Below are 50,416 nucleotides of genomic sequence, written 5' to 3'. Positions count from 1 at the left end.
CTGGTGCTCGACGACGCCGCGGGCGCCGCGCAGGTGCTGCCGCTGCTGCCCGGCACGCCCGGCTGCGCCGTGCTGATCACCAGCCGGGCGACGCTCAGCGGGCTCGCGGCGCTCGCCGGTGTCCGGACGCATACGCCCGGCGTGCTCGACCCCGCCGACGCGCACGCGCTCGTGGCCTCACTGCTCGGGCCCGACCGGGCGCGCGCCGAACCGGCCGCCGTCGCCGAACTGATCGCACTGTGCGGCGGGCTACCGCTGGCCCTGCGGATCGCGATGGTCAACCTGACCGCGCGTCCGCACGCGACAGTCGCGGAGTACGCGGACGAACTGCGCGGGCGCGACCGGCTGGCCCGGCTGGCGGCGGTGGGCGAGCCCACGGTCGGGGTGCGGTCGGCGTTCGACCTTTCGTACGCTTCACTGGCGGAAGCCGAGCGGCGTGCGTTCCGGTTGCTGGGCGTGTACCCGGCAATGGACTTCGGAGCGGCGTCGGTCGCCGCGCTCTACGGAGTCGATGGCTCGCAGGCGCGGTCACGACTTGCCGCGCTGACCGCCGCCAGCCTGATCACCGAGCACACCGCCGGGCGCTTCCAGCTGCACGATCTCATCCGGTTGTACGCGGTCGACCGGCTCGAGTCCGATGAGCCCCAGGAGAGCCGCCGCCTGGCACGCCAGCGGTTGCTCGACTGGTACCTGCAAACGGCATTGGCGGCCGGAGCTGTCCTCGGTTTCGGCACGGGCGGCGAAGCGGGGCAGGCGTTTGACACCCAGGAAGAGGCGATGCGGTGGTTCGACGCCGAGCGCGACAACCTTGTCGCGCTGATCCGCGCGGCCGCCGCGGACGGCCTGGCGCCCATGGCATTGCGCCTCTTCGAGGCGATCCAGCCGGATCTGCGCAACCGCAACCACGTCGACGCGTGGGGCACGGCCGTGGACGCCGCGCTCGAGGCGGCGTCCGGCGACCCGGCGATGTCCGCACGGCTGCGCCTGAGCCGCGGCACCCTGTGGCTGAACGTTGGCCGGTTCGACGACGCCTGCCGCGAGATGTCGGCGGCCCTGCCCGACGCCGCACTGGCCGGCGACGAGACCGAGATGCGGATGCTGCACAACCTCGCGCTCACCCATCTCGAACTCGGCCAGCTGGCCGAGGCCTCCGAACGGCTCAGCCAGGCCCATGCCATCGCGCTGCGGAATCCCGAGACCGCGCCGGCCAACCTGGCCCGCATCCTCGGCGGCCTCGGCATCGTCTCGCTCGAGCGGGGCGAGCTGTTGCAGGCCCGCGACCAGTTCGCGGGGGCGGCCGCCGCCGCGCGCCAGGCGGGACTGCCGTTTTCCGAGAAGATGGCGGTCGACAACCTCGGCGAAGTCCACCGGGAGCTCGGTGAGCTGGAGACCGCCGGGGCCCACTTCGCCGCGGCGGCCGCGCTGAGCCGCACGCTCGGCGCCCGCCTTTACGAGGCCGCCTCGATGATCGGGGTGGCGGAGGTGCACACCGATTCCGGCCGGCACACCGAGGCCAGGCGGATCGCGGAGGAGTCCTTGCGCACGTTGCGGGAGATGAACCAGCCACGGATCGAGGTGGACGCGCTCAACGTCCTGGGGCATGTGGCCCGGCGCCTCGGCGAGACCGCGCTCGCGATCGACTATTACACGCAGGCAAGGGATCTCGCGCACACCATCCGGTACCGGCGGGCCGAGATACTCGCGCTGGCCGGGCTGACCCAGGCGGGGGAGTCGCCCGAGCACGCGAGGCGGGCGCTGGCAATGGCCCGCGAGGCGGGCCTGGTGCTGCTGGAAAACCGGGTGCGAGCGGTGCTCTCCCCACCCGGCTCCGAATAGCTTTTGCACCCCTCAGCACCTGACAGTCACCCACCGGTCCACCTCATCTCGATCGCCTCCGCGGGTACGCACCAGCGCGACCACGAAATCCTTTCCGGGGTAACGCATCCCGGCTCAGGATCGCGGCCACCGTGCTGCGTGACTCCCAAAAGCGGACCGGGACAGTCCCGCGCCACCGGACCTCTCGTCCGTAACGCGTCGGTCGCGCGAACCTGAACCGGATGACACCGCCCGCAAATAGCCGGCGGAAGTGTCTTCACAACATCAAGAGCTTCGATACGAAGGAGGTCATGCATGAATGTGTTACGGGCGTTGGCGGTCACGGCCACGCTCTTCACCGCACTGGCTGGTGGGCCGTCCACTCCAGCCGTCGCTGACCAAGCCGATAAGGGTCAAGGCATCATCTTGGCCAGCAAGATCGGCGACAAAACGATCGATGCCGGGCCGATTACCAGAATCCAAAACTGTGACGGCCGATACGAGGACTTCAGGATCAGCGACGGTAACTCCTCAGAGCATCGCTGGCAGCTCAGCCCCGGCGGTAGCTGGAGTAATTGGAACTCACTCGGTGGCGGGTTCCTCTACGGCAACCTCGACGTAGGCCGCAACGGTGACTGCAAAGTCGAAGTGTTCGCCGTAGGCCGCAATAACGAGATGTACACCACCTGGCAAAGTGCACCCAACTCAGGGCCTTGGTACTATTGGACATCCATCGGCGGAAAGCTCTACAGCGAGCCGACAACGGTCATCATCAACGGCACGCTCGGTGTCTGCGCCAGAGGTGGCGACGCCAATCTCTGGTGTAATCGCCACACGCAGCCCTACGCTTCGCCATGGACCGGATGGTTCAGAATCTGAACGAGATTTCTGATCCGCATTCGAGACGGCGGGCGAAGTCCGGCTTCACTGGGCCCGGTCGACGAGGCGGTCCGGTCGGGCCACGAAGCAGTGGCTGCGACCTACGCCAAGCAACTCAACGAGCTGGACGCAGCCAACAGGAACCTCATGCTGTCGCTGCAGTCAAGTGAGTTCGCGACAGCAGACCGGGCGGGCGCATCAGCGCCCGCCCGGCTATCCGTTCTCATGTTTGACGTGCACCCAACCTGTCAGCATATGAACCCTCACCCGTCATCGCAGGCCCTGAACTTGCGGTCAGCCCAGTTCACGGCAAGGTACGCCGGGAGGGGTACCGCCGTTCTCAACGACGCTGGCGGCCGTCGCCGCACCGGGCTGACACTGACCTCAGGCCAGACACGTGAGTGGCCGCCCACCGTTGAACGCGACCATGGCGTCGTGCGGGGCCAGCGCCTCTCCGCGGATCTCGGCGTCTACGGTGTGTATTCGTTGTCGGGGCAAGGGCTAACGACGGTAGGGGCTGTGATGGCGGGCTGCCCGGTCTGCTGATGGCCCATCCTGTCGCTTGGCGGTGGGTCAGGCCGAGGATGACCTCTGCTGGCCAGGCACAGCCCTGCACCGAGGGGCCCGAGTGAGCATATCGACTCCTTCAAATAAATAGCTACGGTGCGGTGTTTATCGCAGGGTGAGCGAGGTTTCGGACTCGACGCGGGTCAGTTTCTCCGGGTTGCGGACGTAGTAGAGGCCGGTGATGCGGGCGCCCTCGACGCGGACCGCCATGATGCCGTCGAGTTCGCCGTCCAGGCGTACGACGAGTGCCGGGTTGCCGTTGACCACGGTGGGTTCACAGGTGAGCGCACTTTCGTTCTTGCCGAGACCGCCGACGACCATGCGGACCACTTTCTCGGCACCGGTGACGGGCCGCAGCGCGGCCTGTTTGACTCCGCCGCCGTCGGCTACGAGGACAACATCAGGGGCGAGCACGTCGAGGAGACCTTGCAGGTCTCCGGTTTCGAGCGCATGCTGCATCGACGCCAGCGCCGCCCGGGTCTGGCCTGGGGGGACCACTTCGCGGGGCCGCCGGGCATCAACGTGCAGGCGGGCGCGGTGCGCGATCTGGCGGACGGCCGCAGGGCTTTTGCCGACGGCGGCCGAGATTTCGTCGTAGCTGACGTCGAAGGCCTCGCGCAGCACGAAGACGGCACGCTCTGTCGGCGACAGCGTCTCGAGGACGAGCATCAGCGCGATCGACATGCTTTCGGCGAGTTCGTCATCGTCGGCTACATCCGGCGTGGTGAGCAGCGGCTCAGGCAGCCAGGAGCCGATATACGCCTCCTTGCGGCGCTTCATGGTGCGCAGCCGGTTGAGTGACTGCCGGGTCGTGATCCGGACCAGGTAGGCACGCTGGTCACGCACCTGCGCCAGGTCGACCTTGACCCACCGCAGCCAGGTTTCCTGCAGGACGTCTTCGGCGTCAGCCGCCGATCCGAGCATCTCGTAGGCAACGGTGAAAAGCAGATTGCGGTGAGCCACGAAGGTTTCTGTCGCCGGGTCAATGGCGCGGTCGTTCATGTGGCGAAACCCTCCTTCGTGACCGGCCCAGGTTGTCGAAAGCATTCGAGCGTGAATCCACCGTAAGATCTTTTTGGTTCCTAGCCGTTCGATTCCGGCAACCGGATTGGCGCGGTCGGCAGTGCCCGTCAGCGGGGGGCGAGCGCACCGCCGTGCTTGGCCTGGAGCCGCTGCTGGCGCTTGGCATCCTTGACCGGCCAGGTGTGCGAACCGGGTTTGCGTGCCTCGTCCGCCAGCTGCGTGATGGGGCTCTTGCAAGCAGCTTCCTTGACTTTCGCGCCAAGCCGGCCGGTCAGATGAAGCCACATCGCGGTGTCGTCGCGGTGGGCGAGCTGAAAGACACCAGCCCGGCGCCCCAGGCTGACGCACATGGCGGCGATCCCCTTGCTGAAATTCGCAGGTTGTTGACCGGCTATCCGGCTGAGCACAGTGTCGGCGGCGTGCGAGCCCAGTGGAAGCGCCGCCTGGCAGCTCATCCGCAACGGCAGGCCCGAAGGGGCCGCCGAATCCCCAGCGGCGACGATGTGGTCGTCGTCGACGCTGGTCAGCGTCTCGTCGGTGAGCAGGCGGCCCAAGGCGTCGGTCCTCAGCCCGCTGCGCACGGCCAGGTCTGGAACGCCGAAGCCGGCTGTCCAGATCGTCACCCTGCTTGGGAGCTCGCGGCCGTCGCTGAGCTGCACCGCATCGCGTTTCACCGTGGTCACATTCGCACCCGGGCCGTCGATCACGGTCACACCTAGCTTGGACAACCCTTTGGCCACCGAGCGCCGGCCCCATGGGTGCAAGTACGGGCCGAGTTGCCCGCCGCAGACCAGGGTCACGGTACGCCCAAGCTCCGCGAGCTCGGCAGCCGTCTCGATACCGAGCGGACCGCCACCGACAACCGTCACCAAGGCCGTTTCCGGTGTGGCGTCGAGGACTGACCGCAGCCGCTGCGCCTGCTCCAGACTGGCGGCCGGATAGGCGAATTCGGCCGCGCCGGGCACGCTCGGGCCGGCGCTGCCACTGCCAACCGCGTAGACCAGATAGTCGTAGCCAAGCGGTTCGCCGGCCGCCGGTCTCACCGTGCGCGCAGCCGCATCGATCAGGGTCACGGTGTCCACGACCAGCCGGATGCCCTCGGCCAGTAAATCCCCATACTCGACAACGGCGTCGTCGGTTCCGCCCACCAACTGGTGCAGGCGGATCCGCTCGACGAAACTCGGGCGCGGGTTGATCAGGGTCACCGTCACGTCATCGCGCTGTGTCAGACGATTGGCCGCCATGATGCCGGCGTATCCGCCGCCGATAACGACCACATGAGTGTTCCCGGTCATGGTGTCTCCTTCGTATCCAGGTGTTCGGGCACAAGACACCACATGCCCAGCCGCTGTGACAGGCGTGAGACAGATCACTCCACAGAGCAAGCGCCCGGCACCGAGTTCGCCATGGACCGGAGCATCGGGGAGGGACACCGCCCAGCGGACGAAGCAACCCCGCCAGGGCAGATCACTGCACGCGCCCTCACCCACCCATCACCGGACCACCCGAAGAACTCACCCACGCCGCACAGTCCGGGGGTGCGCTCAAGGCCAGGCTCTAGCCAGCGCTGCCGCCAACAGGTTTCCCGATGCCCTCTGACACCGTCGCGTAAGCCGTGGCCTGGATGGTGTACAGGTCGGCGTAGCGTCCGTCGGCGGCGAGGAGCTCCTGATGGGTGCCCTGCTCGACCAGGCGGCCCCGATCCAGTACGAGGATGCGGTCGGCGCCGGTGACCGTCGAGAACCGGTGGGAGACGACCACGGTGATCGCACCGGTGCGGCCGGCGAGTTCGCGTGCGCGAGCCATGTATCGCTCGAAGATGGCGTGCTCGCTCGGTGCGTCCAGCGACGCGGTGGGCTCGTCGAGCACGAACAGCAGCGGCTCCGCGCGCATGGACGCGCGGGCGAGCGCGGTCTTCTGCCATTGGCCTTCTGAGAGTTCCACGCCATCGAAGCGGCGACCGAGTTGAGTGTCGAGTCCATTGTGGAGGCGTTCGACCAGCGGTGTGGCGTCGGCCGCGCGCACCGCGTCGAGCACACGGGCGTCGTCGTCGACATGCGGCAGATCGCCGATGCCGACGGCGTCGCCGAAGCGGATGTGAAACCGGCCGAAGTCCTGAAACGCGGCGCTGGAGCGGGCGCGCCATGCATCGGTGGCGAGCTCGGCGAGATCGATGCCATCGACGCGGATGCGGCCCGTGTCCGGGGCGTAGAACTTGGCGAGCAGCTTGACCAGGGTCGTCTTGCCCGAGCCGTATTCTCCCACGACTGCCACGACGGAGCCGGCGGGCAGGTGGCAGCTGACCCGGTCGAGTGCGGGCCGTTCGGTACCGCTATAGGTGAAACTGACCTGTTCGAAGGTGATGCCGTCGCGCAGTGCGGCCGGGGGCGGCAGTGTCGCGGTCTGCCGGGCCCCGCCACGGGCGTAGTCACGCAGCCACAGCAGGGACTCGGCTCCGGTACGTCCGCCCATCGCCACGTTCACACCGAAAAGCGTGTCCTGCAAAGCGTCGCGCAACGTCACCGCCACGGTGATCGCGAGCACGAGGTCGCCCAGGGTTCCCTCGCCGCGCGCGGTGCGGTACACGACCAGGGCGAGGCCGGCGCCGAACCCCAGCGTGAAGATGGTCCATCCGGTCAGCCGCCAGGCCGCGGCCCGGACCCTGGCACGGTAGCGACCGCGGATCGCTTTCTCCCACGCCTGCCGTTGCCGGCGAGCGATCTCGAGTCCGGCCCCGGCCACCCGGATCTCCTTGCCGCCGGCCGGTCCGGTCGCCATGTTGAACAGGTGGCGCTGTATCCGGAAGTCCTCCGCGGTGTCGACGTCGGCCCGGCTCACCGCCCGCTGGCCGTACTGGTCGAGCCGCAGCGGCGCGGCGGCGAAGGCGAGCAGGATGAGCAGCCAGGGGTTGACCGTGGCACCGAGCAGAAGCAGGAGCAGCCCGAGCTTCACCGCGTGGCAGACGGCGCGGATCGCCTGCCACGGGGCGTGGCCGAGCTGGTGACCGGCGTCCTGTACCGCCGTCACGCGGTCCAACAGATCGGTGCGTTCGAGGTGGTCGAGCCCTTCCAGTCCGGCCAGCGCCTGATCAACCTGCCGGCGCAAATGCACCGCACTGAACTGGTCCGCGATCACCTTTTCCAGAACCCCACCGGCATCGCGCAAGTACCGATCCAGGGCGAACACCAGCGCGGCGCCGAGCGCACCGAGGATCGCGGCGCGCCGGTCGCCGCCCGCGATGCCGTCGATCGCCTCGCGCAGTGCGAGTGCCAGGGCTGGGGTCATCGCCGTGGACGCGACCGTCGCCGCTATCACGCCTGCCGTTGCGTACGGGTAGCGGCGCCACGACAGTCGTACCAGCTCGGCCAGTAGTGTGAGGTACCGCCGGGTGGTCACCACAACTCCTCTTCCTCGATACGGTCGTCATAACCGCGGTTGAACCGCTCGGCCTGGATCGTGAACATCGCCGCGTATTGCCCGCCCAGCGCCATCAGCTCTTCGTGACTGCCCGCCTCGGCGATCCGGCCGTCGCTGAGCAGCACGATGCGGTCGGCTTGGCGCACCGTGGACAGCCGGTGGGAGATCAGGACCACGGTGGCGTCGCCCTTGTGCGCGGCCAGCCGCCCGAACACGTCGAATTCGGTGCGCACGTCCAGGTGCGCGGTGGGCTCGTCGAGCACGAGCACCTGCGCGCCGGTACGCACCGAATAGAGCGCGCGGGCCAGCACGACCTGCTGCCACTGGCCGCCGGACAGGTCCACCCCGCCGGTACGCGACCTGGCCAGCGGGGTGTCCCAGCCAAGCGGCAGCCGGGCAACCACCTCGTCGAGGCCGGCGTCGCGTGCCGCGGCGGCGAGCGCGTCTTCGTCCCGGGGCGCCAAGGCGTTGCCCAGAACGACGTTGTCGGCGGCGGACAGGTGGTAGCGCACGAAGTCCTGGAACACGATTGAGATCCGCCTGCGCCAGGCCACAGGCCCGATTTCCGCCACGTCGACGCCGTCCGCGGTGATCCGGCCGGACGTCGGTTCGTACAGCGATGCGAGCAGCTTGATGAGCGTCGACTTGCCCGCGCCGTTGAGACCGACGATGCCGAGCAGCTCGCCCGGCCGGATCTCCAGGTCCAGGTGGTCGAGCACCTGCCTGCCGGTACCGGGATAGGCGAAGCGGACATCCTCGAAACGGATCAGTGGCGCGGCCGCCCGCGGCGCGTGCCCGGCGACGGCATTGCCCACTGTGGACGCCTCAGGGAGTTCCTCGCGCAGCCGGTCGAACGCCCGCAAACAGGTCAGTGCGTTGATCGTCAGGTGGGCCTGGTGCGCGTCCGCCGGGAAGATGCCCATCGCGGCGGCGAATACGGCCGCCGCGATCGCCACCGGCGCCTGGCCACGGACCGCGTCCGCGGTCACCGCGAGATAGGCGACCGAGAGCGGCCCGAACACCAGCGGGACCTGCCACCACTGGCGGGCGAGCACCTGGCGGCCAACGCTCCACATCGGATCGAACGCCGCCCGCATGTACTGCTGAATCCGTTCCACCGCCCAGCCGGCGAGCCCGAAGACCCGGATCTCCTTGCCCTCGCTCGGCGAGACCAGCGCCTGCGCCCAGACATCAGCACGCATGCCGGGCATGAGCACGCCCCGCCACACCCGTCGCCAGTCGCGGCCCTCCAGCTGAATCAGCCCGTACAGCGCGGCGGCCGACAGCACCAAAAGCGGGACCGGCCACCACGCATAGGCGGCCAGGACAGCGCTCGAGCCCACGATCCCGATCACCCGCCCGATCACGTCAAGCTGGGCGAGCGCGCCAGGGCCGGGTGTCCCATCCATGAAGCTTTCCGGGTCGGCCCGCGCCTGGCGGATCAACACCTGCACATCGGCCCGTTCCAGCGCACCGATCGTCGCGCTCATCGCGGCCAACCGGGACACCTGCGCCCGATGGTCGCCGTCGATGCGCATTTGCGCGAGGTAGGACAACGGCTCGCGAACCGTGCCGAGCAGGTGACCGAGCAACAGGACCGTCAGGTACGCCAGGAGGGCCGTCGTGGCGACACCCGCTACGCCAACGTCCCGCGCGACGCCGCCGACCAACGCTGCGAACGTCAATGCGGTGGCCGCCGGTATCAGGCCGCCCGCGACGGTCAACAAGACAAGCCCGGACAGCAGCCCGGGACCGACCGATCGCAGCCTTTTGAGCAGCGCGATGCGGTCGGCGACAAGATGCGCCAACAAAACCATTCCTCCGAACCGTCGATTGTGGACAGAGCCGGCGCACTCGCCGGCGACCCGCTGGGATGCGCACGCAGAATGCGCACAAGAAGGGACGCCCCGTGCGGCACGCATCACGGATGTACGTGAGCGCGCTCATCGAGCGGGCACGGACGTCTTCAGCGCGGTCCGGAGGTTTACACCATGACCAGTAGTCTTGATCGATGAGAGTGGCTCGTCAAGCCATTTCGCGAAGGCTGGGGATGCTGCTAAACATGCTGGCGCGAGGCAGGTACACGTTCGGTGCGGCCGCGCCCCGCCGCTCGTATGCCGCCCGCCAGAGGGGAAGGTCTTCATCTCCGAAACTCACGCCGCTAACAGCATGCCTCTGCTGATCCTGAAGCCGTGCCGGCCCCTCCAGGACGGCGACCGCGAGTCGCATGCGGTGCGGCGGGTCTGCAGAACGTGGTCAGCTGCTGGCCCTACGAGAGTGCACCGAGGCGTTTGGCGTCCACGAGCCCCTATCGTCCCGATCGGCGCGACCTTCCACGATCACCGGATCGGTGCGAACACTGGGCGCTGGCGCGTCGCTGCCGTCACCTCCGCAGGCATGGCCGGTACACCAAGCCGATTCTGGATCTTCGACTACAGCGTCTGAACGTTCCCGCCATTGCCCTGTCGGACGAAAGAAAGAGGAAATGAAATGCGGACTCAAGTTAAGGGCGCTATTCAGGCGATGTTGACCGATGCCCTTGGATGCGACGGTTCGCTCACACCTACAGTCCTCATTGGACGCGACGGCCGTGTTCGGGGAGACCTCCTGGTCTGTGACCACGAGAAATCTTCGCCGACCGGCCGTCGCGGGGTCGCGACTATGACGGGTCTGACCCGCGATCAAGTCGACCGGCTCGTCTGGCCGCGTGCGCCAGCGCAAGCCTGGACCCAGCTCGCCTGGTCCTCAAAACCTGCAGCTAATACCAGTATCGGCGGCCGAATACCGGCCGGTTGACCGAGCCGAGCAGCATGAGAACGGCGCCGACGACGAGCAGGATTATGCCTATCGTGGTCAGGATGCCGATGCCCGTCAGCCATCCGATCAGCAGCAGGACTAGACCTAATATCAACACTTCTGGCTCCACGGAAGAGAGGGATGTGCGGTACGTCGTCCTGTGTACCCAACTGCCGAGCACAGAAACCTCACCACATCGCGCCGACGAGGTACGATCGTCCGACCGCAAGCCCTCAAGGATCCACGAGCCCAGACAAGTTCGGACTGCGTACCAAGACGCACTGTTATCGCCCAGAAGGGTGCGTTCGTCCACGAGTGGTGGTGTTCTCTGGACCGGCGCGAGCTGCCTCGCTGGCAGCGGCGCCGGTCCGTGATCGGGCTAAACTGTGATCTTTTGTGCGAAGACCTCGACGTGTTCGATTTGCACTACGCCACCGTTTGTCGGCATGTCGTAATCGTGTGAACAGTAGATGTCAATCCAGTCCGGTTGGGCCAAGTCGACGAGGCCTGGGATGGTCATTGTCCGATGCCAGCCACCCGCGCCGCCCCAGTCCTGCAGTTGTCCACCGATTTGTGCCTTGGTACCAGCGGTCCGTATCCAGCACCGGAAGGACTTCACCTCAAGACTGTGGGCGATCAGAACGGTGGCCGTGACGCTCCAGATCCCGGCCGGAAGTCTGTCGCCCGGCTGAAGCAGTGCCACAACGGCCACCCCACCGACGCGGGACATCGGCCGGACCGTGCCTGACCCCCACCGCATGATGGAGTTTGTTGCGGTCAGCTCGATCTGGCCGGCGTTGCAGGTGCCTTCTTTCTGAACATCCACGGCGCGTTGCCTGTCGTTGCTGTTGTAACAGCTGGTGGTCATGCGGGAGGCGGGGTCTGGGGCGATGGCCAGCGCGGCGGACGCGGACACCGTCACCGTCACGACGGCCGCCATGGCCGCGAACACGAGGCCTGGCCGGTGTAGGCCAGTGATGGTCGGTTTCTTCATGCCGGTTCCTTTCCGAGGTGCATGGTGATGCGATGCGATCTGGTTCCAGCCTTGGGCACGAAGTGGGTACAGGGTGAGTGGTCGGGCGACGCAGGACTGTCCCGGTCCAGTTGACACCAGTCCCGGCCACGCTTTGCAAGCGGCAGCATGGGATCGATTAAGACTCCGGACCGTACCAAGAAGGCGCAACAGCAACTGCCGATCGGTCGACAAGTGTTGGTAGGACGATCGAACGCAGTCGCCATGATGCGGATCTACGCGCCTTGTGCCTGCGGGCCGAGGAAGGCAATTCCCACTCTGAATGCCAATCAGGCAGCTATGCGGACGCTCGTTCCGGTGCGTGTAACCAACGCCATTCCGGAAGCGCCGCTTGCGTTCGCCGCCCGGACCTGACAGCATCGGAAGGATCGATCGGCCTCGACGCGACCCCGAGCGTCCCGACGGTACAGGAGTCAAGACCAGAGGACCCGTGACCGCCACCGCCGCCGCAGTGAGACGAACCCCCCCGGGGCAGCAGGATGAAACACTCACGGAGGACGAAAACCCCTCTTCGGCTACGACGCTGCTCTCGCCATCGCCCGCAACCTCAACACCACCGGACCACCCACGACGGGCGGGCACACCGACCCAGCTCGGTGCCGGCGCTGTTGCTCCGGCGTGACCCCTGGACGAGCCCGGCCACCGAGCCAACCCAACGTCATCACCATTCTGGCCGGCATACCGGCTGCGGCCGACTCGGCATCCCACGCCGCACGGCTGGTTTGATCTGTCGTGGGTGGGAGCACCACAAGTTGCTCCCACCCACTCCTGGACATGGGCACTTCGACTCGACTGACACCCGTGGTTGGCGCCGTCCGTTTCGCTTAATCCCGTGGAGGACGACATCCCGTGCAGCCTTACCTGAGTCGTCGGGGCCGTTGCCGGGCCGTTGCCTATATGGCTTGCCAGCGTTGGAACAGGCCGCCGTTGCAGATGTGTGGGTAGACCTGACCCGCGTAGTTGCTGTCAAGGCATAGGCCACTGACTCTGTGCACGTGGACGTTCGGCGTGGGGGGAAGGTTGGGCTGGTCATCCCAGCGCTGCCAGTCGCCACCGTTGCAGACGTGGGGATAGATTTGAACGCCGTTGCTGTCCAAACACAGGGCGGTTCGCCTGTTGCGTACCTCGATGTAGGTGCCCCGGTAGGTGATATCCCAGCGCTGCCAATCGCCACCGTTGCAGACATGTGTGTAGATCTGAGTGCCGTTGCTGTCTAGACACAGGCCAGTCTCGATGTTGCGGAAGAACACGGACAGGTTGGCGGACACGCCGGGCGGACGGTCCGGTGCCGCCGCCGCCGGGCCCGTGGGCGAGATGATCGAGGTTGCGAGCACCAAGACCAGGATGGCCCAGGTATCGCGGAAGACTTTCGTCACAGTGTGCATCGAGTGGATCTCCTTTCAAGATTCGCAAGCGCGGCATCGCATGTGACCAACCCATTGGGGCTACACCGATTTCGCGCTGTCTCGTTTGATAGCGGCCGTATCAATCTGGGTGAAGTTGCAGGCTTCAGGATCGGGCAGCGCACGATGTGTCACCAGACGTTTAGCGGCGCCGGACTGTCCCGGGCCGATCCCGGCCACTCTCACTCATGTGTATGCGGCATCGTCTATGGCTGTCGTATCCTGGATGTGTCAGGGGTTGTCGGCGACGGTGTGATGGAGGTGTCTGGATCGCTCGATAGGCAAGACCTGCCCGATCCGAGTGCGGCGGGCACGGCTACCGAGTTCGTGGACGCGTTGCGCCGGTTGAAGAACTGGTCCGGTGCCGGTTTCCGGCGGCTGGAAAACGTGCTGCCCAAGTCGGGCAGGTGCTGCCGCGGAGCACGATCACGGCGGCGTTGAGCCGGGATGCGTTGCCCCGGGAGGACTTGGTGGTTTCGTTGGTGCGCGCCTGCGGCGGCGACCAGGGCGACGTGCACCGGTGGGTGGCTGCCCGGCGGCGTATCGCAGCCGGCTCGGCGTTGCCTGCACCACCCAGCATGGATCTGTCCATGACTGAGCCGCAGGCTGTGGCCGGCCCCGGTGCAACGCGATGTACGCTGCCGGCCGATCAGGCGGTATTCGTGGGCCGGGACAAGGAACTCCAGCAGATCGTCAATGCGGCCGCTGATGCCGCGCGGCATGGTGGGGTGATCGCTATCCATGCGATTGATGGCATGCCGGGTATCGGCAAAACTGCCCTGGCCGTACATGTCGCGCACATGCTCAAGGATCGGTTCGGTGACCGGCAGTTGTTCATCGACCTGCACGCCCACACCCCAGGGCAAGCACCGGTGCAGCCGGATGACGCGCTGACGCAGCTGCTGGCCGCCGATGGGATAGACCCCCGATTTCTCCCCGCCACGGTGGACGGACGGGCCGCGCTATGGCGCGATCGGACGGCCGACAAACGGCTGCTTCTAGTCCTGGACAATGCGGCCAGCAGTCAACAGGTTGCCCCTCTCCTGCCCGGCTCCGCCAGCAGCCTGGTACTGGTCACCTCCCGGCGCAGCCTCGGGGATATCCCTTCGGCGGTGCCCTTGCCGCTGGACATCCTCACCCCGGATGAAGCGATCACCATGTTCATGCGTCTGGCGCCACACGCCGCCACCAACCGGGACGCCATGGCCGAACTGGTACGCGCCTGCGGCTACCTGCCCCTGGCGGTCTCGATCACGGCCAGCCTATTTCTGCGGCATCGGTCCTGGACCCTCGGCGATCTGCTGCGAGAGGTGCGCGGATCTGGCGGCCCGCTCACCTTCACCGCGGAGAACCGCACAGTCGCTGCCGTGTTCGACCTGTCCTACCAAAACCTACACGCCAATCGGCAGCGATTGTTCCGCCTGCTCGGCCTGCACCCCGGCATAGACATCGACCCGTACGCCGCCGCCGCTCTTGCTGGCATTCCATTGGAGGAAGCGCAGCAGCATCTGGACGGGTTGTACGCCGACCACCTGCTCGACGAGCCGGTCTACCGCCGCTACCGAATGCACGACCTCATCCGCGCCCACGCCAACACCCTGACCATCACCGTCGACCCGGCCAACGTGCGCCAGGAAGCGATCGGGCGGCTGCTGGGCTTCTATCAGCACACCGCCATTTGCGCCGATACCCACCTTGCCCGCTACCCCCGCACTGCCAGCGCCGTGGCGGCGGCGCCGCTCGCCGCACCTGAGTTCACGACCTGGGAGCAGGCAGAGGCGTGGCTGCGCGCTGAACAAGCCAACCTGCTCGCCTGCATACACCACACCACCACGACCGGTCAGCACGCCCACACGGTCGCGCTCACCGCAGGCATCGCTGGTCTGTTACGTGCCGATGGCCCCTGGACCCAAGCCATCCAGCTACATGACGCCGCGGCTGCCGCCGCCCGCCAGCTCGGCGACCAGCACGCCGAGGCCGACGCCCTGCACGACCTTGGGGCCGCCCGGCGACTGACCGGGGACTATCCGGCCGCGGCCGAACTGTGTCAAAAGGCCCTGGACCTGTACCGGGCACTCGGCGACCGGCTTGGCCAAGCCCACGCACTCAACGAGCTCGGGATCGTGCGGCGACTGACCGGGGACTACCCGGCCGCAGCCGAACTGTGCCAAAGGGCCCTGGACCTGTACCGGGTGCTCGGCGACCGTCGCGGCCACGCCACCGCCGTACACAATCTCGGGACCGTGCGGTGGTTGACCGGGGATTACCCGGCCGCTGCCGATCTGCTCGGTCAAGCCCTGGAGCTGCATCAAGCCGTCGGCTACCACCGCGGCCAGGCCAACACCCTCAACGAACTGGGAATCGTACGGTCGCTGACCGGAAACTACCCGGCCGCTGCCGACCTGCTCAGCCAAGCCCTGGAGCTGCACCAGGCCGTCGGGAATCGACTCGGCCAGGCCAACACCCTCAAGGAGCTGGGGAGCGTGCGGTGGTTGACCGGGGATTACCCGGCCGCTGCCGATCTGCTCAGTCAAGCCCTGGAGCTGCACCAGGGGGTCGGGAACCGACTCGGCCAGGCCAACACCGTTGACGAGTTAGGGATGGCGCGGCGGCTCATGGGGGATTACTCCGCCGCGGCCAGGCTTCATCGACAAGCCATCGAACTGCACAGATCTCTCGGCCGTAAGCACGGCGAAGCGATCGCCTCTACCCGCCTCGCAGCCGTGACATATCTGACCGGCAAATACACCGAAGCGGCCCACCTTCTCCACGAAGCACTGGCTGTATTTCGCGAGGTGGGCGCCCCCGACGACGAGGCAGAAGCCCTCAACCACCTCGCCACCCTGCACCGCCTCACCGGCGACCCCGACCACGCGTACGAGCTGTACCAGCAGGCCCTGGTTATCGCTCGCCGCATCCATCACCGCCTCGAAGAAGCCCACGCGTTAGAAGGCCTTGGCCGGGCTGCCCTCGACCTGGGCGACACCTCCATCGCCGCTCTCCACCTCGGTCACGCCCTGGATCTTTACCAACAGCTCGGCGTCCCTGACGCCACTCAGGTCACCATCGACCTCGCCATCCTCCTTCCCTATGAGCCAGTGAGCCCGACCCCTATCTGACTGAGGAGACTGTCACCGTGTAATTACGGGGGGCCGGGAGCTGTGTGGCCGTGGCCGCCGAACGGTTTCAAGAACGACTCCTGTCGGCCTTCGGGCCAACGGCCGGAGTTTGACGGATGGCCGGATGACTGCAGCGGCTTGCCAGCCACGGCAATGATGTGTGGGTGGACGTCGATGACCGTCAGCGTGCAGTTCGGCCGTTACTAGTCCGGATTGGATTTGGGCTGGCCGTGTTCGGTCTGGCTGTGGTTTGTGTCGCCCTACCCGTGTGGGCGCTAGCGGCGGGCGATCTGGAGGCAGTGGCGGGGTGGGCGAACATCCTGGCTTTCCCCGCCGCGGTCCTCGGTCTGGCGCTTGTTATCCGCGGTGAAAGGAGAGCGAGCGCCTCATCCGCACCCGAAACATCTACGGCGAGCATGAGAAGGCCTTGGATGGCGCCGCCACTTGACAGGATGGTGGAGCGACCTGAGCTTGGCCGCCGTCTGGTGGCGACGCTGACCGCGGGGACGCCCGTCGAGGGGGAGCGGATCACCGTTCTGCAAGGGGCGGGCGGATTCGGTAAGACCAGGCTGGCCCGATGGGCGTGCCATCAGCCGGAGGTGCTGCAACGGTTTGCTGGCGGCCTGCTGTGGGTCACGGTCGGTCAGGAGACCCGTGGGGCCGACCTTGCCTTGCGGGTCAACGATACGATCTTCGCCTTGTCCGGGCAGCGCCCGGCTATCTCTGACCCGGACGCCGCCGGTGCGGAACTTGGCAGGCTCCTCGACGAACGCGAACCCATCCTGCTCGTCGTCGATGACATTTGGGAGGAGACGCAGTTACGGCCGTTCCGGTTTGGCGGGCGCCGCTGCACCCGTCTGGTCACGACCCGCATCCCCGACATAGCGCTGCATGGCGAGTGCATCGTGGTGGATACCATGACCAGCGAGCAGGCGAGACAGCTCATCGGCACCGGGCTCTCAGACCTTCCTGCCGAGCCGACAGCAGAGCTGGCAGAGCTGGCCGGCCACTGGCCAATCCTGCTGAACCTGGTCAACGGCGCGTTGCGACGCCGGGCAGTACACGGACAACCCCCGGATGAGGCGGCCCGCGAGGTCATACGGCAACTCAAGTCGGACGGGCCCGGCGCGTTCGACCCGACGCGTGCGGCGGACCGCAGCCAGGCGGTGGAAGTGACCGTCGGGGCCAGTATGGCGCTACTTCACCCCGATGACCAGCAGCGTTACATTGACCTCGGCATCTTCCCCGAGGACGTGGATATCCCGCTCGACATACTGGAATTGCTGTGGCCTGGTCGGCGCGTCGGTGCACTGTGCGAAGAGCTTGTGGCGCTTGGCCTGGCCTCCGACTACCGCCTTGACTGGCCCGGAGCGCGGCTGGTGATGCACGACGTGGTACGCGCATACCTACATGTGCGAGGCCGCAGCGGCACCCGGGTCGAGGCGCACGGGCGTCTGATCGACATGGCGGCCAAGCGGCTGCCGACGGGTTACAACGAGACGAGGCCGTGGTGGCTGCTGCATGACGACTCGGCCTATCTGTGGCGCTACCTTCCATACCATCTAGACCTCGCCGGGCGGCACGACGAACTGGCTGGACTTCTCCAGGATCTGCGCTGGATCGAGGCCAAGACGCGCCGATTCGGGTCGGCAGTGCCGGTCAAGGCCGACCTTGAACTCATCGACACCCCAGTCACCGCCATACTGCGCCACGAGCTTGTGAACGCCGCACTGCTGCTCGGGCCGATCCACCCGCCAGCGGCGCTCGGCGCGACGCTTGCTAGCCGGTTGCGCGACGTCCCTGGTCTGGAGGCTGTCGTGAACCGTTACCGCACAACGTTGCCGCGCCCCTATTTGGACCCGGTATGGCCGCTACCGGACAGGCCAAGCCCGACCGCTCAATCGCGGCCGGGCCACACCGGCGCGGTGACCAGTTGTGCTTTCTCACCCACCGCGCCACTGCTGGCGACCACGAGCGACGATGGCACCGCTCGGCTGTGGAGCCTGACCACCCGGACCGAGCTGAGGGTCATCTCCGGCCATACTGGCAGCGTCTGGGATTGCGCATTCTCGCCTGACGGAACGCTTCTGGCCACGGCCAGTACCGACTGGACTGTACGGCTTTGGCATGTGGATAGCGGCGAGCAGGTGGCGGTGCTGCGTGGCCACACCGAGTGGGTACGCAGTTGCGCCTTCTCACCGGATGGCACCTTGTTGGCGTCTACCAGCGCGGACATGTCCGTGCGACTGTGGCGGGTCCCGGAGGGCAAACAGATCGCGGTCTTGAGCGGGCACTCCGGCGAGATCCGCAGCTGCGCGTTCTCGCCTGACGGAACGCTTCTGGTCACTGTCAGCACCGATGGCACCGGCCGGGTATGGCGGGTCGGCGACGGTTCGCAGCAGGCAATCCTCACCGGGCATAGCAGCGGGCTGTGGGGGTGCGCGTTCTCCCATGACGGACGGCTACTTGCCACGACCAGCCCGGGTACGGTCAAGCTGTGGCAGGTCCACGATCTGAGCAGCCACGTGACGATAACCGTCGATGCCGACGAGGTAAACAGCTGCTCGTTCTCACCAGACGGCACAACCCTTGCCACCACGAGCTACGGCAGGGTCTGGCAGTGGAACGTCGCCGATGCGACGCTCATCAAGACGGTCAGTGGCCACACGGGTGCCGTCTGGAAATGCACATACTCGCCCGATGGTTCCGTACTGGCCACGGCGAGCAACGATCAGACCGCTCGGCTATGGCCGGCCGACACCCTTATCGATGCGCACGTTTTGGGCACCCGCAGTGACAAGGTGAACAGCTGTGCATTCTCGCCGGACGGCCGAACACTCGCCACCACAAGCTATGACGGAACCGTGCAGCTGCGCCGAGTCGCCGACGGCGCAGAGCAGGCAATGCTTGTCGGTCACACGAGCCGCGTCATCAGCTGCGCCTTCTCGCCGGACGGGCAACTTCTTGCGACCACGAGCCATAAGACGGTGCGGCTGTGGCGGGTCGCCGACCATCAACCGGAGCGGGAGCTAACCGGTCATACCGACTGGGTGCGAAGTTGTGCATTCTCGCCGGACGGCCGAACACTCGCGACCGCAAGCGGTGACCGTACCGTGCGCTTGTGGCGGGTGGCCGATGGTGCTCCGCTGACGACGTTCACAGACCCCAACCGGGGGTTCAGAAGTTGTGCATTCTCACCGGACGGGCTCCTGCTCGCCGCGGCCAACGCAAGCGGCCAGGTGCGGCTGTGGCGTGTCGGTGACGGCGCCGAACACGTCATCATGAACGGCCACACCGGCAGTGTCGCGAGCTGTGTATTCTCCCCTGACGGCACGCTTCTGGCGACCGCCAGCGGCGACAGGTCCGTGCGCCTGTGGCGGGTGTCCGACGGTGCCGAGACAATGTCGCTGGTGGGTCACACCAGCTGGGCGGACCGCTGCGCCTTCTCGCCGGACGGCGCGTTGCTGGCGACGGCCAGCAATGACCAGACGGTGCGGTTATGGGACGTGGCGACCGGCGAATGCCTTTGCGCGCTGAGGGTTGCCGGACCCGTCGTTTGGGTGGCGTGGCATCCCGGCGGTCGGCTGTTGTGCACCGTGGGCGCGGCCGGGGTTTACCTTCTGCGATACGAATCCCGAGACGAGTAGGTAGCGGGCACCACGCTGCCGTGACACCCGGTTCAGCCCAGATGCGGCATAATATGGCCCATATTATCGCGTTTGGCCGAAAGGTACGCCCGGCACGCCTCATTGGGCGGGTTGATCAGCAACGGCACCCGCTCGGAAATGGCGATACCGTCGGAGGAAAGACCGCTCACCTTCTTGGGGTTGTTGGTCATGAGGCGGACAGGGTGATAGCCGTTGAGGTCACGGATGACCTCCGCGGCGGCACGATACTCCCGCAACTCGAGCGGCAGGCCGAGGATGCCGAAAGCCTCAATCATGCCGACCTTACGGTTGGCCTCGGTCTCGATCAGTTTGATCTTCTGGAACATACCCAGACCGCGGCCCTCCTGATTGGACAGATAGATCAGCAGAAAATTCGTCTGCTGTGAGCCGAGCCGCAGAGCTTCGGTCAGCTGCGCTCCACAGTCGCAGGAGTTGACCCCGAACGACTCGCCGAACAGGCACGGGGATTGCACCCGTACTAGCAGTTCATCCGCCATGAGCTCACCGCGGCTGAGGGCGAAGATGAAGCTACCGTCCTTGTTGTAGACCGTCATCTTGAACTCGCCGAACACAGTTGGCCGGGAAAACTCGGCGATCCGCTGGATAGCGGCGGGTTCGTTGTCCATCATTTTCCCAACGTCGCAGAACCAACAGTGGCGAGGACTTGGCGCGCCTGGCTAACCCTAACCGACTTCATCGCTCCGGAAATAGACGCGGTTGGCTACCGTCGGTCGTCCTATCGGTGTCCTGCCCGGCTGATGCGGCGATTGCCGGGATCATGACCCCGGTGGAAATGTTGTACGTGGCCATACCTGCGGCGTGCGCGCTCGCGACACCCTCATCCGAGTCCTCGTAAACGAGGCAGTCGCGCGGGTCGACATCAAGCCGCTGGGCGGCGAGTTGGAAGACCTCAGGTGCGGGCTTACCCTGTTTGACGTCCGTGCGGGTCACCACAACCGGGAACAGGTCGGCAAGTCCGGTCGCCGCCAAGCCAACGGTGATGGACATAGTGGATGCGTTGGAGGCGATCGCCAGCTTCTGCCGACGGGCCGCCGCAGCCCGGGCGACGTCGGCGACATCGGTGTTGACAACCAGCGTGGGTGCGGCATCGATGGCATACTTGCGGAACCGGTCGGTGATGTCCGGAATGGACACCGGCAGCGGGCCGAAGTGCTCCTCCCATACCACGAGCAGGTCGGGCACCGAGACAGCTTGGCGTGGCCAATACCAGTCGGGATCGAGAAGCACACTGTAGTCGCGTAGCGCATCGGCAAGCGCCCGAAAATTGACGTGACGGCTGTGGACCAGTGTCCCGTCCCAATCGAAAATCAACGCGGCATGGCCTATGCCGTCAGGGATGCTCGCAGGCGCTGTGGCGGACACCAGGCAACGATACAGGCGAACCCTGGCCGCTCTGGGTCGCCGATCCGGGTTAAAAACCGTCGGCGGGTTGGAAGAGCAGAAAGCCCTCGCCTCCTGCACCGACCACAACGGAAGCACACAGATCCCCACCGGGATGCGACAATCGCCACGCCGCTGAGCCGGGCCGCCGGTGGGCGACACAACGTCGCGAGGTATCCAACGTGGCCAACCATTCCACCAGTTCCGCAAGTCGCTGGTCGGCGCCGCCATCGCCTGCGATCGCGACTACGAACCCATCAAGGCCCTCATGGCGGGCACATCGGGCGAATGAATACACGTGCGGCGCGGCGACTTCGGCGTTGTGTCGCGTCAAGGAATCAGGATCCCAATCCGGGGCGCCCCACAGGCGCTTCAAGCCGCCTCCGCCAGACGGCAGCGAACCAGCAAAGGCGTCCAGCGAGCTGGCGATACTCGGGTCGTACTGAGCGGCAAACCGTCCCGAGTCCACGGCCACCATTCCCTCCAGCTTGACGCCCACCGCCCTGACCAGATCAACGCCACGACACTCGGCGAGCCCTGCAAGCACTCGGTGAAAAGCCGGCAGCAGGATGCGCAGGGGCTGCCACCCGTCGAGGTTGCGCGGAGTCTTTGGCCCATCGTAATAGTTGACAGCTCGGGCAACACCTCCGGCAACGACCACGAGCTCATCGAGCCTCTCGGCTGCCCCCGCCACACGGCCGGTCAGCGGCGCGGGATCCTCGACCTCGATGCAGTATTGGCTCGCCAGGCAGGTGGAGATTATCCACAGGTCCGCCATCTCGGAGCAGATCGCTGTCTCGTCCGCGCTCATCGCCTCGGCTAGCTCGCCGATCTCCTCAAGCAACCGCGCGACGGCCGCAAGCGGTCGCCAGTAGCCGCCGATGGCACGGACCGACTCGTGCAGCCTCTCCTGCATGGATCCGGTGCGCAGCCACCCAGACCGACTCGTCATCAGACCCCTTCCTCCGTCAGCACCATAATGGGCGCTCAATAACTGATTCTCCCGAGCGCGGCGACTCCAGCTGCAAGCAGGTGAGCATGACCCGATGCATGAAACAGTCATGCTTCCCAATCTCGCACAGGTGACTCCTATGCCGCGAATGCAGCATCTATTCTCAACTGGAGTGGTGGCCGGTGAACGGCTTGAGTACGAATACGAATTCGAGATCAAACACGTCGGCGGCGAACGAGGCAGACACCTCGCCGCCAAACAGCCTGAAGCGATCCTCGAAGATTCTCGAATGGTTCGCATCGAACGCGCGGAAACCGTTCTGAACAGCGAATACGCCACAAAGGAGCCAATCATGATGCCTGGCCGCGGGGAGATCAACGGTAACCGATAGCCGACCGAAAGGTGAGCAGTTTTCGGTTGCATCCTGCCGCCGAGTCGGACCTGCATCTCGACCGCGTTTTCCTCGACGTATACGCCGTGGTGCCGTTCCCGATCGATCGGCAGGAGGTTGAGTGCACCGGGGACCACGTATTCCCGCGTAACCGGAAACACCATGTCCGCCCAGCTCTCCCAGGCAGCGACGCTTCCTTCAATCACCGTCGACCTCTGAGCCGGACAGAGCACGCGGGCTCCCATGCGTTGGCGGGTGCGGATCCACGGATCGATAGAGAGTCCGTCTGGGCGGGTCCAGCCGGCGTACTCGGCCATCGACACCATCGGGTACGAATGCTTCCATGTCGGTCGAAGCGGAGCGACCACATGCGCGCGGCGAGCCGTCAGAGGCCATATTCGGCGCGGGCACAGCTCGCTGCACGACGCAGACGCGGTGCTCCGGCAGACCAGCGCGGTTCAAGGAATATCTGGCCACCCGGCACGGCGGCAGCCGACGAGGGCCACGAAAGGACAGCGGTTGCCAACCCGTGCGGCAATGGATCCCAAGGGCAACAATGACGATTGCGGCGTGCAATCACACCGACGGCGCCGACCGTTGTGAAGGCGACTCGGCGTTAGCGAGCGCGCCGAGACACAGAACGGTGCTGAACGACGTTCCCAATGAAGATCCGGCATGTCTCCCGGATGGATCTCATGTGCGCCAGGAAGCTTGGCTCTGGCGGTGGCGCGCATATGGCCGGACAGGTCAACACTCCGCGAACTCAACGGGCTGCGCGATGACTGCGGCGGGCTGCGCGTGATCGGCGCGGCGAGCTTGGCCGGAGGAGTCCTGCGCCTGATCCCGTCGCCCACCCTCGGCGACGAACTCACCAACCGGATCAAGCAGCAGGCACGAGCGCTGCCACCCGATGCGCGCGACATCCACCCAGCATCCGCTATCACGCCGGCCGTATCGCGGAGATGAACCGCACCCCGTTTGGAGACTGCAACACCCGACGCCACGGCGGCGGTGTCCCATCCGCCGCGGACTCAGCAAACGGCAGGTGCCGTCCTGCGGCATCGTCTACGCCAGACCGATCCCGTGTTCCACATGAGCCAGAATCCAATCAAGACACGCCACACCGGCACACCGCACACTTACGCTGACCAGGCTGTATGTTGCCAATGTCGGCAACACGGGGGATAGGTGCAGGATGTACCAACGACGCGGTCTTCTCAAGCTGGGCGCTACGGCGGCGCTCGGCATGCTCGGCGGCCTCGCCGCCGAAGCGGCCCGAGCAGGTGAGACCCGACGGGCAGACGAGCGGGCGTGGGCAGCCCTCAAGACCGGGCTCAGTCCACAAGCGACGCTGTACCGGCCCGGGGTGGCCGGATACGAAACCGCGCGCAAGCCGTGGAACGGGCGCTATGCCGACGTCTACCCGGACGGCGTGGTGCGCTGCGCGACGACTCAGGACGTGCAGCTGGCGGTGCGGTGGGCCAAGGACAACGGCGTGCCGCTCGCGGCCCGCTCCGGCGGGCACAACTATGCCGGATACAGCACCACCAACGGCCTCGTCGTGGACATCCGCAGGATACGGTCGGTGGTCCCGGGCACCCATCGCTCCGGCACCCCCACGCTGACCCTCGGCGGCGGCTGCACGAACTCCGACGTGTACGACAAGCGCAAATATAATCTCTACTTCCCGGGCGGCCGGTGCGGCGGGGTCGGCGTGGCCGGGCTCGCGCTTGGCGGCGGGCTGGGCTTCAATGACCGCAAGTGGGGCATGACGTGTGACCGGATGCTGCGCACCGAGGTCGTGCTCGCCGACGGCAACGTGGTGCGGTGCGACGCGAGCAACCTCGAAGACCTGTTCTGGGCGTGCCGCGGCGGCGGCGGCGGGAACTTCGGCATCAACACCGGATTCGTGTTCGAATCCGTCGACGTCGGCGAGATGATGTCGACGGTCTTCGACATCACGCTGCGGCTTGAGCACGCGCCGAAGGTGATCGCCGCCGTGCAGGGCATCCTGCACGACGACCGGAACAACAACTTCGACATCCGGGTTGGGTTCATCAACCCTGGCAAGCGGGACCAGCGGCCGCGGACCTGGCTTCTGGGCCACTACCTCGGTCCAGAAAAGGAGCTGCGCAAGCACCTCGCACCCATCCTGGCACTGCGCCCCTCCAAACAGGAGATAGGAGAACATTCCTTTTGGGCGGGGCAGGACAAGCTGCTCGAGCCGCCGTCCCCGGAGACTTTGGCGTCAAAGTCATTGGTACCTAAGGAATGGCTCACCCCATCGGCCGTGCAGATCATGGCCGACAGCATCGCGGACTGGCAGCCAGCCGCGGAGGGCAACGCCGGATTCGTCACCCTGTTCGCCATGGGCGGCGTCATCGACAGCACGCGGCCATGGGAGACCGCCTACGTGCACCGGGGCGCGAAGTTCGTCATCGACATCGGCACCGTCTGGCACGGCAAAGAGGAGGTCGGCCGCCAGGCGCGCGCCCGGCAGGCGGCCACATACGCCAAACTCGCGGCGGAACTGAAGACCACGGCAGCCTATGTCAACTTCCCGGATCCGGATCTGCCACAATGGTGGTCGGCATACTACGGCGGCAACTACAATGCGCTGCTGGATGTCAAGCGGCGCTACGACTTGCATCGCGTCTTTCACTACACGCAGGGCATCGGCGCAAACCTCTGACCGCACGAGACTGTGCCTGCAGCATAATGCAGAAAGGCCACAACCACGGGACCGCTGCACTGTCGCCGACGTCCACCAAACCGTTACCAGCGACCGCTCGCCGCTGATCCACACCTGCCGGTCAACGAGCGGCTGCGCTACCGCACCCCGGGTCCCAAGCAGCCCCGGCCGGACTCCGCCCACCTGTCCTCGGTGGCCACTGAGCCGGGGCAGCACGCGGTTAAAACACTGAATTATCCCGGTTGGCATGATTACTCCTGTATATTCGAGCTGAACGCGGTCGTACAGGGTGCGAGTGCGTGGGCGATCCGGGAGGGGAGTCCGATGCCGATTAACGAAACCAGGGCCCGCGAGCGTGATGACAACGCGGGTGCCACGGCGGGCGGTTGCAACTGCAACTGCAACTGCAACGGCGGCACAGATCCAGAGGAACTGCGCCGGGAGGCTCAGTACCTGATGGGTGAGCTGTCGAGAGTTCTGCCGCGCCTGGACCAATAGGTCAGCGGTGGCTGACCACTGTCACGTCTTTCGCAGCAGTGGTCGCGTGCGGCTCTGCGTAACCATAAGAACGGAGGGCCGCACGATGACGGCCGTTGACGGTACCGGGGTGCTCATGCGCATCGCTGAAGGACTGGACGTTGTCAATATCAGCGACAACGAGATGCTTGTTCAGTTCGGCAGCCGGTCGCAGCCGTCCTTGCTGTTCCGCGACACCGAACTGACCGGAGTGCTTGGACAGTTGATGGCCCAGCTGGAGTCCTCACCCGCGGGCCGCGAAGACTTCTTGGCCTCGATAGCGGACGAGCATCGCGACGAAGCTGCCAAACTTGTTGACCGCCTGTGCGAGCATGGCATCCTCGTCGACGCCGCGTGTCATCCGGTTGAGCAGTACCTGGGCTATCTGTTCGATGGGCAGACGAGGCTGGCTAACCTGAGTGTGGCAATGATCGGGACCGGTCCGGTCGGAGCCCACATGGCAGAACTCCTACGGCAGCACGGGATCGGGAATGTTCACACATTCGACGGCCGGGAGTTCGACGGTCCGGTGCCAGAAGCGGACCTGGTGGTCGTCGCGTCGGAGCGGCGCGACATCCGTCTGGCGCACCTGGTCAACCGGCACTGTATCGCCGAAAGGCGCTCCTGGATCCTTGCGGAACTCGACGGAAGCCTCGGTCGCGTCGGGCCGCTGTTCGTGCCGGGGGTGACCGCCTGCTACAGCGACTTGCGTGCGCTTGCCGACGCGGCCGACCCCAACCCACTGATGGCGAGGATTCACCGGCGCCACGCCCGTGCGGCTGGTTCTTTTACGCAAGGACTGCCTGTACATGCCTCGCTCGTGGCTGGGTTCGCCTCGCTGGCGGCTGTCCACACGCTCCTGACCGGGACGAGCTACCTGTTCGGGCGGGTGCTCACCATAAACTTCGATCGGATGGCGATCGATGTCGAGGACGTGTTGCGCCTTCCCCGCTGCCCGGTGTGCAGCCGGTTGCGCGCCAGCTACCAGCCGACGTTCTCCGCAGAGGTGGTCACTCGTGCACCCGTGGTACTCGAGCACGACATGGCAACGCGATGACCATCGACGTCACTTATCTCAACGAGCACATTGAGCTGTTCGACCACTGGTACGACGAATGCCGGGCGGCCGAGTTCCAGGGCGCGGTGCGCCTCTACAATCGACTGATTGGCCCGGTCACCTCGCTCACCCTGATCCGGCCCGAGGTCGCGGACCTTTCCATGTACAGTGCCTTCTGCCGCCACGTCCCCATCGAGGGGCTCATACGGGACCTCCACGTCAAGAACAGGCCTATCGCCGCGCCGGTGGCGGGCGGTGGCAAGGGTGCCAACCCGTTGCGGCCGATTCTCGGCGCGCTCGGCGAGATGGCCGAACGCTTGCTGGCGGTCATGCACTTCACGAGCCTCGCCGAACGTGTGCGGTATGGCAGCTATACCGAAATGACGACAGCCGGCTTCCGGGCCATCGAACCGCAGCGGCTGCCGCTGTTCGCCGCCGAACAATACAACGCTAGCGGCTTCATCTATGAGCGCTTTACGACCGATGCCCGTCTCGGATGGGTGGAGGGCATCGAACTGCTTTCCGGTCAATCGATATGGGTGCCGGCGCAACTGGTCCTGATGTACTACCGCACACTGAACGGCGAAACGCCCATCGGCTATGCCACCACCGCGGGCCTTGCATCGCACACCTCAGCACGCTCCTCGATCCTGCACGGCCTGTTCGAGGTCATCGAGCGCGATGCGCTGAACCTGCGTTGGTACAGCGGTCTGGCACCATCCACAGTGGACGTTGATCTCGAGAGCGTGCTCGGTGCCGACCTTGATGTGCCTCGGGCCCGCATGTCGTCGCCGCACTTGGACATGAAAGTATTCGATCTCACACTTGACTCAACGGTGCCCGTACTAGCGGTCACCGGAATCGATCGCTCGCGACGGGAGCGCGCCTTCGTCGGCGGCACTGGCGCGGCCGCGAACCGGTCGGAGGCCCTGGGACAGGCCCTGTTCGAGCTGGGCCAGTGTCAGACCGGCTTTCACTTCGAAGACCCGTTCGGCCGCAACCCGATCCTCGCCGACACGGAACTGGCGGACGTCAAGGAGTTCTTCGACGCTCCGCTTTTCTACGGCCACGCCGGCAATCTGCCGCGCGTGCAATGGTTCACGGCCGGCACCGAACGTGTTGGCTGGGCGGACATCCCCACCTTGAGCGGCAGCGACGAGAAGGTTTACGAAACGATGCTCAGCTGGCTGCGCCAACGTGGATTCCATCCGATCGTGTTCGAATTCGGCGACGCCTGCCCGTCAGGGATGTCCCTTACGAAGGTCTTCGTACCCGAACTCACGCAGGCATGCCCGCCCCGCAACCCGATGCTGGGCCATCCCCGCTTTCTGGAGATGCCTCAAACCCTGGGGCTCGAGCGGCGGAGGCTGTCTTTCGCCGACTTGAAGACCGACCCCATCCCGTTCGCCTGAGCCGGACAAACGCCGGTCTCTGGCCCGCCCGGAGGAACCTATTCATGGCCCATCGCCGGAACCGCCCCGAGTACTCGCCCGCGGAGGTGCTCAACCTTGTCTGCCAAGCGCCGGTGCTGTGGCCTGGCAGGACAGTCCGCCTCGAACGCGACAGCCTGCTCGATCAATGTACTCGTTCAACGTCGGCGCAAGTGTCGGTGTCCGAGCTCTATCACGAGAACAGCAAGCTGAGCCGGCATCAGCTGGCCGAGCTCGCCATGACCGCAGTGGACAGCGCTGCGCTGCGAGCGGAGTTTCTCGTGCGCCGAGCCGCAGTCGCCCGGTCAACCGGTGGTGAGATCGCACAGACGGCGCCGTGGAAAGTTCTGCTCGACGGCGCTTGCGCCGGTGGGCCGGACTGGCTCTACGCGATAGAGCTTCGACTAGTCGTGGATCGATCGATGTTTGCTTATGAGCCGATCACTGGCGCCCTGGACTTGATGAAACAGTTGTCCGGCGCGCAAGTCGAAGAGTTCGTCCGCGCGCTGGCGCTCATGGATTCGCCCATGGCGGCGACTGGGGCGGTGGTCCTTGTGGTCGGTTGCTTCCCGCGTCACGAAATCCTGCTCGGCAGCCGCGGCTACCGCCGAACCATGATCGAGGCCGGGCGCGTGACCGGTGAAATCGTCCGCCGGGCCGAAAAGGACGGCCGGAAAACCTTTGTCCGGTACGAGTTCAGCGACCGGGAATTAGATCAGCTGACGGAGGTCGATGGAATTGAACAAGCTGTCATTGTCGCGATCGAGCTCGGCTAGGAAAGCGCGGACCGCCGAACCGGACGCGGGCGCGCCGACATCCCGCCAGGAGCTGCACCGGCTCGTGGACCTTTTGTCCGACTACGAATGCGCGCATCTGTACTCCGCCGTCAGCGACATCGTGACCGGTGAGCGGTTCTGGGAGGGCGACTCGGGGCTGTTCTACCACGAGTTCATCAAGCTACGACACTTCCGTGTGGCAGCTAACGCTCCGACCGCGCCGGCCAGTGGGCACGACTCCTTCGTGCCGATGTCGGTCACCAAGTCCTACCACGGCTCGCCACGGATCACGCTGCCGCCGCCGCAACCGCTGCTCGCGCCGCTCGGCCCGACGCTGACAAACCGGAGGACGCGCCGCGACTACCGCGACACCAGACTCGACCTGCAGCAACTGTCCACATTGCTCGGTCTTGCCTGCGGGGTCAGCGCCACCGTTGCCGCGTATGGTTTCGACTGTCTACCGTTGCGGACTTTCCCCTCCCATGGCGGCCTCCAGTCGCCCGAGGTGTACCTTGGCGTTCGCGCCGTCGACGGTCTGACCCCGGGCGTATACCATTACGATCCGCGCGGCCATGGGCTTGACCTGATCATGGACGGCGACCCCAGCGAGCAACTCAGTGCGCTTGCCTTCGGCGAGGAATATGTTCGTTTGGCGCAGGTGGTCCTTCTCATCAGCGGTGTATACGACCGGCTCCGCTGGAAGTACGGGGAGCGGTCCTATCGTTTCCTGTGCACGGACGTCGGTTTCGTAGGCCAGAATGTGTGCTTGGTCAGCGAGGGACTGGGGCTGGGCGCTTGCCCGGTCTCGGGATTCGCCCAGGGCACGGCCGAACAGCTAATCGGCATCGACGGCAGGTCGGAGCTGGCGATGCTGATGCTCACCGTCGGAGTTGTCGATTCCGCGACAGCGACGGTTTCGTAAATCTCAGGGTTGAATTCCTGGCCAAAGGCGCAGCTTCAGGCGGCATCTGGCCGCCAAGGTAGACCTCGGGCGACTGCACCGCGTCGTGGGTGGAGAAGGTCCGAAGCGGCGGCGGTCGAACCCGAACCCGAGACTGTAGCGCCGAGACCACAGGCATGACTAAGCACATTGGACAGTTGCTTCAGGTCCAGGGTGGCGTCCGTGTAATCCCGTCGTGTCCTGGGGACTTGCGTGTCCGAGGCAACACAAACCTAGACCCAACCGGGTCCGACGCTGTAGGCATCGATCCCGTTGATCAACTAACGGCAGTGGCTTGGACGAGATCCCACCGTCTGTGGTCCGCCCAAGATCGAGCCTCGGTGGAATCAGTCATCTTCGCCAACGCCGCATGCAACCCGGTCGGCCTGCTGTTCGCGAGCTCGGCGGCGCGGACCTTCGGCAACCCCATCCAGTGGGTGCTCGCCATCCTCGACAATGCGGTGCTCGGCTAGCGCACTTGCAACGGCTCCTACACCCAGGTAGCTCCACGTCGTGTAGTGACTTCGTTTTAGCTTGCCGTTTGAGGCGACGACGGAACACGGCCAGGCGATCACCTGGTCCCTGTCGACGTGCTGCGTGGGAGTGAATGCCAGCAGTAGCCGTCAAGGCGATCAGCATCTCTGCTTCAGGAGCGGACCCCCTTTTGCGGCAATGCTTTTCGCCATCACGAGCAGAGCGCGGGCGGCCATCGACAAGGATGTGAGCATACTGGCCCGCCAGCCGCGTACCTGGTAATGGCCGAGCCCGGCTTCGTTTTGGCCTGGTAGAAGCATTCCTCCGCCGACAACCGTTTACCGGTTCCATATACAGAGCTCGGAACGGCTGGACCGTCCAGCGCCGCGTTGAGGGTCCTGAATGCGCATGAGCGCGGTTTGGGTGCTGCCCGCCGGGCCGGGTTGGGCATACGAGCCCAAGTTCGAACGGCTGGCCGCGATCACCGGGCACCGGGAACGGTGCGCACCTGTACGCGCGCTCAGGCCAGCCGCTCCCGCTGTGCCAGCGGACAACTCCTGGCTGGGATGCAGTTCCGCAGCATCGCCAAGCGGTTCCCCGCCGCTCAGCGCTGGTAACGGTAGGTCCGGGAGAACGAAACGAAAGCTTGTCCGAGCGGACGGGGCGGCTGCCCCCCGGCGCCGTTGTCCCCGCACCGGCCGGCCGAGGAGTGCTCCCCGATGACGAGGTGAGCGGTGGGGGGTGCTGCGTGGACCACGGCCGGCAGAACGTCCGTCCAGTGAGGAGCGGCGGCTAGAGCGCCCACGGTCAGTCGCCGCGCTGCAGTGCTGCCCTGCGGCTGGATACGCGCCAGCTTGGACAGCATGCCGGCTCGCTGCGCCGGGTCGCTCACCATTGCAGCGATCCGCTCTGTCCGGTTCACGTCACCGCGTTCGGCCGCGGCGACGGCCAGGTGCACGAGCGCACCGGTCATCCTCTCCGCTTCGGCGACCAGCATGCACACCTGCTCGGCCTCGTCGAGCTCACCGTGCTCGACCAGGGACCGGGCCACGGCGCCCAGCGCCTGGCTCTGCCAGTACGGGTGGGCGATCCGGCGGGCTAGGCGCTGCGCTTCAGACCGGTCACCACAGGCCAGTATGGCCGTGACGTGATCGGTCTCCGCGGCTCCGCGCACCGCCGGTTCGATAATGGCGATCACCTCCCGGGGGATCCGGCGGACCAGCGCGCGAGCCTGCCCGACCCGGCCCATGGCGGCGAGGCTTCTGACCATCCGCGCCCGGACGCGTACTCGCTGCTCCGGTCCGTTGAGCTTGCCCAGCAGTGACTCGGCCCACCGGACGAGGCGTTCGGCGTGGTCCGCACGACCCGCGGCGGCAGCGGCTCGCAGTAGGGCGGGTATCCGCTCCGCGATGTCGTCGATCTCGCCGGCCATGGCACGGACGCTGCCGAATCTGCCGGCGGCGCTGGCCGCGACAATGAGTTCGGCGAGGGCCAGCGCCCGTTCCCGCGGATCCGCCTCGGTGCGCAGCGCGCGCCGGCCCGCCGCCAGGTGGCTGGCCAGGACCGCCGCCTCCGTGTGTGTGGTCAGCGCCTGGACCAGGCGCGCGGCTGCCGTCGCCCGCCAGCGCGGATCCGCCACCTGTCCCACCGCCCGCTCGGCGTCGGCCAGCGCGCCGGCCCGCCGCGGATCGCCGGATGGCAACAGTTTGGCCAGCCGCAGAAGCGCGGTCGCCCGATAGTAGGGGTGGTCAATGGAGCCGGCTACGGCTAGCGCGCGCGGCCAGTATTGATGCTCCGCCAGGGCCAGCGCGACTTCGGACAGCGAGGTGGCTTGCCCGTACCCGTCCTGGACGCAGCGGGCCACGGACTCGGCGTCGGCGAACGGTACATCCGTTTCGTCGGGCCGCTCGCGGGCGAGTGCCGCCTGGACGACCGCCCTTGACTGGACATGAGTGTCCGACACGCCCTCGTCCGGCCTGTCGACGGCTGCCGCGATCTGCTGGGCTGCCGCCTCATCCGCCTGGGCCAGCCGCAGAGCTAGCTCGACCAGGGCATGCCGGCGCAGAGCGACGTCGTCGATCTGTTCGATCATCTGCCGCGCCTGCAGCACATCACCGTGCGCGGCGACGGCCAGCGCCAGCGGTACCAGCCGGGCTGCCTGACGGTCGCCGGAGGTCTGCTCGGCGAGCGCCACGCTCAGCGCCGCTTCCATCCGCGTGATGTCGCCGGCTGCGGAGGCGGCCGGGACCACATCCTCGATGAGTGCCCGCGCGGCCCGCGCCGGATGGTCGATGCGTGCCAGGATTGCCTCGGCTCGCTCCAGCTCACCCATTGCGCTGTACGCCCGCACCAGCCCGGCGTGCACGGTCACCAGCCATTGATCACGGTTCGTTCCGGTGAGTCGCGCGGCGGTCTCCTCCGCGTTGGCCGCCATCGCGCGGGCCCGCTGGAGATCACCGGCGACGGCCGCCATGCGCGCCACCTCGATCTGCGCCATAGCCTTGTGGTGTGCCGGATCGATCTTCTTCGGGATGGCGCTGGCGGCCGCGACCCCGAATGCGGCGCAGACGTCAGGTATCAATTGCACCCAGAGGCGGCCCTTGCGCTCAGGGTCCTTGATCTTGCCGGCCCACCTCCGGGCGAGATGGACGTTCCCCTGACGCGCGACCTCTTGGACCACCGTCGCCTGCAGGCGGAACCGGTCCTTCACCCGCTGCGCACCGGCCAGCTCCCAGGCGCGCCAAGGCTCGTCGGCCCGTACCAACGCCTTGACCAGGACGACGATCGACACCAGGTGCTGTTGCGGGTCGGTCGTATCAGCGACCAACGCGACCGCCTTATCCACCTCGCCGGCGAGGACCAGTTCCTCGACCGGATGGCCGGTTGCCGCGGGCGTAGGCACCGGCGCCTTCGCGACCGCTCGGGTCGCCTTGTCCTCCGACTGCGGGTGTGCGGCCAGGGCCTCCGCGACCGCTCGGGTCGCCTCGTCCTCCAACTGCGGGTGTGCGGCCAGGGCCTGCGCGACCAGTTGGCGCGCCTTCGCCTTCCGGTCGGACCCGCTGACCGTGTCGAGCAGCGCCCTGGCGTGGTGGACGTCGCCGAGCACAGCCCACAGCGCCGGCAGGTTCACCGGGGTCGTCGGGGCACGGCGTACCAGCTCGGCGCGGTGCGCGGCGAGTCGGGCGACGGCCAGCACGGTGGCGTCCGAGTACTCCAGTTGATCCAGCCCCTGATTTACCGCGTCCAGAGCCATGGTTACCTCTGCGGTCGCCGCGGCGTGGCTGACCTCCAGCATGCGTTGCTGCCGGCCCGGGTCGGAGGCCAGGTCCAGCAGCATGCCTAGTTTCCCCTCGGCGCGCAGCAGATAGGGGTACGTGTACAGCAGGTATGCCGGGCTGGCCGCAGACCAGCCTTTCGCCCACTCCTCAAGCGCCCAGGAGTGGACCTTCTCGCGGTACGTGCCCATGCGCGCCGCCCTGATGGTCTCCTCCGTCTTCTCGCGAAGGGTCTCGTGCCGAAACACGTAGACCTGGGCCGGTTTAGCGCCGGTCGCGGCCTGATGCACGCTGCGCAGCGCCAGGCTGCGCCCCAGCGTGCCGTCGAGCAACTTGCCCAATTGGACAGCCGATACATCGGTCAGCGACTCGAGGTCGTCGCGGCTCAGGCCGCCGCCGCTGGCAGCGATCAGCCCCAGCACGTCCTCCGCCAGACCGCCGCCGCCCTGCAGCGCCTGCTGGACCTCTGCGGTGGCGGCGTCCTCGACGGAGCGGGCTCGCTCCGACCGAGACAGCTTGCGTACCTGGCAGCGGTGCAGTGGGTGACCGGCTCGGACGTCGGGCAGTGGTCGGCTGGAGACCACCACCTTGAGGCCGGGGATCGGCCGCGCTGGGAGCAGCTCCGCGATGCTGGGCCCGGATCCCTTGTTGCGGTCCTCGTCGAGCCCGTCCACGACGAGGATGAGGCGTCTGCTCGGCGTCTGGCTGCGCAGGTACTCCGCCGTGCGGTTGAGTAGCGCCAGTAGCTGGCGGTCCGCGTTGTCCGGCCGAAGATTCGGCGGCGACTCGCCCAGCACCTCGCACAGCTGCTCCACAAGCGCCGCGGCGAAGGCGAACCGGTCGCACTGGTCCTGGCCGCTTGCCGTTATGAAGAAGCCGACGGTGACCACGTCGTCCCGGCCCGGGTCCAGCATGAAGCGCGCCATGAGCGTGGACTTCCCGGCCCAGGCCGCGGCCTGCCACCACACGTAGTCCTCCTCACCCGAGCAGAATTCGCGCAGCTCATTGAGCTCGTCCTGCCGGTCGGGCAGGTCGTCGACGTACAGCCGCTCGTACACGTAGGTGCGGTAGGCGCCGGTGGGACGCGGCGGGGCAGGCCGGCCGAGGTGTTCGTCGACGTGGGCATGGACGGGAATCGGCCTCGGCGTTTCGACCCCGTCGGCCGCCAGGTGCCGCACGAAGTCCGCGTCGTCGAGGAACTCCTGGACCGATATCACGTGGAGCCGGCGCTCGAAGTCGAGGTCGTCCGCCAGCGCCACGCCGACCAGGAGACGCCGATAGCCAACCGACCGGGTACCGGGCGGATTGTCGGTGAAGATCGCGCATCCGGAGAATCCCTGCCAGGGGCGGGCCTTTCCGCCGGACCGGAGCGCGTCGGGCGCATCGCGGATCGAGATCGGAAAGGTGCCGTCGCCGTTCCCCCTGGACACCGGGGATACCGTGCCGTTGATCTGTTCGACTTGGCGGGCTGTACCGCTGTACTCCGCGAATATGGGATATCCGGAGCCAGTGACGAAGACCAGCCCGACGTCCCGGAACACACCCCACTGGATCGCAGGCCCAGCAAAGTTCGGCAAATGCCGATCTCGTGACTTCGGTTCGATGCGCAGCAGTGCGACATCGCGCTCCCGGGCGGTCCAGACGACAGCCGCCGAGCACGTGACCTGGTTCGGATCCGGATACCCGAGGCGCACTTCGATGCGCGGGTAGGGCCTGCCGTCCCCATCTACGACGGCATGCTTGGCGGTGAGCACCAGCGTCGGACCGATCCGGTACCCGGACGCCTCGACGGCGGACCCGTCGTCGTCACCGGACCTGATGTCGGCCAGGTTTCCGGGGTCCATCAGTCCTTGTCCTGATCCCACTCCCGGTGCCGCTGCGCGGCGATCCTGGCGTTGCGCTCGGTGCGCCGGTCGACGACGCTGAGCTTGAGGGTGATCCTATGGTTAGAGGTCTGACCGAGCTTGACGTCAGACCCCGCCTCCATGCCGCCAATGGCGAGGACATCGATCTTCACCTTGGCACCCGGAGTCGCCTCCTTGGACACCTCGACGTAGAACTCCAGCTCGGCCTCTTGGACCTCGAACTGAAGCCGTTCATTGCCGCCGGCCTGCTGCGCCTGAGTCAATTCGCTGCGCAGCTGCCCAAGCACTTCCGCAAGAGCGATCCGTGCAACCGTTGCCATGTACCGTGTCCTCCCGAGGTCGTGGATCACCCTGCCATAAAGGTGGGCGTTCAACAGTCCGATGCCAGACACTCGCGGGCTGACGTGTAGGTCGCCCTTACACAGTGTCGAGTGACGGGTCGCCGCCGTTGCACTCGGAGGGGGAAGTGTAGAGCAGCCACGGTGCCTCTCGCTGCCCCGGGTCTACCGAAATCATTGCGCTACCCCGGGTCCAGAATGCAGGCGGCGTTGAGCATCACTTCCCTGTCCACGCGTCGGTTACGTGCAAGGATCTGCCGCGAACGATTGTCCAAAGTAGATCCTCGTCGACGCTCGCTCATCGCAGCCGAAAAGAGAGCGATCCTGCCGGTCACCTCGACCCTGTGCCCGGCCAGACACCGGTCGTAACACCAGTCACTAAGAAGCCGAATACAGTGCGTTGATTGATCCGCGATGTCTGTCGTGACGTCTCCGATGGCGGCCCCGAACGGATAGCGGATTCAAATTCTTTTCGCGGGCCGCGGTCGGGCCTCGGCCGGATGCGGGCCTTGTCAGCGTAGCCGTGGGATCACTGACCGAGCGAACAGTTCCTGGTTTTTGATGGCTTTCCAATGCTCGGCGCCGCCCGCGTTGACGGTGATGGCGATTTCGGCGATACCCGGACACTGCTGCCGTACATGCTGGATGCGCTCGACGATGTCGTCGGGTGTGCCCACCCACACGTAGTCCTGCTCGACCAACTGCTCGAACGGGATCTGCTCCAGGGACTCCAGGATGCCGCTGGTGTAGAAGCCATAGTCCGCGCGGGCCAGGTCATCGGCCGGTGGCTTGTCGTGCTCGGTCAGCGGTGAGGCGTTGCCGGAGATGAATTTGAGCATCCAGTCCCTGGCCTCGCGCATGGCGGTCTGCCGATCCTCGTCCAGGTGTACGGCATGGATCCACACGATGTCCGGCTCGGTGCCCAGTTCGGCGCACCGCGTCCGGTACAGCGTCAGCTGCTTTTCCAGCGCGGCATACGGCAGCAGCGGCGGTACCCCCACGCTCCAGCCACGCTCGGCGGCCAGCTCGTAGGTCCGGTCCGAGGTCCCACCCATCGTCACCCGCAATGGCCTGTCCGGCAACGGCACCACCTGCGCATCGGTGACCTGGAAATAGGTGCCGTGATGGCTGAGCCGCTGCTGGTCGAGCGCCGCGAACAGTAACTCGGCGGCTTCCTCGTAGCGCGGACGAGCGTGTTCGTCCAGCGCAAGACCGGCCTTAGGAGGCATCCATCCGTGGCCACGACCGACGCCGAACTCGTAGCGCCCGCCGGTCAGGATATCGGTGACCGCGATCGCCGAAGCCAGCACCAGCGGATTGTGGTACGGCAAGGTATGCAGCATCGTGCGGAAGCGTAACCGCTGGGTGCGCTGCGCGGCCGCCGCGAACAACGCCGTCGGGTTGGCCGATACCGAAAACTTCGGGAAGAAAAAGTGCTCGATCACCGAATAGACGTCGTATCCCAGCCGATCGGCATTGACCATCTGCTCCAGCACCTCGGCATAGAGCCGTTGCGCCGTCGTGCCCGGGTGCAGCTGCAACTCCGAGTACAAACTAAACCGCATAACCTCGAGCCTAACGGCAACCATCGATATTATCCGATTCGCCAACGGTCTGTGAGACGGTTCCTCGTCGGTGTCGCTGCGCGACGTGATCTTCTGTCGGTGCTTGTTCGTGGGCCCTCGACGTTAGCGCAGGCGGTCCATATCGGATAGGGCGAAGGCGGTGTCGTTGGGGTCCGGCCGAGTGTGTGTGCTGGCCATGCCAGGTTCGGTGAAATCGGATCGCCCGTGTCGGCATAGTGGCGGGGTCCTACCGCGTGTTAGAGACGACGCGAGGAGGTACGGATGGACGAGGCGGCCGAGCGGGAGTTCCGGGAATACGTTGCGATGCGCCAGGACGCATTGTTTCGTATCGCGCTCCTGCTTACCGGACAGCGAGAAGACGCGGAAGATCTGCTGCAGACCGCGCTCACCAAGCTGGCCTACCGCTGGACGAAACTACACCTGTCGGGATCCCCTGACGCGTACGTCCGAAAGATCCTGTACCACGAGCGGATCAGCAGGTGGCGACTCAGACGCAATCGCGGTGAGCTACTTACGGCGCAACCACCGGAAGTCCGCGCCGACGATCCCTTTGCCCGCAGCATCCTGCGGCTCGCCCTTGCCGACGCGCTGCAACAGCTCACCAGCAAACAGCGCGCGGTCATCGTGCTGCGCTTCTACGAGGATCTGCCGGAGGCCGAAATCGCACGGATCTTGGGCTGCACGGTCGGCACGGTGCGCAGCCAAACCCATCGCAGCCTGGCCCGTCTTCGCGTGTTGTGCCCAGAACTCTCATCGAAGGTGGAGACGCGATGAAACACATATCAGAACAGCACATGAGCCAGGCCCTGCACGACCTGGCCGACGCACCCGGACCGGCCGGCTTGGCCGGCTTGGCCGACCACGCCCTGATCGGCGCGCGGCGGATGCGTCGCCGCAGAACCGTTCTGGCGACAGCGGCCACCGTCGCAGCGACCGGCGTCATCACGGTGCCGTTCCTGCTATCCCCGGCAGGCCAAGACCACCTGAGCATCACCCCGGGCGCGTCCCCGCAAGCCAGCCAAAGCCCATGCACCACGTCGTCCACGCCGGCGCCGACCCGGGGGATATCGAGGCAGGACTGGCCAACGTTTGTCAAGATCGCCATCGGTAGCCTGCCTGCGCGCGACGATTACGTGGTGAGTACCGCAACCGCGACCTGCAGTTCGGCCTATGCGGTGATCGATGTGGGTGCAGCGGGCGAGCTTGGCCATCTCACCTTGAACCTGGCCATGCGGCAGCCCAGCGATCCGGCGAACTGCGCCCAGCTGCCCTCCATGATCGGCCAGGGATACCAGGTGCTGTTCTGCGAGGAACTTACGGCGGCGACGCCGATGGTCTTCGCCATCTCCGATGGCACCATGTTCATCGTCAACGCCTTTTTCGGGAACGGCCGTCACGTGTGGATGGAGTCGTGGGGGCTGGCCGAAGGCGCGCCACCGCTGATCGGCGCTGACGAGCTGCGCTCCGTCGTGACCAACCGCGCGTTAGCCGAACAGATCCGCCCGTGATCCACGCTTCGCGACGCGATCTTATGTCGGTGCATTCTTGCCCAAACGCCGAGGGAACTGCCGGACGGAGGCGTCGCTGTGCGCCGCAAGATCCGCTTCGTACCTTGCGATCTCGGGCAGCTGCGGTTACTGAACATCCGCGTCAAGCACATGAACACGCGTGCATCGCACGCATGGTGGTGAGGGTTCAAATCCCCTCGGACACACGCTGTTCGCTTGGCAACGCTCAACGGACAGTGTGATCTCGAGCGTGTAGCCGCAGGCGAACGCGCGGAAGCCGAGTGAGTGAACTAGCCCGTGGCGTGGCTGTCCATAAGTAGACGATAGTCAATCAGAAGTACGGTATCGCCGAATCACTATCCGCGTCGTACCAAACTCCCCGCGGTCTAGAGCGTGACTAGCGGATCAGGAGGGACGGTCTGGCACGGCTCTGAGCCAGTCGAGTGTCTCAGCCATGTCCAATGTGGCCTGGGCGTGCCTGGCGTAGGTCTCGCGCCATTCCCGCTTCCCGCGGCACCCGGACGTTTTGTGGAGGACGGCCCGCCGTCTCGGATCGTCCGGGACAGTCCCGCGCCGCCGGGCCTCTGGCTCGTCCGCACCGGTTGCCCGACGCTGAGCCCCACAGGCTGCACCCTCCGCCGCATCGAGCGACCCGCTTGATGTCGCCCGCGCACGGGTGGGCCTCGATCCCGAAGGAGGGGCGCGTGTTCCAAGCCACCACCCGTTCGCCAAGGATACGGGCCGCCGCGATGCTCGGCGGCACCGCCCTCCTGGCATTACAGCTGATGACCGCCGCACCCGCGGCCGCCAAGCCCAAAGACGCCGGCAAGCCGCCGCAACAGCGGTACGCCGCACCGGCCATCGCCCAACCCCGGCACGGCGACGCCGCCGAACTTCCCCGGCCGTTGACGACCGCCGACAAACGGCCCACCCGGCAGGCCGGCGGCCCAAGCGTGGACGCCATCGGCGGTACCCCCGCAAGCATTGGCGAATACCTGTATTTCGCCTCGATCTGGCGGCAGGGACAGCCCATCTGCGGCGGCTCGCTGCTGTCGAACTTCATGGTGCTCACGGCCGCCAACTGCGTCGACGACGGATATCCGGTGTCCGCCTTCCAGGTGCGCCTCGGCGGGACCCAGCTCGGCGGCGCCGACCCGGGAGTGCCGCGGGCGATCTCCCAATTCCTCGTGCATCCGGGATACGTGCGGCCCACCTCCCCGGTTCCGGCACCCTACGACGCGGCGATCCTGATCCTGTCGAGCCCCATCACGCGCGCCGATGTCACGGTGCAGTGGCTGCGGCTCGCGCAGGGCAACGAACTCGGTCTGGTCGACGCGGGCGACCCCGCGACGGTCCTCGGCCACGGTTCGCCCAGCGGGCCGGCCAACCCGTTGATGGAGACGGTCGTGCCCATCCAGCCGGACTCGCCGCCCGGCCTGCACCCGAACTTCGTCCCCTCCCTGATGATCGCCGCGGGCGGTACCGCGGCCGGAGGGCAGGGCGCCTGCCGCATCGACGACGGTGGCCCGCTGGTGATCACGTCGACCCCGCAGGACATCCAGATCGGCAACGTGAACTGGTATCCGGCCCCCTGCGGCCAGCCCAACATCCGCGACATCTACGGCGAGCTGCATCAGGGAAGCGTCGCGGCATGGGTCCACAGCGTGGTCGGCCGGCCCGGCAACGACCAGTTCTCCGGCGCCGTCACGCTGAGCGGCAACTCAGGCTCCGTCGCGGGCAACACCACCAACGCGACCCTAGAGGCCAACGAGTCCGGGACCGACATCGAAACCACCGTCTGGTACAGGTGGAAGCCCACGGAATCGGGCACCGCCCAGATCACGGTCAACCAGCACGCCTTCGACTCCGAGGTCCGGGTCTACACCGGATCGACGGTGTCCACGCTCACGCTCGTCGCATCCAACAATGACGCCAACGGTTCACTGCAGTCCGAAGTGGAGTTCCCGGTGGTCGCGGGCAAGGTCTACCAGATACAGGTCGACGGGTTCCAGTTCGACTACGGGCCTTTCCGGCTCAGCTACGCCGTCAACCGCCCGGCCAACGACGACTTCGCCGGCGCCACGGCGATCACCGACACATGCGCGTGCCCGGTCGTTGCGTCCACCGCCAACGCGACCGGCCAAGCGGGCGAGTCCACTGTGGCCAGTGGCGACGGGGACGCCACGCTGTGGTACTCGTGGACGGCGTCAGCCGCGGGAGTGGCCCGGTTCTCCACCGCCGGATCCGACTTCGACACCACGCTGGCCGCCTACACCGGCACGTCACTGACCGGCCTCACCCCGGTCGCGGTCAACGACCAGTTCAACGGCACCAACCAGTCGCAGATCACGTTCGTGGTGCCCGAGCCGGGGACGTACCGGATCCGGGTGGGCGGCTACAACGGCGAGCGGGGCAGCCTGCGCCTGCAGTATGCGCTGGAGCCCGAACCCAACGACCTGTTCGTCCAGCCGCAGGTCCTCGCGGGCACGTCGGGCGTCATGACGGGGGCGAACCAGCGGGGCCTCGCGGAGCCTGGCGAACCCGCCTTCCTGCCCAACCCCACTTCCACGATCTGGTACCGGTGGACCGCCCCCAGCAGCGGAAGATACCGGTTCACGACCGAGGGCTCCACGTTCGACACCGAGCTCGCAGCGCTCACCGGGGCGAGCATCACGGGACTGACCCTGTTGGCGTTGAACGACGACGACATCGGGTCGCAGTCCCGCATCGAGTTCCAAGCCACCTCCGGCACGACGTACTGGATCTGGGTCGACGGTTTCGGCTGTGACAAGGGTGCCGTCCAGCTGAACTGGCGCCAGGTCTGATCCGGCGTCGTGGCCTGCTCGGGGACGACCGGGCGTCCCCGAGCATTACGCTGCCCCGGTTTCGCGCCGCTTGACCGGCCTGGAGGAAAGAGGCACTAGCCGTCCCGCGAGCCGGGAATGCAGGACCCGCGCGACCGTGCGATCGGGATTGTCCATACGGCTGTTCACGGCAACTGAGGTCACGGGGAACCGTTGCCACTAACGGGACCCGGTCACCACCATGATCACCCAGCCCTGGGCTCGCCACTCTGGACGGCTTTATGGGACCCGGGAACCGGATCGTTGCTTTGCGCCCGCGGTGGGCCAGGGCTGCTCTAGGCTGCTGTTAAGACAGCCAGGGGGCGGGTTATGCATCGATTCTGGACTCCTGCCGACCGTGAATCCCGGTTCTCGCGTCCCGGCCGGTCCGGCGCCCTGATGCCGCTCCGCGACCTTGCCCTTAGCTGGGTACTGCTTGTTTTGATCGCTGTTCTCGCCTGGGTAATTACTTACCAGCAGGCCCGGGGGATGGGCGTCGGCCCGGGAACGATGGGTATTGCGCTGCTGCCCTTCCTCCTGCTCTGGGTGATCATGATGGCGGCGATGATGCTGCCGTCGATGGCTCCAGTAGCGGTGACGTGGGCCAAGGGTATCGGGCGCCAGTCGTCGGGTTGGGCCAAAGCTTTCCGCCTTACTGAGTTCATCGGAGGTTATCTGCTGGCCTGGACTGCGTTCGGGTTTATGGCCTATGGCGGGCTGGCGCTGACCGGCCATCTGGTGAATAGGTACCCGGATTCCGGGCGCTGGATTGGTGCGGCAGCGTTTCTGCTGGCCGGGTTGTACCAGCTGGGGCCGCTGAAACATATCTGCCTGCGCCATTGCCGTGATCCGATATCGCAGCTGATGAAATACGCCAACTTCCCGCGGCTGGCCCGCGATCTGCGTGTCGGCTTGCACCATGGCGCATACTGCGTCGGTTGCTGCTGGGCGCTGATGGTGGTGTTGATTCCGTTGGGAGTCATGAACATTCCCGCCGTGGCAGCACTCGCGGCGGTGATCTTCCTGGAGAAGCTATGGCGGTATGGACCGTATCTCGCCCGGGTGACCGGTGTCGTCTTCCTGATCCTAGCGGTGCTGGCGCCATTCCAGGACTGGCTGCTCCCGGGTCTGCGAACGACCGGTGGCGGCATGTGACGAGGAGTTTGCGCCGGTCCGCGAAATCGCCCGCTGGCCGCTGAAGTAACCTGCGCTGGATACACAGAACGGCACCAGGTAATTGACGAAAACGCGTACCCATGTCGCTACGGTGGCATCGCCGCCAGCTATCAGGGACCCCTGGTTTACCAGCGACAGGATGGTGCCCACCAACAACGCGATGGGTACGCATTTGGACAGGGATCCTCGTGAAAAGACGGTCCTGAACAGACCTGGTTCTGGATCCATTACATCTAGCGGCCGCGAACTGATCCAGCCGTTTCCGTGCTGAACATGAACTCGGCAGCCTCACCGTAGGACGGTTCGTAAGTTATCCCGAATGCGTCTGAATGGCCTGAGCTGCTGCCAATCTTGTACTCCGGTGCGAAACCGAACATCGCGTTCTTGACTGTTGTTGGCGCTCCATCGACGCCGAGAACCGGCTGGAACTGGATCTCACTCTTGCCTTCGATCGTTGCCGACGGCTTTTCTCCATCGGCGATCGACACATGTGCCCGTTCCATGCCGGCGTATGTGCCGATGAACTGAGCAAGCTCGCCGAATGGACCGCCCGCCTGCCCGGAGAGGATCTTTTCGACGCTGCTGGCCTGCTCGGCGCTGGCTGCACTGTCGACGACTAGGCCGATGGTCCAGTTGCCCGAGGTCAGGTTGGACGGAAGGCGGATATACATCGCAAAGGCAACGCCTGATAGATCGATGTCATCGAGCCTTCCGTCAGCTATGTGAAATACCGTTATACCCCGGCATTCCCCGCTGCCCTTGGCGTCCCTGGGCTTCGCGTCTACCGGGCATCCGCATATGGCAAGACACGAGCAACTGCCTACATAGTTTCCTGAGATGGTATAGCTCATCACTAGCCCCCCGTGTTCGAAGCCTCCCTATCCAGGCTAGGCCTGGCGTTTTCGCATGTAAACGGCCTTGCGGGCTGATGTTGGGGGAAGATTTCCGGCATCGACGACGAGGATGATGCCGCCGGTGGCCTGCTGCCATCGCTGCGCCGCTTCGGCGTACCGCTGGTAGACGTCGTATTCGCTGGCCGCGTCCAGTGCGGCGGTAGACTCGTCGAGTACGGCCAGCAACGGCGTGGTGCGCATGAACGCCCGTGACAGGGCGATCTTCTGCCATTGACCGCCGGACAGTTCGACGCCGTCGCCGAGGGCCTTGCCCAGCCGGGTCTGGTCGCCCTCGGGCAGGCGGGCGAAGACCTGGGTGGCGCCGCCCTTGTCGGCGGCCTCCGTGATGTCGTGCATCTGTGGAAGGTTGCCGACGCCGACGGCCTCGCCGGCTAGGAACGGGAAGCGGCTGAAGTCCTGGAAGGCCGAGGTCACCCGCTCCCGCCACGCCTTGGGGTCGATCTGGGTGAGGGATTGTCCGTCCACGGTGATGGTGCCGGTGGTGGGCCGCTGGAAGCCGCACAGCAGTTTGACCAGCGTGGTCTTGCCGCTGCCGTGGTCGCCGACGAGCGCGACCGTCGCTCCGGCCGGGAGGTGCAGGTCGATGTCGTGCAGCACCGGCGGGCCGCCGTAGGAGAAGTTGACGCCGGCCAGGGTGATGCCGTCGTGGAGCCGGTCGGGAGCGGCGAGCGTGCCGCCCGTGCCTGCCTGGTAGAGGTCGCGCAACCAGCGATAGTGGCCGATCATGGTGAGGCCGCGGGCGGAGGAGCCGATCGCGTACGAGAGCAGCTCGAGCTGGCCCCTGATCTGGCTGCCGAGCGTGGCCACCAGCAGCAGCGCACCGGGGCTGACTGAGCTGGCGAGGGCCAGCCGGCTGGTGAGGTAGAGCGCGCCGAGGAAGGCCACGACGAACAGCAGCGAGCCGAGCAGGGTGAGACCGCCGACGGCGGCCGAGCTGCGCCACAGGATCGCGGCGCGCCTCGCGTAGGCGATGTGCGATGCCGGCGGCGTGCGCGCCGGAGGTTCCCAGGCGCAGCTCCTTGGCCGGGTTCGCCTCCGTGATCATCGTGAACAGGTGCTGCTGGGCCCGCAGACGCTCGGCGGTCTTCGCCGTGGCCGCCTCGGTGCGACGCGCGCCGACCCGGGTAAGCAGCATCGACGGCACCGCGAACAGCGGCAGCACGACCAGCAGCGTGCGGATCTCGGCGCCCCTCACCGGCTCACCTTGAACTGCCGAGCCTGGAAGGGGAACATGCGCGTATTCGCCGCCCGCGGCGAGCAGTTCGTCGTGCGTGCCTCCCTCGGTGATCCGGCCGCCGGAGAGCACCACGATCCGGTCCGCCTTGCGCACGGTGGAGAACCGGTGGGAGATCAGCAAGACGGTCGCCTCCCCGCGCACCTCGCGGATTGCGGTCGAAGGCCTCCAACTCGGCCTCGATGTCCAGGTTGGCGGTGGGCTCGTCGAGCACCAGCAGCCGGGCCCCGCACGCGGCCGCCAGCGCCGCCCGGGCCAGCGCGATCTTCTGCCACTGGCCGCCGGACAGGTCGCTGCCGTCAGCATATTTGGGCGAGAGCGCGGTCTCCCAGCCCTTGGTCAGCCGTTCGATCATCGCGGTCGCGTCAACCGCGGCCGCCGCGGCCCCGACCTGCTGCCGTGTCGCCGCCGGCGCCGCGATCCTGATGTTTTCGTACGCACTCAGCTCGTAACGGTTGAAGTCCTGATAGACCGCGTACGCCGCTGGCTCGGTCACCATGGTGCCGCCGTCCGGCTGATATTGACCGGTGAGCAGCTTGGCCAGGGTGGTCTTGCCCGCCCCGTTCACGCCAACGACCGCGATCACCTCGCCGGGTCGCAGCGTCAGGGTCACGCCGTTGAGGACGCGGGCCTCGCCGTAGGCGAAACAGACGTCCTGCAGGGTGATCTCGCTGGCGCCCGCCGGCCTGGGCCAGCGCCTCTCATATACCGTCACCTATCCCCAGGGTGGCGGTGCGCAGTCGACCATCGGATTAGGCCTTGCCGGTCCAAGCTTCGGCTCCCGCGGGTTCCCTCGATCAAAGTCGGCTTGACGCTAGTCGGAGACAAGCCCGCACTGGTCCTGCGGCCGGCGCGGCCTCGTGAGCCCAGGCCAGCGGGCGAACCCGCTTCGTACGAAACGGTCTGGACGAGATCGCCGATGAACGTCCGCTCATGGCTCCCCTCTGTGTCAAGAGGTTGAGAGTGATCTTCTTCGCGATGGTGCTGCCGTTCGGGTGACAGTGCTGGTCAGCGCCGGTGTCTGTGGCGGCGTATCGTGGTTGTCGAGTCCGGGAAGTGGCTTATCCGAAGAGTCGGCTGTCGGGGTTGAGCCGACCGCGCTGGATGTCAGAGTCGCCCCCGGTTGCCCTCCCGGACTCGTCTTGGCGTCGGTGAGCATCTGTTGGTAGACCACGTTGGATAGTCGGCGTTTCACGGCGCGCATGGCTTCCATCGCTGTTTTGCCGGCGGCGAGTTTGCGCCGGAAATATCGGCGGCCTTCGGTGTCGTGGCGTAGCTGGACGACAGCCATGATGTGCAGGACCCGGTTGATACGACGGTTACCGGCGCGTGAGAGCCGGTGGCGTTGCTGATTGCCGGAGGACGCTTCCAGGGATGCGGTGCCGTTCCAGGAAGCAAAATGACCACGGTCGGCGAAGCGGCTGATGTCAACGATGTCGCCGAGTAGCCTCGCGGCGCCGGACGGGCCAATCCCATTGAGTCGCAACAGATTACCGCCCGTCGCGGCGACCAACTCGGTCAGCTGCCTGTTGGCCGTCTTGATCTTCTTGTCGATGACGGCCAGCTCGGTAATCAGCTCCGAGGCCAGCTGCCTGCGGGTACGCCCGACGATGTCATGGTCTGACGGTGTTGAGCAGGGCACGGGCTTGCAGCGCGGACAGGAATTTCTTGGCTCCACCGGGGACCAGTTCCAGCAGCAGGTGATGCAGCCGCGACACCAGCTCGGTACGAGCCCGACCCAGAGTGTCGCGGCGGTCGACCAGCAGCCGCAACGCCGCTGCGGTGTCGTCGGCGACGATACGCCGTAAACCCTTGGTGCGCAGGGCGACCACCGCCACCGAGTGAGCGTCGACAGGATCGGTTTTGCGGCCCTGGCCGGTGGCGAAGACCCGCGCCCGCGCCGAGAGTTTCGACGGCACGTCTACCACGGTTTCGCCATCGGCGACCAGGCGTTTGGGCGATATGGCGACCGATGCCGTTGCAGCCTTCTACTGCCCAGATCCGATCCTTGTGCCTTCGGCCGAGTTTGAGCATCGCCTGGTAGCCGGCGGTGTCAGTGTTGAACCGGCCCTGAGCCAGGACCTGCTCCCGATCGTTGATGATCTCTATGGTGGCGGATCGCTTGTGCGGATCCATGCCGATGATGACTCGCCCCATGGCGCCCTCCTCGAACCCGGCTCCAGCTGGAATCGGCGGGAGGGCAGCGCTTCTTGAAGTCGGGCATACCCCTCTCGAGCCTCTCCACGCCGCGGTGACCGGCAGGACGCATGCCAAATGAGAGCCACACCAACACTTTCCGGTGGGCAGCCGATGAGAGAGCGATCCTGCTGGTCACCTCGACCATGTGCCCGGCCAGACACTGGTCGTAACACCAGTCGATAAGAAGCCGATGAGTGGACGTTCGACGGGTGTGAGGGCTGCTGGATAAGGTCAGCGGTTAGATGCACCGCGAGCGTGCAGCTGGCCCCACCGCCGTCGATCGAGGACGAGCAGGCCGGCCAGGACAACCAAGGCTCCTGCGGCGGTACCCAACTGAACCGGTAGGTCAACGAGCCGGCTACCGGCATATCCGACCCCAGCACCGGCCAGGCACAGCGCCACGAACGCCGACCAGCCGACCAGGTTGAGTTGGACGCTGCGAAACAGCCGGACGCGGCTCCCAAGGCGGTGCCGCCGCGAGGTGGGCCAGTTTACGGCGTATCGACGTTTCATGACATCCTTGGCTGCTGTGTATCGGCGGTGCTCAGGCGAACAGGCTTGCCTTGACGGCACCATCCTGTCATGCCGCGATGCGCACGTTCACGGTGTCCGAGAAGGGATCGTCGAGCGTGCTGACCGTAAGCGATCTTCAGCCATGACGCTCGAAATCGCGCTTCTCATACGAGAGGCCTAATAGGACGAGCCCTGACCTGTCTCAGATCCAAACCCTTGACCTTCGGAGAATTCGCGCGTCAGCTGGTACACGCGATACAGCGTGATGAGGCTGAGCAGAACGTTCACCACGCCGCTGAGGATCAGCACTGCGGTCGGCACATCCGGGCTCGGCGCTCCGAAAGCCTCCCCACTGCCGCCGACAATGATCAGCAGCGATACGAGGACGATCACGACGGCGCCCACGCCGCCGACGCGGCCAGGCCTGGACACAGCCAGGGTGGCCAACGCCAGCACGATGGTCAACACTGCGGGCGCGCCGATGGCGGTGCCTCGCACCCACATTTCCGAGGCAACGTTGTCGGGATCCCCCGCGCCGCCGAACTGTGCCGGCCAGCGCATCGCCACGCACAACACCGTCGTGACGATGTGAAACACGATCACCGCGATATTGAGCTGAACCAGGCGCCTACGTCGCTGATCCATCGTCACTGCTCCTTCACCACCATCCGCCCATTCAGCAGCTTGCCGAGCGTAGGGCTCGTCGCCGCATTTGGAAAATGGGGAGCCCTTGCTGTACAGCTGATCCCGAAGGGCCCCCGCTCCGCGGACCGTGTCGCGCGGTCATGTCCGATGTGCGGATGGTGTTTCGGCAGCTTGGTTCCAGGTTATTGATCTGTATGGCGGAGTTTGACGACAGCGCGAGGCCAGCTCATCTGAGGGTCATGACCCTCAATCTGCTTTCGCCGGATCATGCCGACTGGCAACGTCGTCGTTCGGTGTTAAAGGCGGGCCTGGCAAGCTTGCGTCCGGACCTGGTCGCCCTGCAGGAAACGGTCTGGGGTAATGGCTATGACCAAGCTCCGGACCTGCTCGGCCCTGACTATCACATCGTTCGCCACTCCGGGCGCTCTGCTGACGGCGTCGGCGCTGCTCTGGCCAGCCGGTGGCCGGTCGGTACGGTGCGTGAGGTCGATCTGCACGTCACCCGCCGCGTGGACCTGCCATGGTGCGCCGCCGTCGTGGCCCAGATCGAAACGCCGCCGCCGATCGGACCCTTGCTGTTCGTTCACCACAAGCCGACCTACCACGTGGGTTACGCCTACGAACGTGAACTGCAAGCCGTCGCCTGTGCCGAGTTCATCGAAGAGCAACTCGCCGGCCGGGACATGCACGTGGTGTTGGCCGGGGATTTCGATGACACTCCGGACTCTGCCAGCATGAGGTTCTGGACCGGCAAGCAGTCGCTGTGCCGGCGCAGCGTCGCGTACCGCGATGCCTGGTCGGCGATACACCCAGACGAACCCGGCCACACGTTCACACCGCTGAACCCACTCGTGCAGGCCGGCGAGATGTCACTGGAGCTGGGACGCCGCATCGACTACGTCATGGTTCGTTGCGGCATCCACGGCCCGACCCTGGACATCGTCGACTGCCGGCTGGCCTTCGACGAACCGGTCGACAAGGTGTGGGCCACTGATCATTTCGGGATGGTCGCCGATCTGGCGACACCCGAACATCCGCCCGGTGCCTGGCGCTCCTGCTAAACCGCGCTCGGAGCAACCACAGGCTGGAATTGCATCCGCTCATGCCGCCGACCGTGCGATCGTTTCGTTCGCTTCCCTCTTGCCGGTCCCGAAAGCGTTCGGCGCCGGCGGCCCAGTGGATCTAGTGTGATGTCTCGTAAATAGGTTGTGGTTGGTAGGCTGCGGACCATGAGTCGTCCGCCGGCTGCGCCGTTGTCTTTGTTGGATGGTCAGCGTGAGGTGTTGGAGTCGTTGGCCCGCTCGCGTACGGCGGCGCATCGCCTGGTGCAGCGGGCGCAGGTGTTGTTGCATGCCGCTGATGGGGTGTCCAACAACGACATCGCGGTGCTGGTGGGAGTGTCGCGGCCGACGGTGCTGGCCTGGCGTGCCGAGTTCGCTGAGCATGGTTTGTCGGATATGGGCAAGGTGGCCCCGGGTCGGGGCCGCAGACCGACGATCCCGCAGGAGACCATCGATCGGATTGTGGATTTGACGTTGCATCACCTGCCGGCCGGTGCCACGCAGTGGTCGTGCCGGGCGATGGCCAAGGCGGCCGGGGTCAGCCCGGCCACAGTGCAGCGGGTGTGGTCGGCGCGAGGGCTCAAGCCGCACCTGACAGAGACGTTCAAGCTGTCGACCGACAAGCGGTTCGAGGAGAAACTTGTTGATGTGGTCGGGCTGTATCTGAACCCGCCCGATCAAGCGGTGGTTTTCTGCATGGATGAGAAAAGCCAGATCCAGGCCTTGGACCGGACGCAGCCCAGCCTGCCGCTCAAACCGGGCCGGGTCGGCACGATGACGCATGACTACAAGCGGCACGGCACCACAACGTTGTTCGCGGCGTTGGACGTGTTGACTGGCAAGGTGATCGGCAAATGCTTCACCCGGCATCGGCATGACGAGTTCCTGCGGTTCCTGCGCACGATCGACA

General features: G+C 66.1%; 41 protein-coding genes. 21 read left to right on the top strand and 20 right to left on the bottom strand.

Annotated features, from left to right (window positions below):
• The coding region (locus DM816_RS10145) for a tetratricopeptide repeat protein (RefSeq protein ID WP_162907306.1) at positions 1-1,836 on the top strand (1,836 nt) is incomplete at its 5' end.
• Between the two features lie 294 nt (positions 1,837-2,130).
• A complete protein-coding gene (locus DM816_RS10140) occupies positions 2,131-2,694 on the top strand; it encodes a DUF8189 domain-containing protein (protein WP_117209900.1) in 564 nt (187 codons plus the stop codon).
• A gap of 672 nt (positions 2,695-3,366) precedes the next feature.
• Here the strand turns inward: DM816_RS10140 and DM816_RS10130 are convergent.
• The 7 genes from DM816_RS10130 to DM816_RS10105 form a co-directional block, all read right to left on the bottom strand.
• On the bottom strand, positions 3,367-4,263 hold the full coding sequence (locus tag DM816_RS10130) for an RNA polymerase sigma-70 factor (protein ID WP_117209898.1): 897 nt from the start codon (positions 4,261-4,263) through the stop codon (positions 3,367-3,369).
• Positions 4,264-4,391: 128 nt separating this feature from the next.
• Positions 4,392-5,579, bottom strand: a complete 1,188-nt coding sequence (locus DM816_RS10125) for an NAD(P)/FAD-dependent oxidoreductase (protein WP_117209897.1) — start codon at positions 5,577-5,579, stop codon at positions 4,392-4,394.
• 262 nt (positions 5,580-5,841) lie between these two features.
• A complete protein-coding gene (locus DM816_RS10120) occupies positions 5,842-7,680 on the bottom strand; it encodes an ABC transporter ATP-binding protein (protein WP_211588624.1) in 1,839 nt (612 codons plus the stop codon).
• Entirely contained in the window at positions 7,677-9,518 is a 1,842-nt protein-coding gene (locus tag DM816_RS10115) for an ABC transporter ATP-binding protein (protein ID WP_117209895.1), read from the bottom strand. The genes DM816_RS10120 and DM816_RS10115 overlap by 4 nt, the downstream gene beginning before the upstream one ends.
• 941 nt (positions 9,519-10,459) lie before the next feature.
• Positions 10,460-10,615 (bottom strand): hypothetical protein, encoded by a 156-nt coding sequence (locus DM816_RS42385; protein ID WP_162907305.1) that lies wholly within the window; start codon positions 10,613-10,615, stop codon positions 10,460-10,462.
• A gap of 261 nt (positions 10,616-10,876) precedes the next feature.
• Positions 10,877-11,437 carry a hypothetical protein gene (locus tag DM816_RS10110; RefSeq protein ID WP_162907304.1) on the bottom strand — a complete coding sequence of 187 codons (561 nt, stop codon included), beginning with the start codon at positions 11,435-11,437 and terminating at the stop codon, positions 10,877-10,879.
• 986 nt (positions 11,438-12,423) lie between these two features.
• The gene (locus DM816_RS10105; RefSeq protein WP_117209893.1) at positions 12,424-12,915 is read right to left on the bottom strand and encodes an RICIN domain-containing protein; all 492 of its coding nucleotides are present in this window, start codon (positions 12,913-12,915) and stop codon (positions 12,424-12,426) included.
• Positions 12,916-13,161: 246 nt separating this feature from the next.
• Between DM816_RS10105 and DM816_RS42380 the strand changes: the two genes are divergently transcribed.
• The 3 genes from DM816_RS42380 (at position 13,162) to DM816_RS10095 (ending at position 19,699) form a co-directional block, all read left to right on the top strand.
• On the top strand, positions 13,162-13,374 hold the full coding sequence (locus tag DM816_RS42380) for a hypothetical protein (RefSeq protein ID WP_162907303.1): 213 nt from the start codon (positions 13,162-13,164) through the stop codon (positions 13,372-13,374).
• A 149-nt stretch (positions 13,375-13,523) separates the two neighbouring features.
• Positions 13,524-16,052 (top strand): tetratricopeptide repeat protein, encoded by a 2,529-nt coding sequence (locus tag DM816_RS10100; RefSeq protein WP_162907302.1) that lies wholly within the window; start codon positions 13,524-13,526, stop codon positions 16,050-16,052.
• 431 nt (positions 16,053-16,483) lie between these two features.
• Positions 16,484-19,699: a WD40 domain-containing protein gene (locus DM816_RS10095; protein WP_162907301.1), complete on the top strand. Its 3,216-nt coding sequence runs from the start codon at positions 16,484-16,486 to the stop codon at positions 19,697-19,699.
• Positions 19,700-19,731: 32 nt separating this feature from the next.
• Here DM816_RS10095 and DM816_RS10090 read toward each other — a convergent pair whose 3' ends face one another.
• From DM816_RS10090 to DM816_RS44345, 3 genes are all read right to left on the bottom strand, one after another.
• Positions 19,732-20,349: a GTP cyclohydrolase II gene (locus tag DM816_RS10090; protein ID WP_117209890.1), complete on the bottom strand. Its 618-nt coding sequence runs from the start codon at positions 20,347-20,349 to the stop codon at positions 19,732-19,734.
• Positions 20,350-20,413: 64 nt separating this feature from the next.
• Complete coding sequence (locus DM816_RS10085; RefSeq protein WP_246001800.1) at positions 20,414-21,103, bottom strand: HAD family hydrolase; 690 nt, start codon at positions 21,101-21,103, stop codon at positions 20,414-20,416.
• 49 nt (positions 21,104-21,152) lie between these two features.
• On the bottom strand, positions 21,153-21,965 hold the full coding sequence (locus tag DM816_RS44345) for a nucleoside triphosphate pyrophosphohydrolase family protein (RefSeq protein ID WP_246001798.1): 813 nt from the start codon (positions 21,963-21,965) through the stop codon (positions 21,153-21,155).
• 202 nt (positions 21,966-22,167) lie between these two features.
• Here DM816_RS44345 and DM816_RS42375 point away from each other — a divergent pair, with 202 nt between their 5' ends.
• From DM816_RS42375 to DM816_RS45220, 9 genes are all read left to right on the top strand, one after another.
• A complete protein-coding gene (locus DM816_RS42375; protein WP_162907300.1) occupies positions 22,168-22,464 on the top strand; it encodes a hypothetical protein in 297 nt (98 codons plus the stop codon).
• Between the two features lie 723 nt (positions 22,465-23,187).
• Positions 23,188-23,430 (top strand): hypothetical protein, encoded by a 243-nt coding sequence (locus tag DM816_RS10075; protein WP_162907299.1) that lies wholly within the window; start codon positions 23,188-23,190, stop codon positions 23,428-23,430.
• 229 nt (positions 23,431-23,659) lie between these two features.
• Positions 23,660-25,156: an FAD-binding oxidoreductase gene (locus tag DM816_RS10070; RefSeq protein WP_117209887.1), complete on the top strand. Its 1,497-nt coding sequence runs from the start codon at positions 23,660-23,662 to the stop codon at positions 25,154-25,156.
• A 324-nt stretch (positions 25,157-25,480) separates the two neighbouring features.
• Entirely contained in the window at positions 25,481-25,654 is a 174-nt protein-coding gene (locus DM816_RS42370) for a hypothetical protein (RefSeq protein ID WP_162907298.1), read from the top strand.
• Positions 25,655-25,739: 85 nt separating this feature from the next.
• Complete coding sequence (locus DM816_RS10065) at positions 25,740-26,729, top strand: TOMM precursor leader peptide-binding protein (protein WP_117209886.1); 990 nt, start codon at positions 25,740-25,742, stop codon at positions 26,727-26,729.
• Positions 26,726-28,141, top strand: a complete 1,416-nt coding sequence (locus DM816_RS10060) for a YcaO-like family protein (protein ID WP_117209885.1) — start codon at positions 26,726-26,728, stop codon at positions 28,139-28,141. The genes DM816_RS10065 and DM816_RS10060 overlap by 4 nt, the downstream gene beginning before the upstream one ends.
• Positions 28,142-28,185: 44 nt before the next feature.
• Positions 28,186-28,935, top strand: a complete 750-nt coding sequence (locus tag DM816_RS10055; protein WP_162907297.1) for a nitroreductase family protein — start codon at positions 28,186-28,188, stop codon at positions 28,933-28,935.
• A gap of 64 nt (positions 28,936-28,999) precedes the next feature.
• Positions 29,000-29,857 carry a SagB family peptide dehydrogenase gene (locus DM816_RS10050; RefSeq protein WP_162907296.1) on the top strand — a complete coding sequence of 286 codons (858 nt, stop codon included), beginning with the start codon at positions 29,000-29,002 and terminating at the stop codon, positions 29,855-29,857.
• Between the two features lie 359 nt (positions 29,858-30,216).
• Positions 30,217-30,348: a hypothetical protein gene (locus DM816_RS45220; RefSeq protein WP_281274313.1), complete on the top strand. Its 132-nt coding sequence runs from the start codon at positions 30,217-30,219 to the stop codon at positions 30,346-30,348.
• A 605-nt stretch (positions 30,349-30,953) separates the two neighbouring features.
• Here the strand turns inward: DM816_RS45220 and DM816_RS10045 are convergent.
• The 3 genes from DM816_RS10045 to DM816_RS10035 form a co-directional block, all read right to left on the bottom strand.
• The gene (locus DM816_RS10045) at positions 30,954-35,468 is read right to left on the bottom strand and encodes a P-loop domain-containing protein (protein WP_117209882.1); all 4,515 of its coding nucleotides are present in this window, start codon (positions 35,466-35,468) and stop codon (positions 30,954-30,956) included.
• Positions 35,468-35,809, bottom strand: coding sequence for a trypco2 family protein (locus DM816_RS10040; RefSeq protein ID WP_162907295.1), 342 nt, complete (start codon positions 35,807-35,809; stop codon positions 35,468-35,470). Before DM816_RS10040 ends, DM816_RS10045 begins: the two co-directional genes overlap by 1 nt.
• A gap of 530 nt (positions 35,810-36,339) precedes the next feature.
• On the bottom strand, positions 36,340-37,392 hold the full coding sequence (locus DM816_RS10035; protein WP_162907294.1) for an LLM class flavin-dependent oxidoreductase: 1,053 nt from the start codon (positions 37,390-37,392) through the stop codon (positions 36,340-36,342).
• 282 nt (positions 37,393-37,674) lie between these two features.
• Between DM816_RS10035 and DM816_RS10030 the strand changes: the two genes are divergently transcribed.
• The 4 genes from DM816_RS10030 to DM816_RS10015 all read left to right on the top strand — a co-directional run bounded on the left by DM816_RS10030 (position 37,675) and on the right by DM816_RS10015 (position 42,919).
• Positions 37,675-38,187 (top strand): SigE family RNA polymerase sigma factor, encoded by a 513-nt coding sequence (locus tag DM816_RS10030; RefSeq protein ID WP_117209879.1) that lies wholly within the window; start codon positions 37,675-37,677, stop codon positions 38,185-38,187.
• Between the two features lie 77 nt (positions 38,188-38,264).
• Positions 38,265-38,921: a hypothetical protein gene (locus tag DM816_RS10025; protein WP_162907293.1), complete on the top strand. Its 657-nt coding sequence runs from the start codon at positions 38,265-38,267 to the stop codon at positions 38,919-38,921.
• Positions 38,922-39,625: 704 nt separating this feature from the next.
• Complete coding sequence (locus tag DM816_RS10020) at positions 39,626-41,746, top strand: trypsin-like serine protease (RefSeq protein WP_162907292.1); 2,121 nt, start codon at positions 39,626-39,628, stop codon at positions 41,744-41,746.
• Between the two features lie 348 nt (positions 41,747-42,094).
• Positions 42,095-42,919: a DUF2182 domain-containing protein gene (locus DM816_RS10015; RefSeq protein ID WP_117209876.1), complete on the top strand. Its 825-nt coding sequence runs from the start codon at positions 42,095-42,097 to the stop codon at positions 42,917-42,919.
• On the opposite strand, the gene nrtS is transcribed toward DM816_RS10015, so the two are convergent.
• From nrtS to DM816_RS44335, 6 genes are all read right to left on the bottom strand, one after another.
• The gene (nrtS, locus tag DM816_RS45730) at positions 42,851-43,168 is read right to left on the bottom strand and encodes a nitrate/nitrite transporter NrtS (protein WP_170318800.1); all 318 of its coding nucleotides are present in this window, start codon (positions 43,166-43,168) and stop codon (positions 42,851-42,853) included. The genes DM816_RS10015 and nrtS overlap by 69 nt on opposite strands.
• 5 nt (positions 43,169-43,173) lie before the next feature.
• The gene (locus DM816_RS10005; protein WP_117209903.1) at positions 43,174-43,791 is read right to left on the bottom strand and encodes a DUF1326 domain-containing protein; all 618 of its coding nucleotides are present in this window, start codon (positions 43,789-43,791) and stop codon (positions 43,174-43,176) included.
• Between the two features lie 36 nt (positions 43,792-43,827).
• Positions 43,828-44,739 (bottom strand): ATP-binding cassette domain-containing protein, encoded by a 912-nt coding sequence (locus tag DM816_RS10000; protein WP_117209875.1) that lies wholly within the window; start codon positions 44,737-44,739, stop codon positions 43,828-43,830.
• Positions 44,740-45,053: 314 nt separating this feature from the next.
• Positions 45,054-45,803: an ATP-binding cassette domain-containing protein gene (locus DM816_RS09990; RefSeq protein ID WP_117209873.1), complete on the bottom strand. Its 750-nt coding sequence runs from the start codon at positions 45,801-45,803 to the stop codon at positions 45,054-45,056.
• A 234-nt stretch (positions 45,804-46,037) separates the two neighbouring features.
• Positions 46,038-46,730, bottom strand: a complete 693-nt coding sequence (locus DM816_RS44340; protein ID WP_246001797.1) for a transposase — start codon at positions 46,728-46,730, stop codon at positions 46,038-46,040.
• Complete coding sequence (locus DM816_RS44335) at positions 46,702-47,007, bottom strand: IS110 family transposase (RefSeq protein WP_246001795.1); 306 nt, start codon at positions 47,005-47,007, stop codon at positions 46,702-46,704. Before DM816_RS44335 ends, DM816_RS44340 begins: the two co-directional genes overlap by 29 nt.
• A gap of 43 nt (positions 47,008-47,050) precedes the next feature.
• Between DM816_RS44335 and DM816_RS44330 the strand changes: the two genes are divergently transcribed.
• Positions 47,051-47,302, top strand: coding sequence for a hypothetical protein (locus tag DM816_RS44330; protein ID WP_246001794.1), 252 nt, complete (start codon positions 47,051-47,053; stop codon positions 47,300-47,302).
• A 675-nt stretch (positions 47,303-47,977) separates the two neighbouring features.
• On the opposite strand, the gene DM816_RS09980 is transcribed toward DM816_RS44330, so the two are convergent.
• The gene (locus tag DM816_RS09980; protein ID WP_162907291.1) at positions 47,978-48,445 is read right to left on the bottom strand and encodes a hypothetical protein; all 468 of its coding nucleotides are present in this window, start codon (positions 48,443-48,445) and stop codon (positions 47,978-47,980) included.
• Positions 48,446-48,684: 239 nt separating this feature from the next.
• Here DM816_RS09980 and DM816_RS09975 point away from each other — a divergent pair, with 239 nt between their 5' ends.
• Positions 48,685-49,506 (top strand): endonuclease/exonuclease/phosphatase family protein, encoded by an 822-nt coding sequence (locus DM816_RS09975; protein ID WP_162907290.1) that lies wholly within the window; start codon positions 48,685-48,687, stop codon positions 49,504-49,506.
• A 168-nt stretch (positions 49,507-49,674) separates the two neighbouring features.
• A partial coding sequence (locus DM816_RS09970) for an IS630 family transposase (RefSeq protein ID WP_117209902.1) occupies positions 49,675-50,416 on the top strand: 742 nt, incomplete at its 3' end.

The organism is Allorhizocola rhizosphaerae (assembly GCF_003426775.1).
Classification (GTDB): Bacteria; Actinomycetota; Actinomycetes; order Mycobacteriales; family Micromonosporaceae; genus Allorhizocola; species Allorhizocola rhizosphaerae.
The sequence above is the reverse complement of the archived record's forward strand: the minus strand, read 5'-3'. Positions and strand labels throughout refer to the sequence as shown.

What these genes read in the sequence shown, in the direction of transcription:
- DM816_RS10140 (WP_117209900.1), top strand. Translation starts at nt 2,131, where the DNA reads ATGAATGTGTTACGGGCGTTGGCGGTCACGGCCACGCTCTTCACCGCA.
- DM816_RS10130 (WP_117209898.1), bottom strand. Translation starts at nt 4,263, where the DNA reads ATGAACGACCGCGCCATTGACCCGGCGACAGAAACCTTCGTGGCTCAC.
- DM816_RS10125 (WP_117209897.1), bottom strand. Translation starts at nt 5,579, where the DNA reads ATGACCGGGAACACTCATGTGGTCGTTATCGGCGGCGGATACGCCGGC.
- DM816_RS10115 (WP_117209895.1), bottom strand. Translation starts at nt 9,518, where the DNA reads ATGGTTTTGTTGGCGCATCTTGTCGCCGACCGCATCGCGCTGCTCAAA.
- DM816_RS10110 (WP_162907304.1), bottom strand. Translation starts at nt 11,437, where the DNA reads ATGGCGGCCGTCGTGACGGTGACGGTGTCCGCGTCCGCCGCGCTGGCC.
- DM816_RS10105 (WP_117209893.1), bottom strand. Translation starts at nt 12,915, where the DNA reads ATGCACACTGTGACGAAAGTCTTCCGCGATACCTGGGCCATCCTGGTC.
- DM816_RS10100 (WP_162907302.1), top strand. Translation starts at nt 13,524, where the DNA reads ATGACTGAGCCGCAGGCTGTGGCCGGCCCCGGTGCAACGCGATGTACG.
- DM816_RS10095 (WP_162907301.1), top strand. Translation starts at nt 16,484, where the DNA reads ATGGCGCCGCCACTTGACAGGATGGTGGAGCGACCTGAGCTTGGCCGC.
- DM816_RS10090 (WP_117209890.1), bottom strand. Translation starts at nt 20,349, where the DNA reads ATGATGGACAACGAACCCGCCGCTATCCAGCGGATCGCCGAGTTTTCC.
- DM816_RS42375 (WP_162907300.1), top strand. Translation starts at nt 22,168, where the DNA reads ATGCATGAAACAGTCATGCTTCCCAATCTCGCACAGGTGACTCCTATG.
- DM816_RS10070 (WP_117209887.1), top strand. Translation starts at nt 23,660, where the DNA reads ATGTACCAACGACGCGGTCTTCTCAAGCTGGGCGCTACGGCGGCGCTC.
- DM816_RS42370 (WP_162907298.1), top strand. Translation starts at nt 25,481, where the DNA reads ATGCCGATTAACGAAACCAGGGCCCGCGAGCGTGATGACAACGCGGGT.
- DM816_RS10065 (WP_117209886.1), top strand. Translation starts at nt 25,740, where the DNA reads ATGACGGCCGTTGACGGTACCGGGGTGCTCATGCGCATCGCTGAAGGA.
- DM816_RS10060 (WP_117209885.1), top strand. Translation starts at nt 26,726, where the DNA reads ATGACCATCGACGTCACTTATCTCAACGAGCACATTGAGCTGTTCGAC.
- DM816_RS10055 (WP_162907297.1), top strand. Translation starts at nt 28,186, where the DNA reads ATGGCCCATCGCCGGAACCGCCCCGAGTACTCGCCCGCGGAGGTGCTC.
- DM816_RS10045 (WP_117209882.1), bottom strand. Translation starts at nt 35,468, where the DNA reads ATGGACCCCGGAAACCTGGCCGACATCAGGTCCGGTGACGACGACGGG.
- DM816_RS10040 (WP_162907295.1), bottom strand. Translation starts at nt 35,809, where the DNA reads ATGGCAACGGTTGCACGGATCGCTCTTGCGGAAGTGCTTGGGCAGCTG.
- DM816_RS10035 (WP_162907294.1), bottom strand. Translation starts at nt 37,392, where the DNA reads ATGCGGTTTAGTTTGTACTCGGAGTTGCAGCTGCACCCGGGCACGACG.
- DM816_RS10030 (WP_117209879.1), top strand. Translation starts at nt 37,675, where the DNA reads ATGGACGAGGCGGCCGAGCGGGAGTTCCGGGAATACGTTGCGATGCGC.
- DM816_RS10015 (WP_117209876.1), top strand. Translation starts at nt 42,095, where the DNA reads ATGCATCGATTCTGGACTCCTGCCGACCGTGAATCCCGGTTCTCGCGT.
- nrtS (WP_170318800.1), bottom strand. Translation starts at nt 43,168, where the DNA reads ATGGATCCAGAACCAGGTCTGTTCAGGACCGTCTTTTCACGAGGATCC.
- DM816_RS10005 (WP_117209903.1), bottom strand. Translation starts at nt 43,791, where the DNA reads ATGAGCTATACCATCTCAGGAAACTATGTAGGCAGTTGCTCGTGTCTT.
- DM816_RS44330 (WP_246001794.1), top strand. Translation starts at nt 47,051, where the DNA reads ATGGCGACCGATGCCGTTGCAGCCTTCTACTGCCCAGATCCGATCCTT.
- DM816_RS09980 (WP_162907291.1), bottom strand. Translation starts at nt 48,445, where the DNA reads ATGGATCAGCGACGTAGGCGCCTGGTTCAGCTCAATATCGCGGTGATC.
- DM816_RS09975 (WP_162907290.1), top strand. Translation starts at nt 48,685, where the DNA reads ATGACCCTCAATCTGCTTTCGCCGGATCATGCCGACTGGCAACGTCGT.